The organism is Sediminispirochaeta bajacaliforniensis DSM 16054 (genome assembly GCF_000378205.1).
GTDB lineage: Bacteria > Spirochaetota > Spirochaetia > DSM-16054 > Sediminispirochaetaceae > Sediminispirochaeta > Sediminispirochaeta bajacaliforniensis.
Genome location: NZ_KB899434.1, coordinates 1 through 42,671, shown reverse-complemented (window position 1 = coordinate 42,671; position 42,671 = coordinate 1). Strand labels below are relative to the sequence as shown.

The following is a 42,671-nucleotide window of genomic DNA, read 5'->3' as shown; positions in this document are numbered from 1 at the left end:
CCTGGACATCCTTTTCTCGTACAAATAACCTGAGAATACTTTGAAATTGTTAGCCGATACCCATTAAATGCTGATCGATTACAGTGTCTCATTCTAACAACAAGATCATTATGGTCGCCTCTTTTTCTGCCACATATGCATCTGGTATATGCACTCATTCTTTTCCCTTCTCCAGTTTACTCAAAAAGGTATCCTTGGCCTTCTTTTAGTTTAAAATTGGATACTAATAGTTCCTTACCAATAAGCGAATCGGTTTTGGCTAATGAATAGGGGACTTCAACTTCTTTCATATGAAATCCTTTAAAGACATGCCGGATTTGTGGGTGGTCATTAATACTAAGAATGAATTTAGCCTGGATGTTGCTCAAAATATCTGACATCGCCTTATAGTCATCGATACTGGAAAAATTGTACTTATAACAGGGTGCCGAAAAGTAAGGCGGGTCAAGATAAAAGAAATTTTCAGCTTTATCATACCTGATTATAAGATCTTCCCATGACAGATTCTCAATGATTACGTTACTCAATCGAAGATGCACTGCAGATAATTCTTCTTCCATTCGCAATAGGTTGATCCTGTTGCCGCCGGAGGAATCAACACCAAAGGAACGATTAAGAACTCTACCGCCAAAACATAGACGTTGCAGGTAGTAATATCTTGCAGCTCGCTGGATATCAGTCAATCCTGATTTTTCCATCTGGCCTTTGTAATTATCGAATACTTCCCGGCTGGTAAGTAACCACTTAAATTGCCGAAGAAACTCTTCAAGGTGGTTCTGAATCACTCGATAGAGCGATATGAGATCTCCATCTTTATCGTTAAGTACTTCTCCGTTCGAATACTTTTTTCGGAAAAAGATCCAAGCACCTCCTGCAAAAACTTCGATGTAGGTTTGGTGTTCCGGGATAAAATTGATGATTGTATCTGCCAGTTTGCTTTTACCACCGACATAAGCAATAGGACTATTCAACGCTTTACTCCTCATATGAAGCTGCCGATAAAAGTATGGAGTAGCAGCTTCGGTTGTAATTTGCGTTGGGTTAAAACGCGAATTGGTAAGGGTGTTGGTAGCGCCCTTACCTGCTCATTGATCATTTACGTAAGCAACCAAGGCTATAACCAGCGAAGAACGCCAAAAGGATACTACCTGTCCTGGTTAAGACTGTTCGCAGTATTGACTTGTTGGACGATTTCAGCGAGTTTTCGTTGGTTTCTTTCATAATTTTTAACGAGTCCGTTGAGTCGTTCAATATTAGCGTTTCGTTCTCTGTTGATTCGCTCAAGTTCTTCGATGTATTTGTTAAGCTGTTCGATGTTTCCACCAAGTTTGGTAATATCTGAGCTTCGTTCTCTGTTGATTCGCTCAAGTTCTGTGTTGTTTGATTCAAGTCGGCTAATAGTAGCTCGTTGTTTCCTGAGATTCTCACGATTTGCATCCAGGTTTCGAGCGGTATGGTAATATAATCCCCATCCGCAAATGCAGAAACAGAAAAGGATACTAATACCAAAAATGCCGTTAATTTTTTTAGTTGCCACACCTATGTCAACCTTTTGTTGTTGCGATCTTATTAGCTTCGATTCCAGATACAAAAAGTGAGACGACGATCATAAATCCAACACCGATGGAACCATAGACACCATCAAGATTGCGATCATATACCTTTGAAATGATAAAAGCCTCTATACAAAGTAAAGCGAAAAAAATAAGTGCCAAAATGTACCGGCTTTTTCTTATATCTTGGTATTTACCGTCAGGAAGGGACGATGTATCTTTGATCATTTTTACCAGATCAACTCCGAGAAATGATCCGATGATGAATACAAATCCAAGGGAAACAGCCGTCAAGACTGATCCAGACTCAACGAATAATATGAATCCACACATAGCGATAAATGCAATAGCGACCCACAACATCTGTTCCGTCTTAATTTTCATAATACGATATGCCCCCATTTATATAGTTTTCCGACCGGTTTTACATGGCGGAGAAAGTTTTCTTGTGTCATAGACACGTTGTATCCAGAATGGTTTTTATATCCTGTCTTGAAATCGCCCCATGGATCTGCGAGCTTCAATGATATGGCAGAATCTCGTTTTACTCGTCCGACGGCATCGAAGGCGTGCCCATCAATTCCTGGAAACGATCCGGAAGTCATGATTACTTGCCCTGTATCAATTCGATCGACATAGTCATCGAATGTGAGATCAGTCATAAAATCAGATACTCGACGACCACAGACAATCTTGCTAAGGTATGATCCATACATGCCATGAATTTCATTAGGCGGAATGTCCGGCAGAATGTTTCCTTTCTTATCTTTTCGGTTGATTGACCAGGAATATTTTTTTGCGGCAAATTCCCATGCGGCTTTGGTTATGAGTAAAGACGAAAAATAGGCATCGTCTGGAAGTCGCGTCAGATTTGTATATGGGATTTTATTACCGATGAGAAACATTACGTACGCTGTAGGCATGCACTGTGCATTTGCTTTCAACAGATAGTCTTTTTCGCCGTCAATACGAGGATTATCTCCATAGACAAATGGATTGTTTCTCTGTGTGTAATAATCTTCAGGGGCGAGGTTCATAATTTTGTTCATCTTCGCCCCTTCTCATATTGTTCTTTCCGTATTATCATGGCATACCCTCCTAAAACGAGTATCCCACATACAGAGATCAAGACATAATAACCACTGTTTAATTAGTTCATTCTCCTGACATGGTACTTTGCAGAAAGTAGGAGGGGGAATGGATATCGCAAAATTTGTACTTGCTGCAATTGGGACCTTTTTATCCGTCTCCGGATTATCATTTACTGTTTTCACTTATTGGAAAAAGAAGCAAGAAGAAAAGGATGCAACCTTTAGGCAATCAATATCTGAGTTGATCCTTGTTGAGAAGGAAGCACGTATCGAAGACCATCGAAAGTTAGAGAAACGTGTTGATTATTTGGAGAATACTTTACTTAGCGAAATGCAGCGAAGAATGGGTGAGTTCGGAGGTGAACTCAAGGGAATAAAACCGATTTTACAGTCAATACAGAATTGGTTTATCAGCAATACGCCGGGGAAGTAGGAGAAAAGATGGAAACCATTTTTACACCGAATCAGCGGATGCTCATATTGCAGGGTTTGAAGAATGATGCTGGCCATAATCTATCCAATGAAATGCTACAGCGGTTGCTGAAAGAATATGGTCATGCTGTAGGCATATCAGAGGTAAACGAACAGATTAACTGGCTGGAACAAAGAGGATATGTCAAAACCAAAAGGATGGGAGCCACTCCTTTGGTAATCGTTACCATTGCACGGCCAGGGCTTGATGTCGCTGAGGGATTTATTCGGGCAGAGGGGATTGATCCTCCACTGGAGGAATGATGGGACAAAAAAGCGCTATTGACCGATTGCCAGCGCATCTGAGAACCAAGTTGCAGGAGATGCTCGCTGATCCAGCGGTAACACAGACGGAAATTGTCGATGCCATAAACGATGAAGCAGGAGAGAGTCTGGTATCTAAAAGTTCGGTAAATCGTTATGCCAAGAGAATGAAACGATTTGCGGAAAAGAACCGCCAGGCTAAGGAAGTGGCCGATGCCTATATCGAAAAATTTGGTGCCGAGGGCAGGAACAAACTTGGAAAAGTCGTAAACGAGCAGATCCGTCTTGCCGCCTTTGACTTGATATCTGAGATTGATGATCTCAAGGAAGAAGGAGAAATCGCACCGGAACTGGTTACCGATATCATATTCAAAGTTTCCAGAGGGCTCAAGGATTTGGAAACGGCTGAAAAATTGAATGCCGAAAGAGAATCGGAAATCAGAAACCGTACTCTTGCCGAAGCCGCTGAAGTTGTTGATAAAACAGCAAAGGCCAAAGGCCTTACCCCCGCCACGGTGGACCTGATTAAACGCGAAATTTTAGGGCTATGATATGACCGAAGATATTCTTCTGCCCTATCAAAAAAGATGGATAGAAGACGAATCCGAAGTAAAAGTCTGGGAGAAAAGCAGACGAATCGGAGCGTCTTATGTTGAGGCCTTGGCATCGGCTATGGATGCGGCAAAGAGCAAAGAGGCGGGAGGCCAAAGCTCTTACTATCTTTCCTATTCCAAGGAAATGACTCAGCAATTTGCCCAGGACTGTGCGTTTTGGGCACGGCATTTAAATGCTGCCGCATCCGAAGTAGAAGAGGTCGTCCTGAAAGATGAGGATAAAGATATTACCGTTTACCGGGTGCGGTTTGATTCCGGCTTCGAGGTTTGGTGTCTGCCATCCGTACCCCGATCTCTGAGGTCAAAACAGGGCCGGGTAATTCTCGATGAGGCGGCCTTTGTCGACGATTTGTCGGAACTGCTCAAGGCGGCCCTTGCCCTTTTAATGTGGGGTGGATGTGTGAGAATCCTCTCTACGCATAACGGAGACGACAACCCTTTCAATGAACTCATTAAGGAAATACGAGAAGGGAAAAAATCCTACAGTTTATATAAAACAACGCTGGATGATGCCCTGGCCGAGGGCCTGTATAGACGGATATGCCTGGTAAAAGGACGGGAATGGACACCGGCAATAGAGGCTGACTGGAGAGAGAAACTGATCGTCGACTACGGGGATGCTGCCGAAGAAGAACTTTTTTGTATACCGGTAAAAGCGGGAACCAGGTATTTCCCAACCAGTCTCTTGGAATCGGTTGAAGATCCGACCATTCCGATTTTAAGGAAAGTCTGTGATGCCAGCTTTACCTTCCTGCCTAAAGAGAAGCGAATCAGAGAATTTGATAAATGGTTCAAAAAAGAGGTACGGGATATCTTGCTGGCTCATACCGGCCCGGTATACCTGGGAGAGGACTTTGCCCGTTCCGGAGACCTGACCTGTATCTTCCTTGATGAGCTTTTGCCGAATGATAAGCAGCTTACATTTTGTGTTATTGAATTACGAAATGTTTGTTTTGATCAACAATGGCAAACTATCAAAATGGTCATGGAGAATCTTCCAAACTTTTCCGGTGGGGCATTCGATGCCCGTGGTAATGGTCAAATGATAGCAGAAAAAGCAGAACAGGAATGGCCAGGATTTGTTCACCAGGTCATGCTGACCCAATCATGGTATGGGGAAAACTTCCCGAAACTGAAAAGCCGTATGGAAGATGGAATTACCACAATCCCTGGCGATGGCTTTATTCGGGATGATTTCCGGGTCGTTGGATTAAAGGCCGGAATTCCCCGAGTACTTGATCGTACCGGCGGACCGAGAGAACGACGCCATGGGGATGGAGCTATTGCAAAAGTGATGGTCACCTTTGCCCTCTTAGAGGACGAAGACGGTGGATATCAACCATACGATTATGATGCAGTACCGGCAGAGAATATTTTCCGAACGGGGGTGCGAGATCCATGGGACGATTGATCAACCGATTGAAAAAGCCAAGTGAAAAAGATCTAAGGACCGAACAGGCCTATGTTATACATAATTCTAATCGATCGATCTGGAGTGGTGGCCTTGTAGCGGGCCTTACTCCTGATCGCCTTGGTTCGATTCTTAATGCTGTCAGGAATGGTGACTGTCCAGCCGAATATTTGGAATTGGCGCAAGAGCTTGAGGAACGGGACTTACATTATCGATCTGTCTTATCCACACGAAAACATGCGGTTGAGGGATTACCCTTATATGTGGAACCGGCAGGAGATGCTGATCAGGAGCTAAAAATTGCCGAGGCTGTTACCAGGGATATACAAAAACACCCTGATATTATGGATCTAAAGAAAAACGCTCTCGATGCCTTGGGAAAGGGATTTTCTGCCAACGAAACTATGTGGGATACCAGTGGTTCAGTATGGAAACCCGCAGAGTTCCGATTTCGTGATCCCCGCTGGTTTGCATATGAGAGGGAAACGGGCATATTAAAACTCAGAGGAGCCTATGGATCTGATCTGATTGAACTGAAACCATATCATTTCATTATCCATGAACCGAACCTGCTTGCCGGAAAACAGATTACCGGTGGGCTCTCCTTTTCCGCTTTGTTTTATTGGTTGATTAAACACTATGATGTAACGAGCTGGGCAGCCTTTGTTGACCGTTTCGGCTATCCTGTAAGGCTGGGGAAATACGGGAAGAAAGCGACGAAAGAAGATATCAAAACTCTGCGGCGGGCCGTTGCCTCTATCGGAACGGACGTAGGTGCGGTTATCCCTGAATCGATGCTTATTGATATCGTCGAAGCAAAGAATACAGGGACCAATGCAGATGTGTACGAGAAATACGCCGAGTGGGTGGATAAACAGTTTTCCAAGTTAGTACTCGGCCAGACAGCAAGCACGGAAGGAACGCCAGGAAAACTGGGAAATGAAACATCCCAGGAAGAGGTGCGTCAGGATATTCTCAGGGCTGATGCTGCTCAGCTGGAACAAACTCTGAACCGCGACCTGGTAATCCCGTATGTAAAATTAAATTTTGGAGATCAGGAAGTCTATCCGCGTCTCAGACTCAAATACGTTGAAGAAAAGAATGTTGAGCTCATTGTTAATTCAGTAAACAAGCTTGTACCCTTGGGACTACGGGTAAAAAAAGATGAAATGCTCAGCCTATTGAGCTTGTCCGTTCCTGACGAAAATGATGAAGTTCTTGAGTCTCAATCTACATTGCTTTCTCCCGGAGGTTTGAATTCGGCATGGCCGCGGGACCATAGGACTGCGTTAAATACCCAGAGCGTTGCAATGAGCAAGGCCTCGGCCACAGAAGAAGAACTTGTTGATGAAGCTACTAAAAGTGATTTTATCGAAATATCCGATGAAATAGCCTCCATCATAGAGGAGGCATCGAATAAAGCAACCGACTTTAAAAGCTTTCGGATAGAACTGGAAAAACTGGTGACCGAATGGAAACCGGACAAAATTGCTGAATTGATGGCCATCGCATTTTTTAACTCCCGCGCCACCGGAGATTCTGAATTTGATGGTGAGGATGATGGATGAGTTCCCCGAACATGGTGCCAAAGCAGGCTCTTGATTACATAAAACGCAAAAACCTTACCCCGGCATTTAGCTACAAGGATGTCTGGAATGAAGAACATGCCACAGCTTTTACCGTAGCAAAAGCCATGCAGACGGATGTCTTGGCGGATATAAAGGGCGCAGTGGAACAGGCGATCAAGAACGGAGAAACCTTTGATTCGTTCAAAAAGAATCTGGCTCCGACTCTGCAGGGAAAAGGCTGGTGGGGCAAAAAAACAATGACAGACCCCGTAACAGGACGGGAGGTACATGCCCAGCTTGGGAGTGACCGTCGGTTACGTACCATATACAGCACAAACCTCCGGAGTGCATACCAAAAGGGAACCTACGACAGGGCCATGGACAGCCCCGCACACCCATATCTAATGTATCGGCTGGGACCAAGCCATACCCATCGGGAACAGCATGAGGCCTGGGAAGGATTGATTCTTCCGAAGGACGATCCGTGGTGGAATAGCCATTTACCGCCTAACGGATATGGCTGTAAGTGTTATATCACGGCGGTTTCAAAAGCCCGTAAAGAACGGTATGAACGCGAAGGGATAACGATTCCGCCACGGGCGGACGGTACCGGGGGAGGCACTCTGCCGGTAAAAACCACGGCTCCGAAAACCGTATCTAAACAGTATTACAATGAGCGGAAGGGAATTATCGAACACATCCCCAAAGGGATTACTCCAGGATTCAACTGGAATCAAGGATTGACCGGCCGCGTTGCACCGGTATTTGAAGAGGCTCTGAAAAAAGGATCACAGAAATTCCCTGCACAATTTGAGGAAATAGCCCGGTCACTGGTGCACAATACCGTCTTTCAGGAGGCCCATAATAGTTTTGTTTCACGGGCCGCCGCCGGTTCCATTAAAGGTGATTATCTGTCACCGGTTGGGTTTATTGATAGGACAATAGCAAAGTGGATGAAGCAACATAAAAATATTAACGTAGGAGAAACCTCTATTATTAATATGCGTGCCGGTCTTATTAATGGGCCCAAGGGGGCCAGACATGCAAAAGCGGCCGATGCATTAAGTAATCTGGAATGGTCAAGAATTATTGATTATCTATTGGATGCCTCTGTCTATTTTGACCCAGACGGTAAATCTCTGTTATACGTCTATGAACAGGATGCTGAACACTTTGTAAAGATTGCCGTCCAAGCCCAATATAGAAAAAGTTCTCACGGAACTGTTCTAACAGCTGCATCGCTCAGAAGCGCCTATAAAATTGGTATTGATGAGTACAGCAGAATCAGCGCATTGCAAAAAATAAAATAGCAGGTCGCTGTCAACCAGACATATAACCGTTACCAGTCATACCGTTACACCTCTGATCAGCGCCTGCTTTCTTTTAAGATAACGCTTTTAACCATTGTTAGCAAGCTTTCGGGAATGTCTTTGATACTGTTATGGCAATGACGTAGCCATACGATGCCTGGATGTCCCGCAAGCGGACGCGAGCTTGCACCATCTTGGAATAAGGCTGTACACAGTTTCAGCCTTATTCCTTTTTTATTTGGTATCTTCGGAAGTGCTAATGCCCCTCATAGGTAGGCCGTTCAGGATTATCAAGCACTATTGTTCTTGCAATATCTTCAGAGACTAACCAACTTAGATCATCATATATAGCAAATTCGATGTCGCCTCCAGGTTGTGATAATAGATACGCATTATTATCCATCTTAATAAGTACTGCATTTTCTTCATCATTGAGCTCTGTGTAAAACCCCTTTTCCGAAAGAGAATACTGAACAACTGTATAAGATTTTGGTTTTTCATCAAAATTAATTATTTTTTCTAATTTATATGTTCCGTCATCATTGAAGGTGTATTTCCCAACTAAAAAACCATATAGCCGTCCGTCTCTTAAAACCTCCATATGTTCAATTCGATAGAGGGTTTTTCCGCTAAGTTCATCAGAGGAAAGAAGCGTTCCCACCAACAAGAAAAACAAAACTGCCATAACCATTTTTTTCATTTTTTCCTCTCTTAAGTTATTTTCTCCCCTCCCTTGCATCCCGGGAAGTCTATTATCCAATCTCCTTTTTCTGTATAGGTTGACTATCATTTTCAACGTACTGATTTTCTTGTTTGACAATCATTGGTTCCTGATCCCAGACTCTGCGGATAACAGCACGAACAAGTCCTACTACATCATAGATTTGAACTGGTTCTGGTTTTATTTTACTTAATTCGCAATATGCCATATATTGGGAATCTTCTCTTACTAAACGACGAATAACAACCTTGCCATTCAGTTTTATTATATGAATACCTGCCCCATAACAACCAGTTGATTCATAGATAACAATATCACCACTATAAAAAAGAGGAGCCATACGATTATCAGGCACTTCTATTGATCGAAGATTAGGGCCATATCTTTTTAACCAGTCAGGTATTGTGATTTTGATATCAGCATCAAAATGGTCAATAGCTTCCCAATCTGGATCAGGCTTTATTTTAATCACTTCATCAGGCTGTGTAAGAAGGGGAATAATGATATTCGCTTCGTTTGAGGATGTAGCGTTTCCTTTGCCCGTTTGAATCCACAAAGGACTAATACCAAGTTGATTTATTAACGCTAAGGTGAATTCTGAGCCAGGATTTTTTGATTTTCCAGATTTTAGATCTGAAATATATTGCGAACGAACTCCTAAAATTTTTGCTAAATCAGCTTTCGGCAACCCTTTTTTAAGTACTATCTCCTCTGCTTTGTCGATTATTCTTATCCAATCCATATAATATAAGATTTCTCCTTAATATTGGTCGATATTTCTTGATTAATAAAGAAATATCGACGATAATCATTTTATCGACTACTTTCTGCAAAAACTGTAGCAGTCGAAAAAAAGCTGGCGAAGCAACAATTCGCCAGCAAAAAACAACTCCCGAAAATACGGGAAAAGGATGGTATAAGTATGGCACGGAAACGAGTACAAAGCAAGCCGCTCCAAACTGGCCTACTCAGTACTCCAAAGGATGGATGCTGGATTCGGTATCAGCTCAGTCTGAAAGGCTTAAACCTAACGATTATGGGCGAGAGGCTTGGGGTAACTCAGCAAGCCGTCGGCAGAGTTACCGCGGGAAAAAGCCGGTCAAAACGTATTGAATCGGCCATTGCAAAAACGCTGGGATATCACTCCTTTGAAGAAATGCTTGCTGATGCAAGAGGGAAAGGGAACGTGGCATGAATAATCCTATCAGGCGGTACTGCCGTCGACGGCACATAGAGCCCCTTGACCTTGCCTATGCTCTTGATGTCTCACCTTTCGAACTACTGGAAGCTATCTACGATGACGGTCATCGAGCGCTCAAGAATCGGATAGCTGATTATCTGGGTTTTACCTGTTGGTCTGATCTCATCTTTGATAACCAGCTGACCTTGGCCAGGCAGAAAGCAAGCTTTTTGATGTATGTTCCGGCCTCCCCCCGCATTGGACGATCTGATGATGGCATACAGCTGGTACAACGCTATCGGAATATCAACAAAACAGGTAGGGATGAGACGGTCCTGCTTTGGAAGCATGATAGGTGCTGGTATGTAGAACAGAAATCATGCAGACAAGTAAAAGAACGAATTCAGCGTTTCCAAGAAAAAGAGGCGCAGGCTTTGTACGAAAAAAAGGTAAAGGAGATACAAGCATAATGGAATATATGGAAGATGCCCAGGGAAGGCAGGTCCCTATAGACTTGGTATCGGAAATCGACAAGTTACGGGACCAAACGGTAAAAGAAATTGCATCACGGGCTTTAAAAATGCGTGATGTCTTACAGCAATTCAAACAGCACATACGTGATGATATTTTTACCTTCATTTCCTTGAGCGCTGAGAAATATGGGAAAATATATGGAGGGAAAAAAGGTAATATTACCCTGATGAGCTATGACGGAAAATACAAGCTCGTCATTGCCATGAATGATGAAATTGTGTTTGATGAGCGGCTACAGATTGCCAGAGAACTGATTGCTGCCTGCATTAATAAATGGAGTACAGGGTCCCGTGATGAGATCAAGGTCCTGGTCAATGATGCTTTTCAGGTAGATAAATCCGGAAAAATCAACACGGCTCGAGTCCTTGGTTTGCGTCGTTTACAGATAAATGATCCAGACTGGGAAGAAGCTATGCGGGCAATAACTGATAGCATCCAGGTTACAGGCAGCAAGCAATACTTAAGGATCTATGAGCGTAATAGTCAGGGCAAATATACACAGGTGCCACTTGACGTGGCGGCTCTGTAGGAGAGGTCTATGACAGGACGATTATATCGTTGCGCGATAGTGATCAAGGATGCCGGAGTAAAACTCCGATGCGGACTCTTGGTACGATTTGGATTGTTCCTTGAGGAGGCTGCCCTGCATGGAAAAGTTAAATAGTCAGGAACGGATTATTGAAATTGTAAAGTTGTTGGCGAAGAGACACTACAGCGGGATGACCAATAAACAACTTGCATTTGAGATCAACACATCTGAAACGAATATCTGCAGGGACATGGCAATCCTTGAGGGGAAGCAATGGATTATACGAGGCAGCGCTAATGAATGGAGGCTGTCTCCACAATTCGGAGGTATAGCCAACGAGATCATGAAGGCATATCAGACTGCTCGTTTACGACTGACAGAAGAAGAGGCCCGGTATGCCTCTGCCATGCAATAGGGAGGTTATCAAAATGGATATGAATGCTTTAGATAAAAAAACAGCAGAAGCAATACGATCTGTTGGAATACGAGAAAATATCAGGATGTTCAAGAGCGGCATGGGTCTACTCAAAAAGAAAGTCCAATTGAATGATAAAGACTTTGACGTAGTACTCGAAAGCTACAAGCTTACCCGTGAAGAAGCAATAGTAAACATGACCACCGCCATAAGGGCGGCTGAATATTACACCATACACTCTCTGGAACAGTCGTTATGGAGTTGCCATGCGGGAGAGGATGCAGAGTAATGAGTGATGTAATAGAGAATGCAGAATATGAAGTAATGGAAAAACAACCATCCAAAAGAGGCCGCAAGCCCAAGGGTGAGATTAGTAAAGACGTGCAGGGTATAGAGCTTATTGCTGCGGATTTTCAGAAAAAGCAATTGAATGCACAGGAGGCAGATGAGCTATACGGTAATGGTGAAATATACGACCGCGATAGTTGTATGGCTAAGGCCAGATTCTTCATGAGGGTGGCTCAAGAATCCCTTATTGAAGTTGGAAAGCAGCTAATACTTATTAAATCTCATGAGGAGCACGGGGCTTGGTATCCGCTACTTGATCAAATAGGAATCAATTATAGGACTGCTTCACGTGCTATGCATGTCGCACGACGATATGGCAAATCGGACAAATTGACCGATTTAGGATACACACCATTAAGTGTTTTGGAAGATTTTACAGAAGATCAGTTGCAGGATTTAAATGACGGGGAAGAGGCTCGAGGTATTACTATAGATGATCTTCATTGTAGAACAAAAAAAGAGCTTATTGAGAAAATTAAGGCAGACGACGAGAAAAATAAACGTCAACGGGCGGCTCAGGAAAGTGCCATCCGCCAAAAGGAAGAAAAACTTAACGAGCTTGAACAAAAATTGCGGTATAGAGAGCCACCGACAAAGAAGGAATTGGCAGAGGGACAACTCGAACCAATCAGAAGGGCTTTTGCAACGGAAGTGGCATCCGCGGTTGCCTATCTTGAACGGGCACTTGCACGCCTCAAAGAAGGACAGGAAATAGAAGGCATCGAGGTGGACCAGCTTGATGCCTGGATGCAGGAGACCTGGACAGCGGAGGTCCTTGGGCAGCTGCTTGACTTCTACGAAACTCTCGAAGATGAAGTGCAGAACATCCGTCCACTCTGGAAGCCTGGAAGGGAGTAACACATGTATAGCGAATGGATTGATGAATTGTGCCATGCCGATACTGCGAGCCAGAGATCAAACCTTGTTAAAGAGTTCGCCCGCCTCCATGGCCTGAGCCTGCCCACTGCTTACCGAACGTTGGAGGCAGCAGGATGGGATTCTGGGCGGAAAAAACGCCGGGATGCCGGAAGCTCTGCCATAAACCAGGATACCGTCTCGTTGATTGCAGCCATGCTAAAAAGCGGTGTAAGGAAGAATGGGAAGAAAACAATGCATGCCAATGTTGCACGCACTATTCTACAGCAGAATGGCTATGATATCCCTGTGAGTGATTCGACTATTCGCCGTGCATTGCGTAAAGCGAAACTGGATATAGCATCAATGAGTCAGGCCGCTCCCTATCAGCGTCAAAGAACAGAGTATCCAAACCAGGTGCACGAATGTGATCCGTCTCTGGCATTGATCTATTTTACTCCCGGTCAGCAACATCTCCTGCGCGATGATGAAGTGTACAAAAATAAACCCTTTTTGGAGGGGCGGGAAAAATTAAAGTGCTGGCGGTATGTGCTGACAGACCATTATTCCAGTTCTATCTGCGTCCGGTATTACGCCACTGCTGGCGAGAGTGCTGCAGTCTTGTGGGATTTCCTTTTGTACGCCTGGGCGCCAAAGCCTGATCCCATCTATGCCTTCCATGGGTTACCAGACCTTTTGATATGGGACCCAGGAAGTGCAAACAAAAGCAGGGCCATTACACAGGCATTGAAAAGTCTGAAGGTTGATACAAAGCCGCACCTTCCGGGGAATCCACGGGCAAAAGGCCAGGTCGAAAAGGCAAACGATATTGTTGAAACACAGTTCGAAAGTCGGCTACGCCTGGAAGAAGTCCATAGTCTGGATGAATTGAACGATGCAGCAGAACGATGGTGCACGGCATGGAATGCAGACATGATAGATGGCCAGGATTGCCGCCTGACCAGAATGAATAGGAAGATAGGCTCACGATTATCTATCTGGCAGAGGATCAAAGAAAAGCAACTGAGGGAGTTACCTGATCCTGAAATTTGCCGACTTTTGTTAACCACAGGAGTGGAGACGCGCAAGGTCGCTGGTGGTATGAGCATGAGCTATGCCCATCCATCAAAGAAATATAGCCAACAATATAGCTTGCAATCCTGTCCAGGTCTTATCATCGGGCAGGACGTAAATGTACAGCCAGTACTGGTTGGCGGTGGTAGCAGCCTGCTTATCTCTTACAAAAGCAAAGGGGAGATATTGACCTTTGAAGTCGACCCCATCGAGACCGATGAGGTTGGCTTCGACTTATCTGCTCCGGTGATAGGCAAGGAATACAAGCGTTTACCGGAAACGGAAATTGAACAGCACGCAAAAATCCTGGATGAGATCGCACCGGAAAAACAAGGGTTTGTCGCACACAGTTTTATCAAACCGCGGACAGACATTGCACCAAAAAGAAAAATTGGCGTACAGGTGCCTGTGGGTATGGCTGATGTTGTAACATCCCAGGACATTTACCTTTCCCCCATTGAGACAGCAAAACGGATCAAGGCCCGCCTGGGCTATGTACCCGAAGGTTTCGTCCCAGCAATAAAGCGGGATTACCCTGATGGGGTACCTGCATCATTGATCGACGATATCGCTCATGACTATGAAGAAGGTGGGGAGGATACTGCCCTCTCCGTCTAAAGGAGTATAGCAATGTTAAACCAGGAAGCACGGAAAATGTTTGGATTGTTCCGAGATCCGTTTGTTGACGATATCACATCGGCTGAAGATGTATACCTGACAGATACAGCAGCATTTGCAACTGAATACCTCTACCAGACGGCAAAGGTCGGCGGTATGGTGGCCCTAATCGGCGAATCAGGAAGTGGGAAAACAACAATACGTCGTCTGGCAATCGACCGTATGCAGGCGGACGGGCAGAAAGTCCGTATCATCACCCCAAGAATTATTGACAAGGGGCGGCTGAATGCAAGTCTGATTTGTGATGCGGTTATTGCTGACTGCTCAACGGAACGCCCAAGGCGCAGCCTTGAAGCAAAGGCACGACAGATCGAAAAGATACTTACCAATTCCTCGCGTGCCGGCTGGAGCCATGTGCTTATGATTGAAGAGGCACATGACCTGACCATTAGCACGCTGAAATACCTGAAACGGTTCTGGGAACTTGAAGATGGATTTAAAAAGCTCCTGTCCATTATCCTGATCGGCCAGGTGGAAATGAAAGGAAAGCTGGATGAGTCAAAAAACTGGGAGGCTCGGGAATTGATACGCCGTATGGAGATTCTTGAGCTTACGCCGCTTGGCGGAGGAGATGAAGTCAGGAAGTACCTGGATGTGAAATTTAGAAGACTTGGAAAAGAGCGATCTACCATTATCAGTGACGATGCCTGTGAAGCTCTTGCCGCAAAGCTCAGGCGCCAGACAAGAAACAAAATCACCTACTCTGTAGCATACCCCTTGCTTGTCAATAACTGGAGCCGCAAGGCAATGAACCTGGCCGCTGAAATGGGTGTACGGTTAGTTGATGCCGATGTGGTGAACAGTCTGTAAAGGAGAGAGACATGGGGAGGAAAATAACCATAACGGTCGAGGATAGAGAGTATGAGCAGTTGTCGGAAAAGGCAAAGGAAATGGGTTTCGCTCGCGTAGCCGGTTTGGTCCGTTTCTTAACGATTAACGGAAAACCGTCTGAAAAGAAAAACCTATTACTGGTCCCAGTTAACAACTATGAAGAACTGCGATGCTATGTTGAACAAAAGAAGCTTGGATCAGTAGAAACTTTTGCCTCATTCTCTATGGAAAAAGAAATGTCCCGGTATCCGCTGACAGCGGCGCAAAAGAGGCGGGCCGGGTTGTTTGTCGATGAATAGCAATATAAGCCCAGGGCTGTACAGCCCTGGGCCTTTGAGGGGGTTTATCATGTCGGCGGTAGAACAACAAAGCAAGCGATCACGGCTTATTCAACTTATTCATATTGGCAAGTCAGAAATGGGGGTGCCAGAGAAGGAATACCGAAGCTCTTTATACAGAATTACCGGAAAACAATCGTGCACCGAAATGTCTTTGAATGACTTGGAACGGGTCTTATCAGCAATGAAACAAAGCGGCTTTACGATCCGCCCTAAAAAGAACCAATCAGGTATGGCGTCAGAATCGGCTCGTACCTATATCCGTGATTTATGGCAAGAGGTTGCCAGAATTAAAACAGAAAAGGCTCTTTGCTCGTTTACTATGCGGCTGACAGGGATTAGTTCTCCAGATTTTTTGGATCGATATTCCGCTCAAAAGGTGATCTTGGCATTGCGAAAGATGTGCCGGGATGTTGGTATTGATCCTAATAAAGTAAAAAGGAGATATTCATGAGTTTCGAATCAGAATACAGCTTAGTCGCAGAAATGATTGACCTTTGTTCCGGATCAGTACTTGACAGATCGATTGCAGTAGAGGCTATACGACTATTGTGTAAATGGTATGGAGGTCAGCTTTTGTCCATGCCAAAATCACCTGAAGCCGAAACGGCAAAGGAAATTCGCGGAGTCTTGGCGGATGCAATAGGAGATAGCGATGCTGATAAAATCATGGAATCATTGACGACATTTTTTGGAGGATCACAGCTGTACATCCCGATGGAGGCAAGGGCCTTTCGGGACGATATTGCCAATGAAATATATGAACGCTATGATGGGACCATGGAATCTATGCGTGAACTCTGTCGGGAGTATAGAATATCCTACACGCAAGTGTATCGGCTCTACCATTATGCTGCCGAAGAACGCACTCAAAAGTTGTTTGAATTTTAATAACCGTTGTTAAAGGACTGGCAACTGCCATGTGAATAGACTGCCTGTATGAAGCACGGCAGTCTTTTTTTTGCACTAAACATTGAACAAGGCAAAGCTCCCCAGCGTATCCAGCTCTTACCTGCCGGTAATGAGATAAAAGGCAGAGATGGACGGCGGTGGACCAATCCAAATCCAGAAGCTGTCGTTACCGCATCAAATGCAGATCTGCCACGTCTGGTAATCGATGTTAACCATGCTACAGATTATAAAGCGCCAAAAGGAGAAGAAGCCCCGGCCATGGGGTGGTTTTTCAGCCTATCAGTCAATGCATTAGGAGAAACCTGGGCTGACGTTGAATGGAATTCATGGGGCCGCAGTTCAGTTGAAGGTCTTCTTTATCGCTATATCTCTCCTGTTTTTGAGTATGACGAAAACGGTCAGATTACAAAAATAATACGTGCAGCTCTTACCAATGTACCCAATTTGCGTCTTGAGGCGCTTAATTCCGAAATGCCGCCAACCGGGCGGGAGGAGAAAAGTATGAAAGAAATTCTTGCCGCACTTGGCCTCGCTGAGACGGCAACGGAACAGGATGCTGTGCAGACGATCTCTGTCTTAAAGACAGCCAACAATGCACAGGCAAACGGCAACGCGACAGCTCAAGGAGTTGATCTTACCAAGTATGCTCCGCGGGCAGACCTCAACCAGATGGAACAGCGAGCACTCAATGCTGAAAAGCGGTTGAAGGATATTGAGGATTTTCAGCAAAAAGAAAAAGCCACGGCAGCCGTAGACAAGGCTATTGCCGACAGAAAGATATCCCCGGCAAGTAAAAAGGAATATCTTGCCCTGTGTTCCACTCAATCTGGCCTTGATTCCTTTACCAGGATTATGGAAAAAACTCCGGCAATTATCTCCAAAGCCCCGCAGGTGCCTGATGACACCCCACCTGAAGGGGAAACAGCGCTAAATGCCGAAGAGGTATCTGTCTCAAAGTCGGCAGGTTACTCGCCAGAGGAGTGGAAGAAAATCAAGGAGGCTGCTAAATGATTATAACAAACGAAACTCTCTCTTCGTTGCGCACGATGGTGCGCGGCGAATTTCAGAGTCGTCTCACTGGGTTGAAAACTCAGGCACTTTACAAAACGCTGGTGACAATCATTCAGTCAAACTCTTCGAGTAACACCTACGGTTGGCTTGGCAAATTCCCTCAAATGATCGAATGGGTTGGCGAACGGGTCATTAAAGATATGAAAGAAATGGCCTATGAACTGTTTAATAAGAAGTACGAGGCGACCTTAGGCATTGACCGGGCCGATATTGAGGATGATAACCTCGGCATCTACAGGACCCTTTCTCAGTCCTATGCAGATGAGTTTGTTTCGTTCTGCAATAGGAAAGTTTTTGCATTGCTTTCTGGTGGCTTCGAAGGATTGTGTTACGACGGCCAACCTTTTTTCGATGCCGAGCATCCGGTATATCCCAATACCGACGGTACCGGAACGGCAGAATCGGTATCGAATATTCAGGGAGATGTGGCAGCAACCGGGACACCGTGGTTTCTTGTTAATCTATCCGGAGTCCTGAAGCCCTTCATCCTGCAGGAACGCATTGCTCCTGAAATGGAATCCATAACCGACACAAAAAACGATCATGTATTTATGAACGATGAATACCTTTACGGTATTCGTTACCGTGGCAACTTCGGCTATGGATTCTGGCAACAGGCGGTAGCCAGCAAGGAAACCCTGAATGCTGAGAACTACAAGGCTGCCGTGGCAAAAATGAAGGCCTTTAAGCGTGACGGTGGTGACAAATTGGGAATTGTCCCAACACATCTTGTCGTAGGATCATCTCTGGAATCCGCAGGCCGGGAGGTTGTAGAGAAAGAGAACCTGACAGGCGGTGAATCAAATATTAACTACCATACGACCGAGCTGGTTGTTTCTCCCTGGATGGAGTAAAGAAAAAATCATATTGCATTGATCCGCGGGTGATGAGCCCGCGGTATCGATGACAAAAGGAGATACCATGGCAAAAAACAAAGATAGTGAGGAGAAGACTACCGCAGCAGCTTCAAAAGGTGACACTGAGAATACTGAACAGGGAAAGGATGCCAATACTGCGAAAATAGAGGAGAAAAATTCTGCGGCAGAGGGTGCAAATGTGGCTAACGAATTGATCACCATCGTGGTCAGTCACAAGACAAAGAATGAAACCTATCGTCGGGCAGGCCTTGTTCTCAGGAAAAAAGCCAGGGAAGAACAGGTCACACAAGATCAGTATGAGAAACTGAAAAAAGATATCTGGGTTGAGGTGAAAAAGAAGTGATCCCCATACTGAGCGTGGAAGAGCTTGGAAGTCGCATTCCTCCCGATTCCCTTCCGTTTTCCAGTGACGGAGAAACACTGGCAGAAGCGAGGATCGATCTGGCCTTACGTGAGGCTACCGGTATTATTGTGACCCACCTCCCCTGGCTCCTTGACGAGGAGACTGGAGAAGTTACATTGCCGCTTCCCGCCCAGTTTGCTGACACCCTATATGGGATCTGTGTCGATTTGGCTCTGTACCGTCTCCATGATACCGTATCATCAAGCGAGGATGAACGGGAACACTATAAAAGCAATCTGAAGCTTTTGGAAACTATTGACCGAGAACATCAAGGCGGCCTTGCTGGCCCTGATTATCAGGATGCCAGTATTGTCGAGCCATCGGAGGAAGAGAACATCCCCGATACTCGCTATTGGAAAAAAGGAGAGCTCATCTGATGGCTGCCGCTGCCGTATCTTTCGATGTTAGGGATATTGAAAAACTTGCAGACCGATTGTCGAGCCTGAACCTTGACGGAGGAAATCGGCGCGCTCTGTTAATGGCCTTGGGAACGGAACTTGAAGCTCAAACAGTGGAGCGATTTGAAACCAAAAAAGCACCCGATGGAACACCATGGAAAGCGTTAAATGAGCGATACCAGTCGTATCTTGCAGAAAAGTTTCCATATGCCCGTCCTCAATTGGTTGTTTCAGGCGAACTACGAGATACTATCGAATCCCAGGTTGGAAGCTGGAACGTTCTGGCGGGAGCAACAAAGATCTATGCTGCCCGGCAAAATTTCGGATACGAGAATAAAACTTCGGCCCGGCAGTTCGTAGGCATTGGGCCCCAGGATGAAACCGATTTGCTTGGCATTCTGGAAGACTTTATAGAACAGAGGATCATCGAGGCCGCATCATGAGCTTTGTAACATTCGCAGATATTCGAGATACCGCGGTAAATACTCTAAAGAATCTTTTCCAGGATAACAAAAAACTGAAGGTCGAGGCCCATCCCGGTGTCTTTGACCTGGAAGAACTGAAGCGCATAGCAGTCAAGGCACCGGCTATACTGAGCAGTTTGATGGATATTGATTGGGACAATGGTGTCCTGAACTTCTCCACGTTTATTATTGTCAGAGCCAGCACACAAGACAAACTTTTTGATGATACCCTCAAGGTTTTATCTACTCTGCTGCCAGCATTAGAAGCTCTTGATGCAGATTGGAGTATAGGCGGAGGAAAAAATATTAATGCGAAAAATCTCTATAGCGCCTCTACCGGTAGTCTGAATATCTCTCTCTGGGCGGTGAGCTGGGAATGGATGATACGGAGGGGGATCATCGGAGGAATCTTACTGTCTGATGATCTTGAGGATTTTACTGGCTACGATGCAGATACGAATGTCGGTACAGATTCGACACATGAATCGATAACATTGTAAGGAGATAGAGCATGTCTATTGAATTTACCCAGATTCCTGATGAGTTGCTGGTCCCGGGCCAGTATCAGGAGATCGATAATTCGCTGGCTGGTTCCACCGGTGAGGAAAAGAAAGTGCTGGTTATTGGTATAAAAGGCTCAGGAGGAACCGCTGAAGCAAATAAGGTTGTCGCTATTTCCGGTGATGCAAAAGCCCGCAACCTTTTGGAAGAAGGTTACCCTGCTGCCGTGATGGCTATGAACTTCATGGACCTGAACAAAACGGAGAAATTGTATGCTCTTCCTCTAAATGAGGCGGCCGCAGGTACGGCGGCAGTAAAGTCATATACGTTTACTGCATCTCCGATAAAGGACGGAACCTTTGTTCGGTATGTTAATGGGATAAAGGTTTCCATGGCTGTATCATCTGGGGATACTCTTGACGACCTTGCAGCAGCTTTTGTGGCATCTATTAATTCCGTCCGCGACATGGAACTGGAAGCGGAGATTAATGCGGAGAATACGGCGCAAGTATTGCTGGTAGCTCTGGCCAAGGGGGAAAACGGTAATTTGATGACGGTGGAGGCTGGATTATATGGGGAATCCGATCCAGCCGGTATTGCTGCAGGGTTGGCAACTGTCACTGTCGGATCTGGAAACCCTGATATTACCGCCGCCTTGGCGGCCATGGGAGAGACGAAGTACCATTACATTATTACCGATCTTGCGGATGCGGCTAATATCGTACTTTTTTCCGCCGAACTGAAAAGCCGTTACAGCGGCCCACGCCAATGCGACGGCAGGATGTTCCTTGCTCTATCTGGCGAAGACGGTGATGACAATACCACCGGCAGCATGATTGCCCAGGCATCCAGCATCAATAGCCCCCATATTGTCTTGGTTCCTAGGGGCAACAATTTCCAGACACCGGCAGTTTGGGCCGCTCGGTTTGCGGCTCCGCTGATCAGAAGGCTTGCTGATGATCCTGCGGCCAATACATATGACACGGAAATCGATGGTCTTGTTTCCATAGCACAACGGAATGCCAACGCCCGGGAAGCCCTCTTGAGTGCAGGTATTGCTACCTATCGTGTTGATTCCACTGGGACAGTTTTGGTTGAACGAGCTGTTACCAGTTATAACGCGGATTCAGATGGTAACCGTAATACCAGCTATCTTGATGTCCAAATAACGGAAACGATCTCACGGGTCAGAGCTGAAATCAATGCAGAAGCACGGACCAGATATAAGAAATGGAAACTCGCAGCAACAAACGAGAACTTTGGTTCCGGTGCCAAGGTGATGACTGCTGATATCTGGAAAGCATTCTTGGTCGAAATGTACCAGCAGGTTTTCATCCAGGAAAAACAATGGTGTCAGGACCTGGCGAGCTACAAGGACAGCATCATTGTCGAAATTGATTCTGACAGTAAAACACGGCTGAATTATCAGCACAAACCAACCCTAATCGGTCAGTTCTATATTGGGGCTGGTCTAACTCAGTTCGATTAATCGGAGGAGCATGTATGAGATTAGCAAAGGTTAAACGAGTTGTATCATCAACGCTTGGAGAATTGCCTCTGGTTGCCGGAGGTCATTCATTTCGTCCGTCATCTTATAAGCGGGAAACCAAAGATGCTGAAGTCCATGAGAACTTTGGATATCTCGAAACCCCTCAGGCTGCGGAGCTAAAGATAAAACTGCAGGCGATCATGGATGTTTCCGAGTTCAAAGATATCAGTGATGACTCGGTTACCATCTACCTGGATGACGGAAATCAACACATGATGCCAAGAGCCTGGGTAGTCGACGCCGTTGAACTTGGGGATGGTGAAATGAGTGTTACCTATAACAGCGGAAAAAGCGAAAAGCTTTAGGACGGATACCAAAATGATATACAGATTACAGACTCCGGTAAGTCGTGGCGAACGCTCCGTTAAAGAGCTTAATTTTACCGACGAACCTAAGGTTAGGCACCTACTGGGAATGGATACCCAGAGGGATGGCACTGTCGCTCAAATGCTCCAATTGGTCTCCTCTTTAACATCGGAGAGTGTGGAGCTGCTTAGAGAATTAACACCTGAAGATTATGCCCATGTCAGGCAGATGGCCAATGAAATCTATTCAAGGTTCATCATTCCCCAAAATGAAAATGAACCTGAGGATGACAAGAGCGACCCTTCCAAACCGACGGTAAAGAGGGGCTTACCGTCGGAAGATTAGCGGCAATTGTCCGCATTACCTGTGTTGATATCATGTACTTGCTGCATGGTATCTCACTTGATGATCTAAAAGATATGGGCTGGGCAGAATTAACGGCCTGGCAAGATGATGCGATTGATCTTTACCGGAAAACACATGGGTTGAGTGATGAGTAATACAATACGCGCTGGCGTTGATCTTTCTTTGAGAGGTGGTTTTTCATCGGGAATAAAAAAAGCAGGGGCCGAAGCTCAAGCCTTCGGCTCCAAAGTTTCCGGTGCCATGGGAAAGGTTGATGGGCTTTTGTCCGGAACCATGACGAAGATTGGAACGCTCGGAGTTTCTCTTAGCGCCGGTGTGGCGGTCAATAAAGTTATCGATATCCAGGACCAAATGACCAGGCTTGGCATTCAGTCCAATATTTCGGCAGATAAAATCGATCAGTTGAAACAAAAGCTGTGGGACATAGCCCAGGATAAGAATGTAAAAATCAATCTTGATTCTATGACAGGAGCTGTTGGCCAGATAATTGAACGCACTGGAGATATGTCTTTTGCTGAAGAAAATCTTCGCAGTATGGGCCTTGCCATGCAGGCTACTGGCGCTTCTGGTGAGGCTATTGGGGGGTTGTTTGCTGAGTTTCAGAAAATGGGACTTGGGGCCGATGATGCTTTTAAGTCTCTTGATCTGCTTACCGCTCAGGGGAAAATGGGGGCCTTTACCCTGTCCAACTTGGCGGCCTTAGGACCGAGGGTGATAACCGCTTATACCGCAACCGGAAGAAGTGGCGCCCAGGCACTTAGAGAAATGGGGGCTGCGCTCCAGGTTATACAGAGAGGTACCGGATCTCCAGAGCAAGCTGCAACCGCCTTTGAAGGTTTACTAGCAGAATTGGGAGATCCTACAAAGCAAAAGCAATTGAAGAAATTAGGCGTTAGTGTTCGAGATTTAGAAGGAGATTTCCGCCCCGTTACTGATATTATGAAAGATATTGTGACGATGACAAAAGGAAACACAGATGTCATTGGCACAATCTTTGGTAGAGAATCCAAACGAGCCTTTAACTCTCTAACTGCTGAGTATCTGGACTCCGGTGTGATATCCAGTTTGAATAGTTTTATGGATGTTCAGGCCGACGGAAAGGCTATTATGGAGGATGCAGCCAAAGGAGCTTCTACTCTTAAGTCAAATTTGAACAATCTCCAAACCGCTTTCTATCGCTTCGCCGATAATAAGTTGACCGCACCGCTTGAAAAGATAACGGAACATTTTAATGCGCTTGCAGAAGATCCTGAGCGAATACAGAAAGTTTTTACCTCAATGGCTGTTGGTATAGGAACCATTGCTGCCGTTAAAGGATTAGCCACTGTCAGTACCCTCTTGAGTAATTTCAAGAATCTGAGGGCTGGGACAACAAAACTAAACCTTGGGACAGCAGGAGCCGGTGGAACGGGAATGCCAGTCTATGTAACGAACCTTGGATCGAATGGCTTGGGAGTTAAACCACAATCGAACCTGACGGAAAGTGTGACGAAGACCTCTGGTCTTACCACTCAGTCCCCTGGCCTCTTGTCAACGGTAAAGAGGACAGCAGGTCTGTCTGCCGCCACAGCTGCAGCGATAGAGATACCACAGGCGGTGCTCGGGGTCCTCCAGATTGCTCGTAATAAAGAGTTAACAAAAGAAGAAAAATATGAGGAAGGAGGAAAGGTTATTGGAAGCTCTGCCGGAGGTATTGCCGGAGCAGCTGCAGGAGCGGCAGCTGGCGCAGCCCTTGGCTCGGTTATCCCCATTCTGGGCACTGCTGTAGGAGGCTTGATTGGAGGAATGATTGGATATCAAGGCGGTAATAAGGGGGGGGGACTCCTTGGTGGTCTACTGGGCAAGAAGCTTGCCGCTCCTGGAAATTATGCCTCCAATTACGTATCGGAAGAAGCTCTTGAGGCGGCACGGAGCAGAAATAGAAGACGTAGCAGTGGGGCAACCAGAACCATCCCATCACGAGTTCCTGCCGCTGCTATACAAAAAGCTGAACTGACAGGCGAGGCATCATTGAAGGTAGAGTTTTCTGCTGATGTACCGGGAACAGCATCTGTAGAAACACGACGTAATACCATCCCCGGGACAACGGTAGAGACAGGAAATGCACGTACTGTGAGGGCTAATCAATGAGCGATGAATTTAATATAAGCCTACCGGAACCCTATTCTGGTAATTGGCGCTCGGCCCTGCGAAATAGTAACGGAAGTGAGGAGACTCCACGGAGAACAAGTTACCAACCACCAGGAGGGGAGCCCGAAGCATTTAATCTTGTGAAGACAAATGTCTCTGGTGGTCAATCGAATGATATATCTGAGTATTCGGCATTTGGAGGATGGTCAAATAAACCGTTAAATTATCTACCTCAGAAAATAAAAATATCAGGCCGCTTGCTTGGGACCAATTATATTCAATACCGCAACAAACTGGCGGCCGCTTTTAGCGTCGAAACATCGGATGATGAACCGGCATATTTGATCTTACCATTTTGGGGCCGCTTTGCGGTTAATATGGATACTTGGGATATATCGGAAGAAACGTCTGCCCAGGGCGGGTGTGAAATTACTCTCGCAGTAGATAGGGTCGGTCAAAGTGCTGGGGCTCGCCAGGAAAACAATACATCGGGGAATCTTGATGATGCAATAGCTGACCTTGAAGATGCAGCCGTGGCCAGGTTTGAATCGGTTCTCGACGATGATAATCTTTCAGTAAGCGCCTTGGAGACAGGGTTCTCCGCTATCAAAGATAAATTATTGAATATTATTGGTCGTCTTCAGTTGGCACAAAATACTATGAATTCGCTAACCAATGAGGCTCTCAATATCATAAGCCTCATAGAACAAGGAATTACGGCTCCCGGTGATTTTGCTCGTGCACTTTTCAGTTGCATAACCGCCATTACTGCGACATTGATAAGCGATGTGTCTGCTGTTGAAGACTTCTTTTCTTCCGACGAGACAACATCTTCTGGAAATGGAGATTCTATCTATAATGCCACATTGCAATTTATCTCTGCCAAGAGTGAGACAATGAATGAACTATCTCCGTCAACCTTCAAAGAATCAGCTACGAAACAGGCCATGGTTGCCCTTTATCGTCATGCTGCATTCGTAGGAGCAGCTACGACATTGCCAAACGTAGATACAATTTCGGCAGACCAAATCAAAGCCCTGTATTCATTGTTTATGGATCTGGAAGATTCTCTGAATGTAGATGACCCTAATATTTACAAGGCGGTTACAGAAAGCCGTATCGCCGTCATGGAACAGCTGCAGGAAAAAGAAACCTGGAATGAACGGTCCGTGCAGCTTCAGGGAGGGCTACCTATGTTGGTAGTTGCACAACTTTTGGGATGCGATTACGACAAGGTTGAAGAGCTAAACTCCGATATTGATGACCAGCTCATGATAACGGGGGGCATTTTTTATGTCTAAAGTTGATGTCTATGTGAATAATAAACGGACAAATCTGCACTGGTTAAGTGTATACATCCGAAAGTCACTTGACGAAATTTGTCATTATATCGAAGTGGAACTCCCAACCAGTGAACGATCAAAGGTTGAAAAACACCAGCATATTTCCGTCTACTATTCGAACCCCATGGTAAAACGAAATGTCACTATGGGATTCATCGATGATATATCCTTGGATAATACAGCTCGTGATGAAAAACTGGTCGTTACTGCACGATCTGCGGCACGCGATATCATAGATAGTAGCTGGTCGGATGAGATTACAGACAAAACCCTGTTGGGAGTGGTGAAGTATATTGCCGATCGTTTCAGCATCGATGTCAGCTGCATGCCGACGAGCAATGGCGATTTTACGAAGCTGGTCTCGTCTTTTGCATGGGAGAATGAGAGCCCATGGCAAAAACTTATACAAGCTGCTGATAATCAAGGTTTTATTCTCACGTCATCGCAAACAGGGGGACTTTATATCTGGGAGGTTGCAGGCGGGGTCAGAAAGGAAGGGTTTAAACTCATCGAGGGGCAATCGGTACGATCAATAAAGGATTCCGATAAAGGATCGGAGCAATATCATACCTATGTTATAAAAGGACCCGATGGAAATAGTGTTACAGCCTATGATAAAAGTTGTCAGAATAACCGTATTTTGACCCTAAATCTCACGGATCAGACAATTACGAAAGATCAATTATCCAGACGGGCAGAGACAGAAATACGTCGTCGAAGGGAACGGCGCATCACTGTATCAGTAGCTGACTGGGGGCTCTCTCTTGCCCAATTAAAGAAATTAGGGAATCTATCGGGTAAAGAGATATTCTGGGAAACAAATTTTTTAACCCCAGTTAAGCTTCCATCATTAAGTATAGAGGCTAATCTACTAACATCCCAAATCGAATATAAAGCTGATGCAAAATCTATGAGCTGTGATATTCAGTTGGTTCCTCGGGAGGCATATCTTTAATGGGATTACGAGACCTTGCTGCAGCAATTCGGAACCTCGTTGTCGCCGGGCAAATTACCAGACGTGATGGAGCTATTATTCAGGGCACAACACATTATGGACGGACGGTTAAAGGGAAAGAGCAATTCCCATATGGTTTTGCTGCCAGAGGAAAAGAGGGCACAGTGCTGTTTCTTTTTGAAGGTGGAGATGTACGTAATCCCGTTATGCTGCCTGTTGTCGACCAGGATGGGGTGCCAGACTTAGATGAATATGATTCGGCCCTCTGGACAAAAACTGGCGGCTGGATTGTTTGCCGGAACTCTGGATCAGTCGAGCTTTATGGAACCAAATACGGTGGAGTGATTAAGGTCGAAGAGCTAACAACCCAATTAAATAAAATGACAGCCAGGATTGATGGAATAATTAATGCCATTTCTACAGCAGCGGTGGCTTCGGGGGATGGAGGATCAACATTCAAATCAAACATAATAACCGTCCTGTCATCCCTTGTTGATAAGGAAAATTTTTCTGGCCTTGCCTCGGAGAAGGTATTACATGGCGACGGTAGCAATTGAAAATTATATGTCTATTTCGGTATTGGTACAAATGACACTTGGTACAGATCGCGGGAGATGGTGGGCAGACCCTGAATTTGGTAGTGATCTGTGGCTACTTCGGCAGACCGGAAAAACGACTGCAGACCTTCTTACCGACGTCAAACAGGAAATAATCAGGGCTTTATCATGGCTGAAGGATGATGGAATAGCTGAAGATGTTGAATGTGAAACAGAGTTAACAGGAAAAAATCGAATAAATTACAACGTTAAGATTACAAAGCCCTCTGGGGCTTCTGAAATAATAGAAGGGGTGTGGTATGGATTTTGAAAGACCGAGCATCTCTAACCTGCAGGACCGTATAGAAAATGACTACAAATCTCGTTTCACACCCTTATCAAAAACGGTACGCTACGACTTGTTGACGATGATAGGAAAGGTAGATGCCGGAATCTATCACCAATTATATGGTAATCTCGTATATCTGGCTCGCCAGATATTTCCCGACACAGCAAGTAGTGATAACCTCAGAGCTCATTGGAGTGACCGTGTTCCTATTTTGACTGCGCAAAGAGCGTCAGGAATGGTACAGTTTTCTGGTTCCGTTGGGAGATCCATTCCTGCTGGTATCCTGCTCGAGGCGCCAAATGGCCAAGAATACTATTTGCCTGAAGCCTCTGAAATTGGTGATGAAGGAGTTATCAATGCTACGGTTAAGGCATCAACGAATGGGTCTGATGGCAACCAGGATCAGGGAACGGAGCTTACTATCATATCCAATGTGCCTAAAGGCATAGAGGATACCACCATTGTTCTTGAAGACAGTATTACTGGTGGAGTAGATGCAGAATCTGATGACGAATACCTGATCCGAGTACTAAATTATATCAGAAATTCATCTCGATATGGCAAGCCCGGAGACTTTGCAGCTTGGGCGATAGATGCATCAATCGAAGTAGAACAAGCGTGGGAATTCAAAAATTATGGCCCGTTTGGGGCGTTACTTATTCAAGTCGCTGGTGGTAACCATGAAACAGGATTGTCCCAGGTTGTTGATTTGGATATTGTCAGTGACTACATATATCAAAATGCTCCCCCTGTTTTATATACCGTTAAAACGCCTGATATTATCTATGTAAATCCATCAATTGAATTAATAAGTACCGAAGATACTGAAAGTAATCGGAATACCACTGAAATACGCATAAAATCCTGGATGGCGTTAAACATCAAGCCGGGAAGTTCCATAACATCCTATCAACTACGTGATGCTATCGTCGATGGAACCATAATAACTGATGCTTCTGTTACTCTCGAAACTGGCAGCTCTACGATCCTTCAGTTACTTGATTTAGGAGACATCAATTGGCTTTAGTAATACCCTCGTCAGAAGAATACACAATAGCAGTCCAAAAACTTTTACCTCCTGGAGATTTCTGGGATCAGCAACTTGCTGATAAAACGAGTGACATCTATAAATGGAGTGATGCAAAAGGGGCAGAGCTCAACCGCTTTAGAGCCCGTGAGGCGGCTTTGTTGAAAGAGGCATATATAAATACCACCACCGAATTGATTGATAACTGGGAACGGATTTTTAATATCGAAAATGCTAACTTGGAATTGTCGGAAAGAAGAAAGCTGCTCAAATCAACAAAGATAGAAAACATCAACAGACAGGTTTTTATAGATATATGTGCTCAATATGATGCCAATTTCATTAAATATACGTTTCCAGTAAAGCCAGCATTTTATGGATACACCAGGTTTGACAAACGCATAGCAGGACCAGCATGGTTTTCAACCATCTACCTTTATATATCAAATGCGGAGGAATCAATAAGAGCTACTCTTGAGTCCTATTTACTCAGCATTTTACAATCGAATTACATCGTAAGTTTCTTTTATTCCTAGGAGTGAATCATGGGGTTATATCCAAATGAAAGGGCAATAACTATAGATGGAGAGGCGGTATCATTTCCCGGCTTAAAAGATGGGAAATTCACCATCGGGAATCCTGAAAATCCTGAAGAAAAGCCATCTTTTATCGATCCTGAAACAATCAATCTGATACTGGATAATATAGAAGCTTTAATTTCTTCAGCAGGATCGTCTCCTAATAACACAGCTACTGACCAGGTGAAAAATGCCGTTGCTGCTTTAATAAAAGAACATACAGATTTAACGACAGCACACGGGGCTGTCAGCGCGGCAACCGCATCGAGGATGGTGGTCAGGGACTCTAACGGCCGCGCCCAGTTTGCAAATCCATCGGCCTCAGCTGATGCAGCAACTAAAAGCTATGTAGATTCCCAGATATCGGGCCATGACTCGCAGCATGATGATCGATTTGTAAGGCCATCGGGGTCCGGGTTCGCAGACGGCGAGATAGGTTTGTTTGCCGATGCAACAGGCAGATTGATCAAGACGGCCAACATGACGCTGTCGGCATCGGGTACTATGGGTAGCTCCGCGAGCGTTGTCCCGTCTGAGGCAAGGATAAAAGCATATTTGGATGCCTTGGAGACGTCTATCAAAAATGCAGTCTGGCCAGTCGGATCATCCTATGTGCAGCTTCCAGGAGCCTCAGCGCCTGGAAGTCTTGGACTACCCGGGACGTGGACGGCTCTGTTTGAAAATGAAGGGATAACATTCCGTACACCTGGTGGAAATGCATTGGCGTTTGGCAGTGGTATACAAGAAGATCAATTCCAAGGATTTATTGTTGAACTCTTATGTCAAACGTTAGGTTATACCGGTGAAGCGACAGGGAGGACGGGGGCTGATTCAATAACATTCAGGGGCACAACCGCTAATTCTCAAACAGGCTATTACAGCAAAACCGGAATATCAGGGGAGAATTACATGGGGGATTTTGTAAGCGATGATGTGAATGGGACTCCTAGAGTCGGTAGCGAAACACGTATGAGAAATAGAACGTTCCGCGTGTGGAAACGTACAGCATAAGGAGGCGGCACGAAAATGATCTATGCAATCATTGATGATGACAATGTAGTTCAATCAATAATTTCGAGTGTGACAAAACCGGATGGTTCCATAGCATACCCCGACAGTGCAGAAATCCACCAGGGGTGTGATGCACGGTTTTTTGACAGTACAGGCTGCCGTATTTCTGTGGAGCAGGCCGTGGACAAGGGGCTGATCACCTCTGTAGGTGAGAATCAAACAACAGTTTGGGAAGACGGAAAGTACATAATCAAATCTGACTATACCGGTGTTCCCTACTGGGACAAAGCAACTGGAAAATCTGTACGCCTGTCTCTTGGTGAGGAACCCGATGAAAGTATGACCGATATAAAGCCGCCGGACCCTATGGCTGTGTGGAGTGAAACGGGCTGGATAGTCCCCGATGAGGTACTCGCAGAACGGGTTCGCTTAGAACGAGACAGGCTACTTTCAGAGAGTGACTACATCATGATGGCCGACTATCCCCTATCCGATAAAACGGCCTGGAAAACCTACCGACAGGCACTCAGGGATCTTCCATTGCAGCCAGGCTTCCCGCAGGAAGTCTCCTGGCCAGGGAAACCTGCTGAAATAACAGAGAAATCTGATTCTATTTCTTGAACGCTATGTTGTAATTGATTTTCATAGTTTGTAATTAACAGCATAGATATTTTCTTGCAAAAACCGTGTTTTTTTCTTGCGTTGTTTCAACAGGAGCTTGAATGAACTTTCAAAACGTATCATTGAAACAGAAAATGAGGACACTTGCATCAATCTGATTGAGGCGTGGCTTTTGCAGCAAATTTCTAACTCGCATAGAGACTTGAATACAAACCGTGTTCGCGGCGCTGTTCGTGAAATGAACCGAAATCCGTTCGTAAGCCTTCCCCAATTGGCGGAAACAACAAATCTTTCACAAAAACAATTCAGTCGGATTTTCTCCGATATACTCGGCATGAATCCGAAAGAGTTTTACCGTATTGTGCGATTTCAGCGTGCACTTAGCATGATGCAGAATAAAGCGGAAACTTTAGATCGTTTTGCTGATATAGCCTATGCCTGTGGTTTCTCTGACCAGTCGCACATGATAAAGGAATTCAAAGCGTTTACCGGGCTGACTCCGTTGCTACTTGTCAAAGGCAGTTCTCCATATTCGGATTATTTCTCACAGCCGGTGTAAAATGTCCTTTTTTTTCTATTAACAGACAGTTTCCGCATTGTAGATTTACTCACTATGAAAAATTGGAAGACAAATACAGTTCTTTTTTTAGTAAGTCAGGCCATGACGCTGTTTGGGTCAACGGTTGTACAGATGGCTGTCATCTGGTTTGTGACGAAGCAAACTTCGCTCGGAAAGTGGGTGGCCGTATTTACAATCTGCTCGTATCTACCGCAGTTTTTGATTTCATTTGCAGGCGGTGTATGGGCTGACCGGTATGACCGTAAACACATCATAATTGGTACAGATGCGGTTATTGCACTTGTTACGTTCGGCATGTTTCTGCTTGTGCCGTATATTGTTGGTGCCGGACATCAGAATATGCTGCTGTATGCCCTACTTGTGATGTCTGCTGTACGTTCTTTTGGTGCCGGAATTCAGACCCCGGCCGTATATGCAGTGTTGCCGTCGATAGCGCCGGAAACCGAGCTCATGCGATTCAACGGAATAAACGCAACTTTCCAAGCAGTTATGCAATTTGCGTCCCCAGCGGCTGCCGGTATGCTGCTTTCATATAGTTCTATTCGGTATGCTCTGCTGGTGGATGTCGTAACCGCCGCAATCGGAATCAGCATGTGTCTATTCGTGGCAATTCCACAGATTACCTCGGAAGGGAAAGGGGATGCTGTACCGGAAACAAATGCTTCTGACACAAAGCAAACCTTTTTTACCGACATGAAATACGGATTGCGCTATGTTGCATCGTCCCCTTTGATAGCGCGTGTTCTGATTGTATACGGGCTTTTTATTTTTCTAAGTACTCCTGCGGGATTTCTTGCGCAGCTGTATGTGAACCGTACATACGGTACGGCATATTGGTATATGACAGCGGTTGAGCTTGTCGGCTTTTTCGGTATGACCGGCGGTGGAATCTTGATGAGTACATGGGGGGGATTCAAAAACAGACAGAAGACGTTTGCCACAGGACTTGCTTTGTTCGGTGTGCTTGCCGTCGGAATGGGTTTTTCACCAAACTTCATTTTGTATCTTGGATGCATGCTTTTGTACGGAATTGCCCTTACCATTACTCAAACAGCAGCAACAACGTTAATTCAGGAAAATGCAGAGGTTTCAATGCAAGGACGGGTGTTCGGATTGCTCAGTTCCGCTTATGCGCTTTTTCTTCCTATTGGAATGGCTGTTTTTGGCCCCCTTGCAGATACAATGTCTATGAAAATAATAATGATAGCATCTGGTCTGATTCTCTTTCTAATCGGCGGAACGGTACATATTTCTACGGCATATTAATTGTGTTACTGTATAGAAAACTCTGAATAATTGGCCGATATAGATGATAAGACGTTGTGGAATAGACGTAAATTACAGAAAAAAAGAAAAACACTACGCAAGAATGGGTGGCCAATCATATGAATGTTAGCTATCGGACCTTTAATGGCTGGGTTACAAGGAAAATAATGCCGAATGCAGATCAGGCTGTTGCGATAGCTGAAGCTCTCGATATTACCGTAGAATATCTGGTAACTGGCAGCCTCCGAAAGGCTATCAAATGCAAGATTATACAGTTCCAAAGATAGCAAATTCTATTCAACTGATATAATGCCTTCATAATTGATAAGAGGGTTTGCAGCCTTCAATCTGGCCCGGCCTTCTGCTAAAACGGTTTTTGCTTCCTCTATGATATTTTTCTCTTCGCTGTTTTCGTAAAGTTCAACCTTATATACAGAAAACTGGTCATCCGTCTCGATTAAAGCATATAGGTACCTTTGATACGCATCATACTCCTCTTGAATTAGCGATGGCTGAAAGTCAAATGCAGTTGAAACGCCAATAGCAACTATACCTACAGCACCAGCATAGCCTCCAACCATTGAGAAATCATCATTCTCCGGAACAAAATTAGCAATGGCCGATATAATTCCGCCACCTCCAGCACCAACCCAGACCAGAAGTTTCGACCATTTCTTTTGTTTTCGCAATTCGTCAAGATGTACAAGGGTTTGTTCTTTCTCAACACGTATATTAACCAGTTCAGTTTCATACATGTTCCTCAACTCTATGACACTAGCAGCTAAAATATGCTTTACGGCTTCATCGTCTCTTGATTCAGTGGTGATGGTAGTTGATTCCCAGATACGCTTTGAATTGTTCGTCTGTTTCACTGAAGCACAACCAGCTAACAGCAAAACAATACAAACAGAAGCAATAAGATTTTTTGACATGATATCCCCCTTTGCCTTTTTATATATATTGTAAAATTATTTCTTTCGATTCGCAATTTTCCCTATAGGCAACGGGCAGCATACACAAGACTACATCGTTTTCCCTGAACATTACACATTTGCTTTGATGATGTTCACAACAGGAGAACGACCCTCTGCTATTCTTCGCCTCAATTGGGGAGATATCGAAGGCGATATGGTAACATTCCGCCAGACAAAAGCCACAGGGCCAAGGAGCGTTCCTATCATCGAAGGATTGGTAACAACTCTGCAGGAGTATGCTGATACCAGGATACGTATAAATGAAAATGATCCTGTTTTCTGTCATGACGACACTGGCCAGCGTTTACCATATGCGTTTTTCCCAAAACGTTTCGCCCACATGATGGCGACGCTCGGTTTGCCGGTGGATGACGCAGAGGGACGAAAGCGCACGCCCTACTCGCTTAAAAGTTCTTTGATTACTCACCTCATTGACGGCGGAGCCGATCCCATCCTTGTACGGGATGTAGGAAAGGAACTATCAACGTAGTAAACTGCATTTATTGACACGTGTTATTATACGTATTATATTTGTTATTCAACAGGAAGTGATTATGGACTCGCGGGAAATAATCAAGATGCTTAAAAAAGATGGATGGGTACTTATGACAGTACATGGAGACCATTATCATTTTAAGCATCCCTTGAAACCCGGAAAGGTTACTGTCCCGCATCCAAGAAAGGATGTTCCGAAAGGGACTTGTAATTCAATTTTGAAGTAGGCAGGACTCAAATAGTCCGCAGGAGGATTATGATGAAAAAATACATCTATCCGGCAGTTTTCGAGCCTGAAGACAACTACTATAATGTTTCTTTCCCAGATTTGCCTGGCTGTTTTACTTTTGGGAGAGGGTATGAAGAAGCTTTGGCAATGGCTGAAGAGGCCTTACGCGGTCATCTTTATAGCTTAGAAAATGATGGCGACCCTATACCTGCACCATCAAACCCTGTGAGCATCAAGGTATCTGACGGATGCTTTGTTTCTCTTGTTACTGCTTGGATGGAATTAGTCTATTCAGAACAGGAAAATAAATCAGTCAAGAAAACTCTTACAATTCCTAAATGGCTCAATGATGAGGCTGAAGAATTACATATAAATTTCTCACAAGTTCTACAAAAGGAACTTACAAGAATTGTTACGCATCAAGGATAGCGGCCGTAGCTTCATCCACAAGTTCCCTTCCGGCATTATATCGTCGGAACCGCCTATTCGCTGTTGAACCTGTAGGAAAACCTCCAATCAACTGTACAGCACAATAATGTAGATGTGAACTCAATTATCTAATCGAGAAAAAAATAGATATATCTGCCTTTGATTCTCGCTACAAAGTGGAGAAGTCATTATTATCTGCGCAGATCTCGGCTTAATCGAAAAAATAGGTTCGCAGTTGATGGATGTAAACTCCCTTCAAACGCTTCAAAAGAATGGAGCGGTACGTTCAAAGACCTCAAGAAGAAACAGAAGATTATAAAGGCTGTCCATACCGGGAAAAATTGTTATAGAGAAAATTAATTCAGACACTTTGCACAAATAAAGATATGAGAAGAAAAGATTCTTCTCTATTTCGGGGGGGCCTACAGTCTTGTTATACGAAAGTTCACGTTGGGGGAGCTGTCGGATCAAGCCCCTCTTTTTTGATTCCTGGAAGCAGTGTCTCAAGTTCTTCCAAAGACTCCGTAAGATTATTTTTGATCACACATAAATCCTGTTTATCCTTTTCCCGCAAAGCTTGTCCGGAGTAATAGACAAAACCTTGTTTTGCGACGAATTGAGCTTCCCACGATATGGTTCTAACTTCAATGTCTGAAAATATGGAGAACTTGTCCTTGGGGAATGAATTCTGAGGCATTGGATAAACTAAAGGATCTTTTTCATCAAGATCAAGATAATACTGCTGATCAATCTCAAAAAAGAAACAAATATCAAACTCTATTCCACTTTTGGAAAACGTAATTTTCTGTATGGTATTATTTATTATGATATCTGCAAAACTGGTAATGACGCCTGAGATTGAAGAATAATCGTTTCTGGCTACAATCAAATCAATATCGCTATGGGTTCTTGTTTCTTCTGAATATAGAAAATCGAGTCCCCAACCTCCCATCAACCACGTTTCAATTCCATATTCTGTACAGAGATTTAGAAAATCTCTCAATATGTTTAGTTGGTCTTTGTTATTTTTCATAGATGGTAAATTAGATTCCCCCAAAAGAGTCCAACTTCAGGACATAGGTGACGGTTTCCTCATCATAAGACATACATCCTCCAATGAATTTTGTTACATTAGAATCACCCCAAAGACTTGTCGCTTGCGGTAATAATTGCCTACTCCGTTTACTGAATCCAAGACGCATTGTTTTGATAAAAAAATCTTCCAAAATACTTCCTTATGATAAGTCACAATGCCATATAACTCTCTTTATCAACATGAAATTCATGCAAATAATCTTTCTTTATTAGAGATTATACCACGGAAAGGAAATTAAGCATTATGGTCCGCACGAGATTCACGAAGCCCCTGGCTTTAAGGGCCATCTTCTGCCGCCGGTTCCGCCTCTAAGCCTTCTTATTTCATCAAGAGCACTTATATTCGTCTTTATTGAGATTGCAATACTACCCAGATTTGCTCTTACGCATTGGCTCTAATTCAGATAGAGCCCTGTCTTACGCCCGGTGAGTCCGGAACCTTACTCACCCCTCGTAAAGGATTTTCCTCCGTATCCTCTTTGCAGTTCCCGGCTTGAAAACTCGGACGCGGAAATTTCTTAAAAAAACTGCCAGATTCATAAATTCGTGAGAGTTACCGTAAAAAACCGTCTACAGTTGCTCCTGATTGCAGAAAAATCTTCCTTCCGCCTGTCACGGATACCCGGGAGACAATTCGAGTCACAGGAGGACAGAGATGAAGAGAACAGAGATGATAAGAAAAAGTGTCATAGTCGCGACGGCGGCCGTTCTGGCCTTGCTTATTTTTGCAGGCTGTCCCAACGGAACAACAGATCATGTGAGGCCGGCAGAGACCTACACCGTCACCTACAACGCCAACGGCGCGAACTCGGGGACGGTTCCCACGGACGGTGATGCGTACCTTGCGGGCGACGAGGTAACGGTCCTGGGCAACACCGGAGGGCTTGCCCTGAACGGCTACGCCTTTAGCGGCTGGAACACCGCTGACGACGGAAGCGGAACCACCTACCTGGAGGGCGCAACCTTCACCATGGGAACGGGGGATGTGACCCTCTACGCGACTTGGTCGCAGAACGTACACACCCTGAGCTTCGACGCGAACGGCGGCAGCGGAACCATGGCAGCCCAAATGGTGGCCGAGGGGGCAACGGTAACGCTACCGGCGAACACCTTTACCTATGAGGGCTACACCTTTGTCGGCTGGGCCACAGGTACCGGGAGAAGAGCGGCCTATACCGACGAGGAGGAGTTCACCATGGGCACGGCGGATGTAACCCTGTATGCGGTATGGACGCCCACCGCGTACACCATCACCTACTCCCTGAACGGTGGGACAAACAGTGCCTCCAATCCAGCGACTTATACCATTGAAAGCTCCGCCATTGCCCTGGAAGCCCCGTCCAGAACCGGCTACACCTTCAGCGGTTGGTACAGCGACTCAGGCTTCGAGACGCAGGTTACCGGGATATCCGCCGGATCCACCGGGAACGTAACCCTCTACGCCAAGTGGACGCCCGACAGCACCATCACCGCGACTATTTCTGTTCCGGCGGGGGGTATGATAACTCTGTCCGACACCTTTACGGTGGCAAAGGACCAGACCCTGTCCGTGAGCGTTAGCGAAACCTACGCCTCCTACGCCTGGTATCTGGACGGAAGCGCCCTGGGCGTAACGACCCAAACCCTGGAGCTGGACACCAGTAGCGTAGATGCGGGAAGTCATGAGCTGATGGTGGTAGTGGAAGACGTCGACGGGAACGGTTCTTCGGCAAGGGTTGCCATTACAGTAACCAATTAGGGACAGGGGTAATCAGGAGGGAAAGCCACAGAGGACGCAGAGAACCGCAGGGATGGGGAAGCAGTTCATCCCTCACGAAAGTCTGTGTTTATCTGACTGTCCATCTGTGGTTACTTCTTCGGACTCTGATGCTTGTAATAATAAGGAGTACAGATATGAGAAAACAGATTCGCCGGTTTACCGGTATCACTATACTGATCATGCTAACGGTCCTCGTGTTTGCCGGCTGCAACATGCTCCTCACCGACCCCTCGTCGGCCTCCTCCGATGGGGAGCCGGTCATCCTGACGGTATCAGCCGGAACGATGAGCGCCCGGACGGTGACGGTGCAGGAAGACGATATTGACATCGCTTCTTATAAACTGACTGCGGTGCAGGGAGAGACCACGCGTACCGAAACCTGGGCCGACCTTGCGAACGCACAGATTACCCTGGAGACGGGAACCTGGACTTTTATCCTCCAGGCTTTCAGCGGGGCGGATGCCTCCGGGGATCTCCTGCTGGAAGGAAGCCTTGAAAAGACGATAGAAGCGTCGGGGGAACTGGCCTTTGCTCTGTCGCCTCTGGCAACCGGAACCGGTGATGTGGAGGTGACCATCACCTGGCCGGAGACAATAACAGCCGTCGATTCGGTGACTTACACCCTGGGAGGAACCGCAGGGACGGAGGGGGTTCTGTCGGGTCCCGAATCGGGGGTCTATAGCTACACCGTGACGGAAACGGGAGTGGGGGCCGCCTCCGCGGGAACCCTGCTTGTTGTCAAGCTGAAGGACAGCGGGGGAACAGCCCTTGTAACCGTGAGCGAGCTGGTGCGGGTCTACGACAAGCTGACAAGCCGCAAGACCATTGCTCTGGCCGCCGCCGACTTCAACAGCGCCCCGGAGGCACCATCGAACCTTACCGCCACACGGGAAGCGGGAAGCACAACCATCAACCTGACCTGGGCGGATAACTCCGCCAACGAAGCAGTGTTCCCGATTCGGTATTCCGACGACGGGGGAAGCACCTGGACGGAGCTGACAATGGCGGAAGGGAGTACTGTTTCCTTTGATGACACAGACGTGCCCCGGGGAACCACCCGAAGCTACCGGATATGGGCGGTAAACGACTACGGCAGTTCAGGCTCCAGCACCTCCGACGCCATAACCGTACCGAATCTGCATACAATAACCTACGACGCCAACGGCAGCACAGAGGGATCAGTACCGGAAGACACAGCACAATACGAAGCGGGCGTAGCAACGATAACCGCCGCAAATATTAGCGGCTCAGTGGTACAAATTCCCGCAGCGGGAACGGCGGAGGCCTTCAAGTTCGGCGGCTGGAACACCCAGGCCGACGGTAACGGTACCACCTATCAACCCGGAGACACCTTTACCATTACGGCGGATACCACCCTCTACGTTTACTGGGATGCCCTTGATGTCGGGGACATCGGTCCAGCCGGCGGGTACATTTTTTACGACAAGGGGAGCTTCACCGACGACTGGCGTTACCTGGAGGCGGCACCTGAGAATATTTCTAATCAAAAAAAGTGGGGTACATATGATTATACAGTATCCGGTGCAGATGGAACAGCCATAGGAACAGGGGCACAAAACACCCTGGACATAATAGCCGATGACACCATGACAGATAATGCCGCCCATGCCTGTAACAGTTATGAATCAGGCGGCTACAGTGACTGGTTTCTGCCCTCAAGCGACGAACTTAATGCCATGTATACCAATCTGTATTTAGATGGTCTGGGGGACTGGGACTTTAGTGAATCATCTTATTGCTGGTCGTCGTCTGAGGTCGATTCTATGAAGGGGTATAGGCGGAGATTAGATAATGGTTCATCAGAGGAATGGTCTAAGAACGGTTACAACCCAGTTCGTCCAGCACGGGCTTTTTAACCACTAATTGTCATTGCCCGGCTTGACCGGGCAATCCATGGGTTCCCGCCTGCACGGGAATAACTGTTACAGCAGCGCTTCGCAGCCCCGCGTGAGGGCTCAACGCGAGGGCCCGGAGCGTTGAGTGCCCCAGAAGAAAGAGCGCGATAGCGCAACTTTAGCGGGTCTGGGGCCGGTTTGGGCGCGAAGCGGTCGGGGCCGCAGGGCCCCGACGGAACCCCCGGACCGGCCTCAACTACTGCGGCTTCCGCGTGGTGTGCGAACCATAGGCGGTTTTGCCGTGGCCTTTTATCAGGACAAGCCACGGAGTAAACACGGCAAGGACCACGGCGGGGCGCGTGAGGGATGGAAGCGGAAATTGCCCGCCCGCGCCCGGCGGCCCGGAGGTAGCCGGAAACAGCGGGGGCGATAAGGCAATTGGGGCGGGCCCTAATCCTTCCTTGGCGATTTTTTTCAAGGAAAATATCATGGCTATTCATTACGCGTTATTTGAAAACCACCTGATATTCGACAAAGGGCTTGCCGCCGTTGGTTTTTCACTCGCTTGAGACAGGCGGCTATTTGCGCTTTTTTGCAGAAGCTCCATCAAGGCCGGACTGTTTTCGGTATGCCCTGGGCGAACACCCCGTTATCTGTCTGAAAGCGGCATTGAAAGTGGACAGGGAACCGAAACCGCAGTCAAGGGATATCTCGATAATCTTCGCGTCCGGCTTTTTAATAAGAAGAGTGCAGGCCTCGGCAATCCGTTTTTCTTTCAGCCAGGTACTGAAATTTTTCTGCAGGCGGGTGTTGAGAATTTCCGAGAGCTGATGGGATGTTATGCCCAGAGCATCCGCCGTCTTTTCAATGGTCAGGGATTCATCGGTAAACACCTTGTCTTCGGTCATCATCTTTTCCAGTTGTTCTACAACGGTGTCAAGCGGCAGCTTATCGGTCTGGGAGCGGGCGTAATAGGTTCGCAGGGTTTCCGTGTTGACGATGTTCATGGCAAAGGGGTACCGGTAGCTGTACAGTAATGTAAAAACAGTAACAATGGTAAACCGCAGGGTATAAAGATTGTACAGCTTTGAGATATCATCGTGTTTGACGGTGAAAATGGCTATAAATAAGCCGGAAAATAGAATAAAAAAGAGTGTGATAAAGCTCCAAAACAGTACTACTACGTACTTGTCTTTCTTATCGACACGGGCCTTCCTGTACAGGGATACATAGTGCCGGGTAATGGCGAGCAGATATATTCCCTGAAGGACAACCGTGGAAACGGAAACAATCCGCACGGGAAAAAGGGTTTTGTATACGTAGCCCTTGTAGTCCCGGCCGGCTATGGTCGCATCCAGAGGATACCCTATTTGGGTGGTCAGAATGGCCAGGACAATAACTGTCGCCGCAGCTGGAATAAAATGAAGCAGCATTTTTTTTGAAAAGCTAAAAGAAAATTCGGGAAGCGCCTTGAAGTAAAAATAGATCAGGGGAATGAGCATGCATACCGACAGGGTGCTGACCATATGAACATAGGGAAACATACGCTGCCAGGACATGGAATCGAAAAAAAGGTGCAAAGAGATACAGAACTGGTAGATAGCCATGAGCAGCATTATCAGGGCAAAGAGGTAGTTCCTGCCGTCCTTTTTCTTCAGGATCATCTGGCCGAGGGAGAACAGCAGTGCAAGCCCCCCCCCGAAAAAAACAAGGTTATCGATAAAGAGTACGGTGTTCACCGGGCCCCCGCGTATTCATCTGTCCGGACCAATATCCGCACGCTTAACCCGATTATAATTATAAAAAATCCGCAACAGAGATGTCAACAAGTATGTCGCCGGATGGAGTTCCTTTTCTTTCTGGGCCGTGAGGGTTCGGTCAGGTAGACACCTGGACTGGTTTTGGATGGTCGGTAGGAATTGGGTATGAATTCTCGAAGCATTATTCAATACTTTGTAGCATGAAGATGGGGAGTCCTGAAACAACAGAGGATGACATAACAGCAACAACAGATTTTCTAAGTATTGACCTTATTCTTGCTGCTATTGCTTATTAGAGAAGAAATAAAATATAGCCTCCTTTTTCAGGAGGCTATCGATCAAAAATATTTAAAAGACTAATCTGGAAAATACAGGATTTTTCCCCTGCCCTGACCTACGCCTCTCTCTGGCCCTATAATGAAATCCATGCTTTTTTTATCGGAAAAAATACTCCATTTGGATACCATTTTTCTTGACAAAGAATCCGATTGGCATAATAACAGCTCGGCATCACACAACTCGACTAAAAACTATTCAGAAAAGTGGAGGAGTAATCATGGATAAGCCTTTTGATCCTGCTTTGTTTGAACGTCCTATAAGGTTCCTCTTTACCTGTGACAAGAACCTGAACAGTAGTAGCTAATGCTTTTGCAATATTAACGGTATCAATCGTCTTCGGTTCAAAATCGCAATTAAACCAGCCATTAACGGTAGATCGAGACTTCTCTCACCACACGTAATACCGAACCAGGTTTGGAGTGCGGATGTTCACCCTTTGCCAGTATTCGGTCCCTGGGGCGAACCCCCTGTGTCAACATAGATTACGCCTGATGTGAGAATTTAATTTCTTCATCAGAGAACAGAACTATGGAGACAGTATGAGGTACAGCAGAGCCATCAAAGAATCAGTCTTGAAAAAAGTCTTACCCCCTGAGAAGCGGAGTATCCGTGAGGTAGCCCTGGAATACGGCATAAACGATCAGACCATCCGAAACTGGATAGAGCAGGTAAATAACGGTATACTGAACCTGGATGCAGAGTTAGG

General features: G+C 45.8%; 55 protein-coding genes. 46 read left to right on the top strand and 9 right to left on the bottom strand.

The window, feature by feature from the left end; genetic code table 11:
* Window positions 1–176 precede the first annotated feature (176 nt).
* From F459_RS22655 to F459_RS0120050, 4 genes are all read right to left on the bottom strand, one after another.
* Window positions 177–971: a DNA adenine methylase gene (locus F459_RS22655; RefSeq protein WP_020613133.1), complete on the bottom strand. Its 795-nt coding sequence runs from the start codon at window positions 969–971 to the stop codon at window positions 177–179.
* 173 nt (window positions 972–1,144) lie between these two features.
* Window positions 1,145–1,537: a hypothetical protein gene (locus tag F459_RS0120060; protein ID WP_020613132.1), complete on the bottom strand. Its 393-nt coding sequence runs from the start codon at window positions 1,535–1,537 to the stop codon at window positions 1,145–1,147.
* Window positions 1,538–1,544: 7 nt separating this feature from the next.
* The gene (locus F459_RS0120055) at window positions 1,545–1,937 is read right to left on the bottom strand and encodes a hypothetical protein (protein WP_020613131.1); all 393 of its coding nucleotides are present in this window, start codon (window positions 1,935–1,937) and stop codon (window positions 1,545–1,547) included.
* Window positions 1,934–2,602, bottom strand: coding sequence for a hypothetical protein (locus F459_RS0120050; protein WP_020613130.1), 669 nt, complete (start codon window positions 2,600–2,602; stop codon window positions 1,934–1,936). The genes F459_RS0120055 and F459_RS0120050 overlap by 4 nt, the downstream gene beginning before the upstream one ends.
* Window positions 2,603–2,750: 148 nt before the next feature.
* On the opposite strand from F459_RS0120050, the gene F459_RS0120045 reads away from it, so the two are divergent.
* From F459_RS0120045 to F459_RS0120020, 6 genes are read left to right on the top strand one after another with little or no spacing between them, the layout of a single operon-like run.
* Window positions 2,751–3,077, top strand: coding sequence for a hypothetical protein (locus F459_RS0120045; RefSeq protein ID WP_020613129.1), 327 nt, complete (start codon window positions 2,751–2,753; stop codon window positions 3,075–3,077).
* 8 nt (window positions 3,078–3,085) lie between these two features.
* Window positions 3,086–3,379, top strand: a complete 294-nt coding sequence (locus F459_RS0120040; protein WP_020613128.1) for a VpaChn25_0724 family phage protein — start codon at window positions 3,086–3,088, stop codon at window positions 3,377–3,379.
* Entirely contained in the window at window positions 3,379–3,930 is a 552-nt protein-coding gene (locus tag F459_RS0120035; RefSeq protein WP_020613127.1) for a DUF3486 family protein, read from the top strand. The genes F459_RS0120040 and F459_RS0120035 overlap by 1 nt, the downstream gene beginning before the upstream one ends.
* A 1-nt stretch (window position 3,931) precedes the next feature.
* The gene (locus F459_RS0120030) at window positions 3,932–5,404 is read left to right on the top strand and encodes a terminase large subunit domain-containing protein (protein ID WP_020613126.1); all 1,473 of its coding nucleotides are present in this window, start codon (window positions 3,932–3,934) and stop codon (window positions 5,402–5,404) included.
* Window positions 5,392–6,972 (top strand): DUF935 domain-containing protein, encoded by a 1,581-nt coding sequence (locus tag F459_RS0120025; RefSeq protein ID WP_020613125.1) that lies wholly within the window; start codon window positions 5,392–5,394, stop codon window positions 6,970–6,972. The genes F459_RS0120030 and F459_RS0120025 overlap by 13 nt, the downstream gene beginning before the upstream one ends.
* Complete coding sequence (locus F459_RS0120020) at window positions 6,969–8,282, top strand: phage head morphogenesis protein (RefSeq protein ID WP_020613124.1); 1,314 nt, start codon at window positions 6,969–6,971, stop codon at window positions 8,280–8,282. Before F459_RS0120025 ends, F459_RS0120020 begins: the two co-directional genes overlap by 4 nt.
* 256 nt (window positions 8,283–8,538) lie before the next feature.
* On the opposite strand, the gene F459_RS0120015 is transcribed toward F459_RS0120020, so the two are convergent.
* A complete protein-coding gene (locus F459_RS0120015; protein WP_154651685.1) occupies window positions 8,539–9,042 on the bottom strand; it encodes a hypothetical protein in 504 nt (167 codons plus the stop codon).
* Entirely contained in the window at window positions 9,035–9,745 is a 711-nt protein-coding gene (locus F459_RS0120010; protein ID WP_020613122.1) for an XRE family transcriptional regulator, read from the bottom strand. The genes F459_RS0120015 and F459_RS0120010 overlap by 8 nt, the downstream gene beginning before the upstream one ends.
* A 180-nt stretch (window positions 9,746–9,925) precedes the next feature.
* Here F459_RS0120010 and F459_RS0120005 point away from each other — a divergent pair, with 180 nt between their 5' ends.
* The 33 genes from F459_RS0120005 to F459_RS23750 all read left to right on the top strand — a co-directional run bounded on the left by F459_RS0120005 (window position 9,926) and on the right by F459_RS23750 (window position 33,316).
* Window positions 9,926–10,198, top strand: coding sequence for a hypothetical protein (locus tag F459_RS0120005; protein ID WP_020613121.1), 273 nt, complete (start codon window positions 9,926–9,928; stop codon window positions 10,196–10,198).
* Entirely contained in the window at window positions 10,195–10,653 is a 459-nt protein-coding gene (locus F459_RS0120000) for a hypothetical protein (RefSeq protein WP_020613120.1), read from the top strand. Before F459_RS0120005 ends, F459_RS0120000 begins: the two co-directional genes overlap by 4 nt.
* Entirely contained in the window at window positions 10,653–11,246 is a 594-nt protein-coding gene (locus tag F459_RS0119995; RefSeq protein ID WP_020613119.1) for a DUF3164 family protein, read from the top strand. Before F459_RS0120000 ends, F459_RS0119995 begins: the two co-directional genes overlap by 1 nt.
* Window positions 11,247–11,255: 9 nt before the next feature.
* Window positions 11,256–11,381: a hypothetical protein gene (locus tag F459_RS24590; protein ID WP_281167844.1), complete on the top strand. Its 126-nt coding sequence runs from the start codon at window positions 11,256–11,258 to the stop codon at window positions 11,379–11,381.
* Window positions 11,365–11,661, top strand: a complete 297-nt coding sequence (locus tag F459_RS0119990; protein ID WP_020613118.1) for a hypothetical protein — start codon at window positions 11,365–11,367, stop codon at window positions 11,659–11,661. The genes F459_RS24590 and F459_RS0119990 overlap by 17 nt, the downstream gene beginning before the upstream one ends.
* Window positions 11,662–11,674: 13 nt before the next feature.
* Entirely contained in the window at window positions 11,675–11,950 is a 276-nt protein-coding gene (locus F459_RS0119985; protein WP_020613117.1) for a hypothetical protein, read from the top strand.
* Window positions 11,950–12,867: a hypothetical protein gene (locus F459_RS0119980; protein WP_020613116.1), complete on the top strand. Its 918-nt coding sequence runs from the start codon at window positions 11,950–11,952 to the stop codon at window positions 12,865–12,867. Before F459_RS0119985 ends, F459_RS0119980 begins: the two co-directional genes overlap by 1 nt.
* 3 nt (window positions 12,868–12,870) lie before the next feature.
* Window positions 12,871–14,556 (top strand): DDE-type integrase/transposase/recombinase, encoded by a 1,686-nt coding sequence (locus F459_RS0119975; protein ID WP_020613115.1) that lies wholly within the window; start codon window positions 12,871–12,873, stop codon window positions 14,554–14,556.
* Window positions 14,557–14,592: 36 nt separating this feature from the next.
* The gene (locus tag F459_RS0119970) at window positions 14,593–15,426 is read left to right on the top strand and encodes an ExeA family protein (RefSeq protein ID WP_245540171.1); all 834 of its coding nucleotides are present in this window, start codon (window positions 14,593–14,595) and stop codon (window positions 15,424–15,426) included.
* Between the two features lie 11 nt (window positions 15,427–15,437).
* On the top strand, window positions 15,438–15,746 hold the full coding sequence (locus tag F459_RS0119965) for a hypothetical protein (protein WP_020613113.1): 309 nt from the start codon (window positions 15,438–15,440) through the stop codon (window positions 15,744–15,746).
* A gap of 49 nt (window positions 15,747–15,795) precedes the next feature.
* Complete coding sequence (locus F459_RS22650; RefSeq protein ID WP_070415628.1) at window positions 15,796–16,239, top strand: regulatory protein GemA; 444 nt, start codon at window positions 15,796–15,798, stop codon at window positions 16,237–16,239.
* Entirely contained in the window at window positions 16,236–16,676 is a 441-nt protein-coding gene (locus F459_RS0119955) for a Mor transcription activator family protein (protein WP_020613111.1), read from the top strand. Before F459_RS22650 ends, F459_RS0119955 begins: the two co-directional genes overlap by 4 nt.
* Window positions 16,677–16,724: 48 nt before the next feature.
* On the top strand, window positions 16,725–17,708 hold the full coding sequence (locus F459_RS0119950; RefSeq protein WP_020613110.1) for a phage protease: 984 nt from the start codon (window positions 16,725–16,727) through the stop codon (window positions 17,706–17,708).
* A complete protein-coding gene (locus tag F459_RS0119945; protein WP_020613109.1) occupies window positions 17,705–18,622 on the top strand; it encodes a Mu-like prophage major head subunit gpT family protein in 918 nt (305 codons plus the stop codon). The genes F459_RS0119950 and F459_RS0119945 overlap by 4 nt, the downstream gene beginning before the upstream one ends.
* A gap of 67 nt (window positions 18,623–18,689) precedes the next feature.
* A complete protein-coding gene (locus tag F459_RS0119940; RefSeq protein ID WP_020613108.1) occupies window positions 18,690–18,989 on the top strand; it encodes a hypothetical protein in 300 nt (99 codons plus the stop codon).
* Window positions 18,986–19,426 (top strand): phage protein Gp36 family protein, encoded by a 441-nt coding sequence (locus F459_RS0119935; RefSeq protein WP_020613107.1) that lies wholly within the window; start codon window positions 18,986–18,988, stop codon window positions 19,424–19,426. The genes F459_RS0119940 and F459_RS0119935 overlap by 4 nt, the downstream gene beginning before the upstream one ends.
* Complete coding sequence (locus tag F459_RS23345; RefSeq protein ID WP_020613106.1) at window positions 19,426–19,890, top strand: phage virion morphogenesis protein; 465 nt, start codon at window positions 19,426–19,428, stop codon at window positions 19,888–19,890. The genes F459_RS0119935 and F459_RS23345 overlap by 1 nt, the downstream gene beginning before the upstream one ends.
* On the top strand, window positions 19,887–20,411 hold the full coding sequence (locus F459_RS22640; protein ID WP_020613105.1) for a hypothetical protein: 525 nt from the start codon (window positions 19,887–19,889) through the stop codon (window positions 20,409–20,411). Before F459_RS23345 ends, F459_RS22640 begins: the two co-directional genes overlap by 4 nt.
* 11 nt (window positions 20,412–20,422) lie before the next feature.
* Window positions 20,423–21,901 carry a phage tail sheath subtilisin-like domain-containing protein gene (locus F459_RS0119920; protein WP_020613104.1) on the top strand — a complete coding sequence of 493 codons (1,479 nt, stop codon included), beginning with the start codon at window positions 20,423–20,425 and terminating at the stop codon, window positions 21,899–21,901.
* A gap of 14 nt (window positions 21,902–21,915) precedes the next feature.
* Window positions 21,916–22,266, top strand: coding sequence for a phage tail tube protein (locus F459_RS0119915; protein ID WP_020613103.1), 351 nt, complete (start codon window positions 21,916–21,918; stop codon window positions 22,264–22,266).
* A 13-nt stretch (window positions 22,267–22,279) separates the two neighbouring features.
* Window positions 22,280–22,612: a phage tail assembly protein gene (locus F459_RS0119910; RefSeq protein WP_020613102.1), complete on the top strand. Its 333-nt coding sequence runs from the start codon at window positions 22,280–22,282 to the stop codon at window positions 22,610–22,612.
* 147 nt (window positions 22,613–22,759) lie between these two features.
* Window positions 22,760–24,763 (top strand): phage tail tape measure protein, encoded by a 2,004-nt coding sequence (locus tag F459_RS0119905; protein WP_020613101.1) that lies wholly within the window; start codon window positions 22,760–22,762, stop codon window positions 24,761–24,763.
* Window positions 24,760–26,064, top strand: coding sequence for a hypothetical protein (locus F459_RS0119900; protein ID WP_020613100.1), 1,305 nt, complete (start codon window positions 24,760–24,762; stop codon window positions 26,062–26,064). The genes F459_RS0119905 and F459_RS0119900 overlap by 4 nt, the downstream gene beginning before the upstream one ends.
* Window positions 26,057–27,061: a hypothetical protein gene (locus tag F459_RS0119895; protein WP_020613099.1), complete on the top strand. Its 1,005-nt coding sequence runs from the start codon at window positions 26,057–26,059 to the stop codon at window positions 27,059–27,061. The genes F459_RS0119900 and F459_RS0119895 overlap by 8 nt, the downstream gene beginning before the upstream one ends.
* A complete protein-coding gene (locus F459_RS0119890) occupies window positions 27,061–27,618 on the top strand; it encodes a hypothetical protein (protein ID WP_020613098.1) in 558 nt (185 codons plus the stop codon). The genes F459_RS0119895 and F459_RS0119890 overlap by 1 nt, the downstream gene beginning before the upstream one ends.
* Window positions 27,599–27,928 (top strand): phage GP46 family protein, encoded by a 330-nt coding sequence (locus F459_RS0119885; protein WP_020613097.1) that lies wholly within the window; start codon window positions 27,599–27,601, stop codon window positions 27,926–27,928. Before F459_RS0119890 ends, F459_RS0119885 begins: the two co-directional genes overlap by 20 nt.
* Window positions 27,918–28,973 carry a baseplate J/gp47 family protein gene (locus F459_RS0119880; RefSeq protein ID WP_020613096.1) on the top strand — a complete coding sequence of 352 codons (1,056 nt, stop codon included), beginning with the start codon at window positions 27,918–27,920 and terminating at the stop codon, window positions 28,971–28,973. The genes F459_RS0119885 and F459_RS0119880 overlap by 11 nt, the downstream gene beginning before the upstream one ends.
* Window positions 28,964–29,509: a putative phage tail protein gene (locus tag F459_RS0119875; RefSeq protein WP_020613095.1), complete on the top strand. Its 546-nt coding sequence runs from the start codon at window positions 28,964–28,966 to the stop codon at window positions 29,507–29,509. Before F459_RS0119880 ends, F459_RS0119875 begins: the two co-directional genes overlap by 10 nt.
* A gap of 9 nt (window positions 29,510–29,518) precedes the next feature.
* On the top strand, window positions 29,519–30,562 hold the full coding sequence (locus F459_RS23340) for a hypothetical protein (protein ID WP_020613094.1): 1,044 nt from the start codon (window positions 29,519–29,521) through the stop codon (window positions 30,560–30,562).
* A 15-nt stretch (window positions 30,563–30,577) separates the two neighbouring features.
* On the top strand, window positions 30,578–31,183 hold the full coding sequence (locus tag F459_RS0119865) for a tail fiber assembly protein (protein WP_020613093.1): 606 nt from the start codon (window positions 30,578–30,580) through the stop codon (window positions 31,181–31,183).
* 97 nt (window positions 31,184–31,280) lie between these two features.
* Complete coding sequence (locus F459_RS22630) at window positions 31,281–31,742, top strand: helix-turn-helix domain-containing protein (protein ID WP_020614448.1); 462 nt, start codon at window positions 31,281–31,283, stop codon at window positions 31,740–31,742.
* A 54-nt stretch (window positions 31,743–31,796) separates the two neighbouring features.
* Window positions 31,797–33,029 carry an MFS transporter gene (locus F459_RS0119855; protein ID WP_026295133.1) on the top strand — a complete coding sequence of 411 codons (1,233 nt, stop codon included), beginning with the start codon at window positions 31,797–31,799 and terminating at the stop codon, window positions 33,027–33,029.
* Window positions 33,030–33,100: 71 nt separating this feature from the next.
* Window positions 33,101–33,316 carry a helix-turn-helix domain-containing protein gene (locus F459_RS23750; RefSeq protein ID WP_281167926.1) on the top strand — a complete coding sequence of 72 codons (216 nt, stop codon included), beginning with the start codon at window positions 33,101–33,103 and terminating at the stop codon, window positions 33,314–33,316.
* Window positions 33,317–33,322: 6 nt separating this feature from the next.
* Here the strand turns inward: F459_RS23750 and F459_RS0119845 are convergent, their stop codons facing one another.
* Window positions 33,323–33,961: a hypothetical protein gene (locus tag F459_RS0119845; RefSeq protein WP_020614445.1), complete on the bottom strand. Its 639-nt coding sequence runs from the start codon at window positions 33,959–33,961 to the stop codon at window positions 33,323–33,325.
* A gap of 55 nt (window positions 33,962–34,016) precedes the next feature.
* Here F459_RS0119845 and F459_RS0119840 point away from each other — a divergent pair, with 55 nt between their 5' ends.
* The 3 genes from F459_RS0119840 to F459_RS0119830 all read left to right on the top strand — a co-directional run bounded on the left by F459_RS0119840 (window position 34,017) and on the right by F459_RS0119830 (window position 35,156).
* Window positions 34,017–34,493 (top strand): tyrosine-type recombinase/integrase, encoded by a 477-nt coding sequence (locus F459_RS0119840; RefSeq protein ID WP_322786014.1) that lies wholly within the window; start codon window positions 34,017–34,019, stop codon window positions 34,491–34,493.
* A 64-nt stretch (window positions 34,494–34,557) separates the two neighbouring features.
* The gene (locus F459_RS0119835; protein ID WP_020614443.1) at window positions 34,558–34,725 is read left to right on the top strand and encodes a type II toxin-antitoxin system HicA family toxin; all 168 of its coding nucleotides are present in this window, start codon (window positions 34,558–34,560) and stop codon (window positions 34,723–34,725) included.
* A gap of 32 nt (window positions 34,726–34,757) precedes the next feature.
* Window positions 34,758–35,156, top strand: a complete 399-nt coding sequence (locus tag F459_RS0119830) for a type II toxin-antitoxin system HicB family antitoxin (RefSeq protein WP_020614442.1) — start codon at window positions 34,758–34,760, stop codon at window positions 35,154–35,156.
* A 445-nt stretch (window positions 35,157–35,601) separates the two neighbouring features.
* On the opposite strand, the gene F459_RS0119825 is transcribed toward F459_RS0119830, so the two are convergent.
* Window positions 35,602–36,189, bottom strand: coding sequence for a nucleotidyltransferase domain-containing protein (locus F459_RS0119825; RefSeq protein ID WP_033302165.1), 588 nt, complete (start codon window positions 36,187–36,189; stop codon window positions 35,602–35,604).
* A gap of 648 nt (window positions 36,190–36,837) precedes the next feature.
* Between F459_RS0119825 and F459_RS0119820 the strand changes: the two genes are divergently transcribed.
* The 3 genes from F459_RS0119820 (at window position 36,838) to F459_RS0119810 (ending at window position 40,435) form a co-directional block, all read left to right on the top strand.
* Window positions 36,838–37,989 (top strand): InlB B-repeat-containing protein, encoded by a 1,152-nt coding sequence (locus F459_RS0119820; RefSeq protein WP_245540239.1) that lies wholly within the window; start codon window positions 36,838–36,840, stop codon window positions 37,987–37,989.
* Window positions 37,990–38,144: 155 nt separating this feature from the next.
* Entirely contained in the window at window positions 38,145–39,887 is a 1,743-nt protein-coding gene (locus tag F459_RS0119815; protein ID WP_020614439.1) for an InlB B-repeat-containing protein, read from the top strand.
* A 338-nt stretch (window positions 39,888–40,225) separates the two neighbouring features.
* The gene (locus tag F459_RS0119810) at window positions 40,226–40,435 is read left to right on the top strand and encodes a hypothetical protein (protein ID WP_020614438.1); all 210 of its coding nucleotides are present in this window, start codon (window positions 40,226–40,228) and stop codon (window positions 40,433–40,435) included.
* A gap of 9 nt (window positions 40,436–40,444) precedes the next feature.
* On the opposite strand, the gene F459_RS0119805 is transcribed toward F459_RS0119810, so the two are convergent.
* Entirely contained in the window at window positions 40,445–41,605 is a 1,161-nt protein-coding gene (locus F459_RS0119805) for a helix-turn-helix domain-containing protein (protein WP_020614437.1), read from the bottom strand.
* Window positions 41,606–42,504: 899 nt separating this feature from the next.
* On the opposite strand from F459_RS0119805, the gene F459_RS22625 reads away from it, so the two are divergent.
* Window positions 42,505–42,671 (top strand): transposase (locus tag F459_RS22625; protein WP_020614436.1); only part of this gene is annotated, 167 nt, incomplete at its 3' end.

What these genes read in the sequence shown, in the direction of transcription:
- F459_RS0120055 (WP_020613131.1), bottom strand. Translation starts at nt 1,937, where the DNA reads ATGAAAATTAAGACGGAACAGATGTTGTGGGTCGCTATTGCATTTATC.
- F459_RS0120050 (WP_020613130.1), bottom strand. Translation starts at nt 2,602, where the DNA reads ATGAACAAAATTATGAACCTCGCCCCTGAAGATTATTACACACAGAGA.
- F459_RS0120045 (WP_020613129.1), top strand. Translation starts at nt 2,751, where the DNA reads ATGGATATCGCAAAATTTGTACTTGCTGCAATTGGGACCTTTTTATCC.
- F459_RS0120040 (WP_020613128.1), top strand. Translation starts at nt 3,086, where the DNA reads ATGGAAACCATTTTTACACCGAATCAGCGGATGCTCATATTGCAGGGT.
- F459_RS0120035 (WP_020613127.1), top strand. Translation starts at nt 3,379, where the DNA reads ATGGGACAAAAAAGCGCTATTGACCGATTGCCAGCGCATCTGAGAACC.
- F459_RS0120030 (WP_020613126.1), top strand. Translation starts at nt 3,932, where the DNA reads ATGACCGAAGATATTCTTCTGCCCTATCAAAAAAGATGGATAGAAGAC.
- F459_RS0120025 (WP_020613125.1), top strand. Translation starts at nt 5,392, where the DNA reads ATGGGACGATTGATCAACCGATTGAAAAAGCCAAGTGAAAAAGATCTA.
- F459_RS0120020 (WP_020613124.1), top strand. Translation starts at nt 6,969, where the DNA reads ATGAGTTCCCCGAACATGGTGCCAAAGCAGGCTCTTGATTACATAAAA.
- F459_RS0120010 (WP_020613122.1), bottom strand. Translation starts at nt 9,745, where the DNA reads ATGGATTGGATAAGAATAATCGACAAAGCAGAGGAGATAGTACTTAAA.
- F459_RS0120005 (WP_020613121.1), top strand. Translation starts at nt 9,926, where the DNA reads ATGGCACGGAAACGAGTACAAAGCAAGCCGCTCCAAACTGGCCTACTC.
- F459_RS0120000 (WP_020613120.1), top strand. Translation starts at nt 10,195, where the DNA reads ATGAATAATCCTATCAGGCGGTACTGCCGTCGACGGCACATAGAGCCC.
- F459_RS0119995 (WP_020613119.1), top strand. Translation starts at nt 10,653, where the DNA reads ATGGAATATATGGAAGATGCCCAGGGAAGGCAGGTCCCTATAGACTTG.
- F459_RS24590 (WP_281167844.1), top strand. Translation starts at nt 11,256, where the DNA reads ATGACAGGACGATTATATCGTTGCGCGATAGTGATCAAGGATGCCGGA.
- F459_RS0119990 (WP_020613118.1), top strand. Translation starts at nt 11,365, where the DNA reads ATGGAAAAGTTAAATAGTCAGGAACGGATTATTGAAATTGTAAAGTTG.
- F459_RS0119985 (WP_020613117.1), top strand. Translation starts at nt 11,675, where the DNA reads ATGGATATGAATGCTTTAGATAAAAAAACAGCAGAAGCAATACGATCT.
- F459_RS0119980 (WP_020613116.1), top strand. Translation starts at nt 11,950, where the DNA reads ATGAGTGATGTAATAGAGAATGCAGAATATGAAGTAATGGAAAAACAA.
- F459_RS0119975 (WP_020613115.1), top strand. Translation starts at nt 12,871, where the DNA reads ATGTATAGCGAATGGATTGATGAATTGTGCCATGCCGATACTGCGAGC.
- F459_RS0119970 (WP_245540171.1), top strand. Translation starts at nt 14,593, where the DNA reads ATGTTTGGATTGTTCCGAGATCCGTTTGTTGACGATATCACATCGGCT.
- F459_RS0119965 (WP_020613113.1), top strand. Translation starts at nt 15,438, where the DNA reads ATGGGGAGGAAAATAACCATAACGGTCGAGGATAGAGAGTATGAGCAG.
- F459_RS22650 (WP_070415628.1), top strand. Translation starts at nt 15,796, where the DNA reads ATGTCGGCGGTAGAACAACAAAGCAAGCGATCACGGCTTATTCAACTT.
- F459_RS0119955 (WP_020613111.1), top strand. Translation starts at nt 16,236, where the DNA reads ATGAGTTTCGAATCAGAATACAGCTTAGTCGCAGAAATGATTGACCTT.
- F459_RS0119950 (WP_020613110.1), top strand. Translation starts at nt 16,725, where the DNA reads ATGAAGCACGGCAGTCTTTTTTTTGCACTAAACATTGAACAAGGCAAA.
- F459_RS0119945 (WP_020613109.1), top strand. Translation starts at nt 17,705, where the DNA reads ATGATTATAACAAACGAAACTCTCTCTTCGTTGCGCACGATGGTGCGC.
- F459_RS0119940 (WP_020613108.1), top strand. Translation starts at nt 18,690, where the DNA reads ATGGCAAAAAACAAAGATAGTGAGGAGAAGACTACCGCAGCAGCTTCA.
- F459_RS23345 (WP_020613106.1), top strand. Translation starts at nt 19,426, where the DNA reads ATGGCTGCCGCTGCCGTATCTTTCGATGTTAGGGATATTGAAAAACTT.
- F459_RS22640 (WP_020613105.1), top strand. Translation starts at nt 19,887, where the DNA reads ATGAGCTTTGTAACATTCGCAGATATTCGAGATACCGCGGTAAATACT.
- F459_RS0119920 (WP_020613104.1), top strand. Translation starts at nt 20,423, where the DNA reads ATGTCTATTGAATTTACCCAGATTCCTGATGAGTTGCTGGTCCCGGGC.
- F459_RS0119915 (WP_020613103.1), top strand. Translation starts at nt 21,916, where the DNA reads ATGAGATTAGCAAAGGTTAAACGAGTTGTATCATCAACGCTTGGAGAA.
- F459_RS0119910 (WP_020613102.1), top strand. Translation starts at nt 22,280, where the DNA reads ATGATATACAGATTACAGACTCCGGTAAGTCGTGGCGAACGCTCCGTT.
- F459_RS0119905 (WP_020613101.1), top strand. Translation starts at nt 22,760, where the DNA reads ATGAGTAATACAATACGCGCTGGCGTTGATCTTTCTTTGAGAGGTGGT.
- F459_RS0119900 (WP_020613100.1), top strand. Translation starts at nt 24,760, where the DNA reads ATGAGCGATGAATTTAATATAAGCCTACCGGAACCCTATTCTGGTAAT.
- F459_RS0119895 (WP_020613099.1), top strand. Translation starts at nt 26,057, where the DNA reads ATGTCTAAAGTTGATGTCTATGTGAATAATAAACGGACAAATCTGCAC.
- F459_RS0119890 (WP_020613098.1), top strand. Translation starts at nt 27,061, where the DNA reads ATGGGATTACGAGACCTTGCTGCAGCAATTCGGAACCTCGTTGTCGCC.
- F459_RS0119885 (WP_020613097.1), top strand. Translation starts at nt 27,599, where the DNA reads ATGGCGACGGTAGCAATTGAAAATTATATGTCTATTTCGGTATTGGTA.
- F459_RS0119880 (WP_020613096.1), top strand. Translation starts at nt 27,918, where the DNA reads ATGGATTTTGAAAGACCGAGCATCTCTAACCTGCAGGACCGTATAGAA.
- F459_RS23340 (WP_020613094.1), top strand. Translation starts at nt 29,519, where the DNA reads ATGGGGTTATATCCAAATGAAAGGGCAATAACTATAGATGGAGAGGCG.
- F459_RS0119865 (WP_020613093.1), top strand. Translation starts at nt 30,578, where the DNA reads ATGATCTATGCAATCATTGATGATGACAATGTAGTTCAATCAATAATT.
- F459_RS0119855 (WP_026295133.1), top strand. Translation starts at nt 31,797, where the DNA reads ATGAAAAATTGGAAGACAAATACAGTTCTTTTTTTAGTAAGTCAGGCC.
- F459_RS0119845 (WP_020614445.1), bottom strand. Translation starts at nt 33,961, where the DNA reads ATGTCAAAAAATCTTATTGCTTCTGTTTGTATTGTTTTGCTGTTAGCT.
- F459_RS0119835 (WP_020614443.1), top strand. Translation starts at nt 34,558, where the DNA reads ATGGACTCGCGGGAAATAATCAAGATGCTTAAAAAAGATGGATGGGTA.
- F459_RS0119830 (WP_020614442.1), top strand. Translation starts at nt 34,758, where the DNA reads ATGAAAAAATACATCTATCCGGCAGTTTTCGAGCCTGAAGACAACTAC.
- F459_RS0119825 (WP_033302165.1), bottom strand. Translation starts at nt 36,189, where the DNA reads ATGAAAAATAACAAAGACCAACTAAACATATTGAGAGATTTTCTAAAT.
- F459_RS0119815 (WP_020614439.1), top strand. Translation starts at nt 38,145, where the DNA reads ATGAGAAAACAGATTCGCCGGTTTACCGGTATCACTATACTGATCATG.